This window comes from Nitrospirota bacterium (assembly GCA_040755395.1).
Taxonomy (GTDB): domain Bacteria; phylum Nitrospirota; class Nitrospiria; order Nitrospirales; family Nitrospiraceae; genus DATLZU01.
Window position 1 is genome coordinate 283,469 of the sequence record JBFMAX010000004.1, and the last position, 41,054, is coordinate 324,522.

Sequence of the window (41,054 nt, forward strand, 5' to 3'; positions counted from 1 at the left end):
AAACTCGGCGTGACATCCGACAAACTGATCGGCACGACCGTGGATTGGTTCGGCAAGCGGTTCAAGATCGTGGACAGGAACCAGAAGACCAACTGGAAAGCCGATCCCGCCGTGGTGAACATCAAGGACTGGGTCGAGATGTTCCTGCCGGCGCAGGGCAAGCCGGGCCATACGGACGACGAGCGCGGCCAGATCATGGCCTATGACGCGACCGTGTGGGACTGGAAGTGGAACGGCAATATCGCCCTCGGCGAGCGGGAAAGCACGGCGAAGAATCCCAAGTATCCGGCCGCGGTCAAGTGGGACGACAGCACCAGACCGCCGATTCTGTTTGATCCCACGACAGGGAAATTGGCCTGGCCGCTGTTCAAGCCTCACTTCGGCAAACGCGTGCCGTTCTCCGCAAATCACAACGGCGCGCCGTGGTTGGAGCCGATTCACCAAGATGAGAACGGCGAGCGGACCAGCGAACCGGCCAAGCCGGGCGAGCAGGGCCGGTGGAGCCTCTGTCCGGACAACGCCAATCAGAAGTTCTACAACCTGCACTTCATTCGGCTCCCGATCACCCTGGCCAAGAAACAGGGAAAAGAGCCGCCGATCGTGGACAAAGACGGCCTGATCTACGTCTTGCATGAGGAAGAACGGTTGATCAGGGCCAACGACGATCTGAAGTATCCCGCGGTCATCCGCGCCAACGTGTATGACTGCGTGGATCTGGTGCTGACGAGCGAGTGGGACGACGACGACTTCACCAACTTCCAGTCGTCCAAGATCAACATCCACCCCCATTTCTTCCAGTTCGATACGGGGAACTCGGATGGAGTGATCTCGGGTTTCGAATACGAAATGTCGGTCCGGCCCTTCACCATGTGGGGGAAGCCGACCAAGCACGGATTGCCCGCGCCGATGGTGGCGAAGCTGAAGAGCGCGGTCAAAGCCGGGGCGACGTCTGTCAAGATCGAGATGGCGCCCGGGGCCACGCCGTTCCACGTCAACACCGAGTTGATGGTCGGCATGGACTGTTTGGAGAAGGGCAACGATCCTACGGCCTCGCTGCCGCGGGATAGGAGCTGCTCGGAGGTCGCCCGGATCAAAGAGATCAAGGGCGATACGATCACGTTCTTCAAGCCGCTGAAGCACAACCACCCGGCGAAAGACCTGGTGTCGCCGGAGTTCGTCCGGTATCGGTGGTGGGTGGATGTGGATATGGGGACTGTCTTCTGGCACGACCACGCGTTCGGCGCCACGACCTGGCCGCACGGCGGGTTCGGGGTGACGATCGTGGAACCCTACGGATCCACCTACCACGATCCGAAGAACGGCAAGCTCGTGTGGAGCGGGCCGATCGCGGACATCCATAGCACGGAGCCGATCGGCGCCGGCGTGAGCGGGAGCTTCCGGGAACTGATGGTGTCGATCCATGACACCGTCCCCCATACCGTGAACGTTATCCAAGCGGGCAACCCGCCTGGACAGCCGGTCGAAGTGGCGCTGGAAGCCGGCAAGACCGTGTCCTTCCAGATGCCAGAAAAGATCCTGATGGCGCCCAACCCCTATATTAACGGGGGTACGCATACGACGGGGAGCGGCCTGAACTTCCGGGCCGAGCCCTTCGCGCAGCGGTTGGCCAACAATCCGGATACGTCGAAGCTGTTCAGCAGCGCGATCCACGGGGATCCGGACACGCCGCTGTTGCGTGCATACGTAGGCGATACGATGGTGTTCCGGCTGTTGCATCAGCTCATGAACGAGTCGCATGTCTGGACGCTCTCCGGGCATACCTTCCTTACGGAACGGTACGCCGCGGATGCCAATCGGAAGTACTCGATTCACGTCGGTATCGCCGAGCGGTATGACCTGGTGACGAAAGCAGGCGGCTTCCAAGGTATGCCGGGCGATTACATCCACTTCAACGGCCGGAGTTCGCACTTCGCCGAAGGCGGATGGGGCATCATCCGCGTTCTGGACAAACAGGTGCCGGATTTGATGCCGTTGCCGACCGGGACGAAACCGTTCGCGATTCCGCCGGTGCCCAAATCGGTCTGCCCGGCCGACGCCCCGGTGAAGACCTTCAACGTGGTGGCGCTGGATCGCCCGTTGAAACTGAACCCGAAGGCGCCGGACGCGATCGAAGTGGACTTCGAGCGGAAGATCGAAATGACCGTGCCGGAAGGCAAGATCTTCGCGCTCGAGGAGGAAGTCACCAAGGTGGCGTCGGACGTGATGCCGCATCCGCTCACGCTGCGGGTGAACCTGGGCGACTGCATCAAAGTGAATCTGAAGAACAAGATGAAGAGCAGCCGGGCGTCGTTCTTCGCGCCGGGGCTGGCCTTCGATCCGAAAGACTCGCTCGGCCTGAACGTCGGGAATAACCCCGGCGATCAGACCATCGCGCCGGGCGAGAGCCGGACCTACACCTACTATGCGCATCCCGCAAACAAGGAGACGACGTCGCTGGTATGGGACGGCGGCAACATCGTGACGAACCCGCGCAACGGCCTGTACGGAGCGATCATCGTCGGGCCCCGCGGATCGCAATATCGCGATCCGGTGACCGGGCAGGATATCTCGCTCAAGAATGCTTGGCGCGCGGACGTGATTGTTGACCGGAGCTTGCCGGAGAACGCGGGCAAGGTGAACTACCGGGATGTGGCCCTTTTCTTCCAGGATGAGGACAACATCATCGGCACTGCGTTCATGCCCTACGTCCAGAACGTCGCGGGGCTGACGGCGGTGAACTACCGAGCGGAACCGTACAAGTTCCGCGAGGAGCAGGGCTGCTCGCTCGGCCGGATCTTCCAGCCGTGCGTGGTGGACAAGCCCGAGGATCCGATCACCCCCTTGATCGAGGCGCATGCCGGAGATCCGGTGCGGATCCATGTGATCGGCGCCAACAGCGAACAGAATGGGATGTTCGGGATCGAAGGCCACGAATGGCCGATCGAGCCGTACATGCCGGGTGCCGACATGATCAGCGTGGTGGAGTACGCCGGGTCGGAGACTCTGGATGTCTTCGTCCGGGGCGGCGCGGGCGGTCCGTACCGGTTGCCGGGAGATTACGTCTGGTCCAACGCGCGGCTCCCCTACACGCAGTCCGGGCAGTGGGGCTACTTCCGGGTGCTGCCGGCCGGTGATCAGCGTATCCTGCCGCTGAACGGCGCCGGTGCCGGGATCAAGCGCACGGAAGCCGAGCCGGCGGCGATCCCGACCGCGATGCGGTAGCCAGGACTGAGGTGCGAGGACTGAGGACTGAGCTAACCGCACACTCGGTCCTCAGCGCTCGGCACTTGAGACGCCGAAGCCTGTTGCACCTCAGCAGGTTCCCGTGAGCGGAGGTGAGCGGAGAGTGTGAGAAAGAGATAAGGATGGCGGGGGAGCTGCGAACGAGTTGTGGCTCCCCCGTTTCTTTATACCTCTCGCGTGCTTTAGGATAGACGTACTCATCCACCGCACGCGAAAGGAGGAAAGGATGGAGAGCAGACGGAGACAAGCACGACGGTATTGGCTGGGACTTCCGCTGGCGGGGTTGCTGTCAGTGGCCGGACCGAGCTTCGCGTATGAGGAGGTGCAGGTCGTTGATGGGGGCATGCTCACCGGCACGGTGGTGCTGGAGGGAAAAGTCCCGAGGCCGAAAGGGTACAACCTCACGACGTTGCCCGATCCGGTGTATTGCGGCCGGATTTCCGACGGGCAGGGCTGGCGGCTGTTGCAACCCTTCAACGTCGGAGCCAACGGCGAATTCCGGCAGGTCGTGGTCTACCTGGAATCGATCGACCGGGGGAAACCGTTCGGGACGTTCACGCCACCGCGTATCGAGGCGATCGACTGCCGGTTCCTCCCCTTCGTGACGGTCGTCCGCGATCAACACGATGTCGTGGTGGTCAACATGGATCCCGCGATGCACGACATCCAGGCCTATGAGACCTCGCATCTCGGGCCGCGGGTGCTGTTCAACGTGCCGTTGCCGATCAGTTCGAAATATCCGAACGAGGCCGGGCTCAGCGCGCATTTCCACAAGCACTTCGCCGGGACACCGGTGACCCAGACCGTGAGAATGACGAAAGGGCGGAAGGTCTTCGTCATGCAATGCGGGTTTCATGCCTACATGGAAGCGTGGGCGCTGGTGGCGGACCATCCCTATTATGCGGTGACCGACAATGACGGGCGGTTCGAGCTGACCGACATTCCCCCGGGCACGTATACCGTGAAAATCTGGCATCCGTATCTCCGGGAAGAGGTGAAGCGAGTCGTCACGATCGAGCCGAAGGAACAGACCAGCGTGACCTTGCAGGTCGAATCGCCCAAAGGCCGCCTGTATGCGAATCAGATGGTGGACAGTCCGTACATCCGGTATCAGATCACGCAGGACGTGCAAAGCCAGATCGTCCCGACGCTGGAGAAGCAGAGTTATGAATGATGGCTTTTCAGGAAATCGCGTGGGTCTTTCTTTTTCCCTCTCCCCCGCAAAGCGGGGGCGAGGGAGGTCCTGGAGTTCTATACCCACACAAGATCCGGAAGAACCTGAGTGATGAAGAGGGCGAGCGGCACGAGGCGAGAAGCGAGGGGCTGGATGTTGGAATAGAGAGAGGGGCGAGGGGCGCGAGGCAAAAGGCAAGGGGTAAAGCAAAAGCCGTGAAGTGGAAAGCCGGAACGATCCGCGCGTTGTTCTGCATGCTCGCCTCGTTCCTCGTGCCCCTGGCCCCTAGCCTGGGCATGGCCGACCATGATCGTCCGAAACGGCCGCCCTTGTGGACGCCGCTGTTCGAAGCGGAACGGCTCGCCGCGATGGAGGTGCCGGAGGATATGGTCGAGGATATGGTCATGGTGCCGGCCGGCTGGTTTCTGATGGGAAGTGATCCAAAGACCGACCGCGCCGCCGGTCCCCAGGAGCAACCGCAGCGGCTGGTCTATCTGAGTGCGTTTCAGATCGACCGGTACGAGGTCACGAACGTCCAGTATCTTCGGTACGTCCTGGCGACCGGCGCGGAGTGGCCTCCCTATTGGAGAGAAGAGCCCTTCCCGGAGAAGATTGCCTGGCATCCGGTCATCGGTGTGAGCTGGCGCGAGGCGGATGCCTATTGCCGGTGGGCGGGCAAACGGCTGCCCACAGAAGCCGAATGGGAAAAGGCGGCGCGCGGGACCGACGGCCGCATCTTCCCGTGGGGCGATGAGCCGGCCGGATGGCTGAAAAGCAATATCGCGCACAGCGGCTCCGGACGCGTGAAGCGGTATCCGCCGCTCGCCAACGTAAACCGTTACGACCGCGGGGTGAGTCCCTACGGGGTCTATCAGATGGCGGGGAACGTGAGCGAATGGGTGGCCGATTGGTTTGATCCGGAGTATTACCGGAGGGGCGAGACGCACAACCCCACCGGCCCCTCGCAGGGCATCGACAAAGTCTTTCGAGGCGGGTCCTGGAACGAAGACCCGGAAGTGGCCCGCTCGGCCGGCCGCAACGCCGGCGCACCCGACCACCGGAGCTATTTGATCGGGTTTCGCTGCGCATGCGATGCACGTGGAGCCATAAACCTGACGCGTGAAGCGAGGGCCGAACAACGGTGATTCCGCCCGAGCGAACGACGCTGCACGAGAAACGAGATGCGAACGAAAGAGGCCGACATATGAACAGGGACAAAATCGGCGGATGGGCTACGGCGAACCGGGTCGTGAACGCGCTCCTCGCCATCGGCGCCGCCCTGGCTCTGGCGAGCTTCGCCTGGGGACTCGACACGCAGGACATCACGGTCGAATGGACGCCGGAAGGTAAACAGTTGGCTCTGAAGCGGGTCGCCACGTGGCCGGCAAAAGAGGAAATGGTGCTGGTCCCCGCCGGACCGTTCCTCATGGGCAGCGACAAGCGCGTCGACCGCAACGCGTATCGGATCGAACTCCCGCAGCGGCGGGTCTATCTCGATGCATTCGAGATCGACAAATATGAAGTGACGGCGCTGCAGTACCTGAAATTTGTTCTGGCGACGAATCGGCGGCCGTTGCTGGATTGGCGGTATGACGGTGGAAACTTTCAGGAGAGTATGGCGCACCATCCGGTGATGCACGTGACGTGGTATGACGCGGACGCCTATTGCCGGTGGGCGGGCAAACGGCTGCCGACCGAGGCCGAGTGGGAGAAGGCCGCGCGCGGGGAGGATGGCCGGATTTATCCCTGGGGCAATCAGACCGCGGGCTTGAGCCGCGCGAACTTCGGGCGATCTGGGCTCTCCGGCCCCGTGCGGGATCGACCCGAACGGCTCCTGCTGTATCCGCCCATCATCGCCGTGGATAAGTACGAGAACTCGGTGAGCCCGTACGGTGTGCATCAGATGATCGGCAACGTCGCGGAGTGGGTGGCGGATTGGTATGACAAGGACTATTACGCCGGGGCGCCGGAGCGGAACCCCAAAGGTCCCGAGACGGGGACTCAAAAGGGCTTCCGCGGCGGCGGGTGGATCGACAGCACCACGACCGTGCGGGCGGCGATGCGCAACGGAACCGACCCGAATACGAAGATGAACTGGCTGGGCTTCCGCTGCGCGCGGGATGCATCGCCGAAGGTCCGGCCCGTTGCGACGGAGGTGAGCGCTCCGGCGCGGTGAAGCGCCGATCTCCGGTAAGCATACCAGCAACTACTCCCCCACCTTTCCCTCTCCTTTTGAAGGGGGGAGGGTCTCGGGGAGGGGGTGATTGTCCTGCTGCTCGGGCCGGAAGGAGGGCCACGATGAAGACGCTCGCCGCGGACGTCGAGCCGAGTCTCAAACGGGCGCTCGAGGCGGTGTATCTGGGGCTAGTCCACAGCCGCTATTGGCTGCAGAACGAGTTTCTGCTTCTCGAGCGCTTTCTGCCTCCGGATCTGGTCGAGGCGCTGATCTCGGAAGCGGACGACCTCCGGTCCGGCATTCACCGTAATTATGTCCCCGGGCACAAGAAAGGCGGCAGCGTCAGCTTCTACGCGATCCGAGACCAGGCGCCGGTCACGCTGGCGCTGTACCAGTCGCCGGCGCTCCGCATGTTTCTCAATCGCCTGGCCGAATCGCACCTGTTGCTCTGCCCGGAAGACGACCCCCATTCCTGCGCCCTCTACTACTACACCGAGCCGGGCGACCATATCGGGTTCCACTATGACACCTCCTATTACAAGGGGAAGCGCTACACGGTTTTGATCGGGCTGGTCGAACGATCCGAACACTGTCGGCTGGTCGCGAGGCTCTATCAGGACCATCCGGAGCGGGAAATTCGCGAAATGCGAATCGCGATGGAGCCGGGAACCGTCGTCGTCTTCAACGGGGACAAGCTCTGGCACGCCGTGACGCCCCTGGGCAAGGGAGAGGAGCGCATCATCCTGACCCTGCAATACGTCACGAATCAGGAGATGGGCCCATTCAAGCGGATGTTCTCCAATTTGAAGGACGCGTTCGCCTATTTCGGACCGGCGGTGCTGATGAGGAGAAGACCGGCGAAACAGTGACTCGATCGTTGCCACAATGCCGAGAGCCGCCATCGGTCATGGAACGGCAAGCCATCTCGCTGACCGTCAGGATCCCGGAAACCGAGGAAGCCCTGTTGTCGGCGGCGCTGCCCTTGGCGCATCTGGCGCCTCGCTATCAGCTCATCGAAACGGAGGGAGCCCTTCGCGTGCACGTCGCGCACTTTCCAGACCTGCCCTCGGAGATCTATCAGGCCGCCAGGCTGATCGGAGAAGCGCTCAGCCTCCCTCGGGTCTCTGTGACGATCAATTCGCGGTCCGTTATCAATCTCTCTAAATTCCTGAGCACGCTGCTGTGTTACGGAGAAAGTCTCGGCGAACAGGACAAGGGAGCCTATTGCGCCCGCCAGGCTGATCGAATCGGTGAAGCGGCGGGCTGTCCCGTGTGGACCTGCCATGCGCGCTGTCCGTTCATCTGCGCGCGGTGCCTGCAATTGGTCCGGAACGCCGGCGCGACGCCGGTCGAGGAGCAACTCAAGACGATCGCAGTGCTCGCGGAGGTGGACTGGTGTCCGAATCTCAAATGGCATAACTAATCAACGTCTCGGGGCCGGCCGAGGAATCATGCAACACACGATAAGGAGGCAAGAGCATGATCGACGGCTGGCTCAGGAGAAAACTATGCAGATTCACTGGAGTACTGCTCATTGTCGGGATGGGGCTGGGGACGCTTTCACCGGCGTCGGCGGAGGAAACCGGCAACATGGTCGTCTTCAAGGGCGGATTCATGCGGCTGAACAGCGACCGGGCGAATGAAGTTTTTACGGATGCGCAGAATGTCAACAGTAAGGGTTTCAATGATGGCCAGAACGGTTGGTACGTTGGTGCGTGGTTGGACAATGTGCTGTCGAAAGATTCCTGGGGCCTGATGAGCGGTGTCTGGGCCATGGGGGAGATCGGGCTTCAATTCAATCGGATTAGTTCCCGGACGGTTCAAAGTCCTCCGGCTGCCGGACTCGCGAGTGGTGCCCTTGACGGCGGAACTAACAACCAACGGAAGCTGCAACTGACCATGGTGACGATCGACATCGCGCCGAAGCTCAAGTTCATGGAGGGCAGTGCATTTCGGCCGTGGCTCATCCCGGTCGGGTTGGATATTCATGTGATCAGCCCTCCGTCGAATCAGACGCAGTATCTGGATGTTGGGGTGCAGTTCGCCGGGGGATTCGAGTACCGTGTATGGAAGGCGTTTCATGTGGGAGCCGATGTGCGCTATCACCTGGCGGCCAACATGACCAATACGGAGAACAGCTATTTCCAGGTCGGACCCTATGTCGGGATCGCGTTCTGATGAATCGTACGCGCGGGTGGGACGGGCGCGAAAGGCGAGACGTGTTCCATCTTCGAGCAGAAGTCCCGCTCGCGCTTGTCGCGCTTGTCTCGCTCGGTGATGGCCATGCATCCGCCACCTCGTCTCGTCTACTGGGAGCTCACCAAGCGCTGCAATCTGCGCTGCGCCCACTGCCGGGCCGTGCCGGAGGCGGAGGCCGATCCCTCCGAGTTGACCACGGCGGAGGGCTTCAGGCTGATCGACGAACTCGCGCTGATCGGCCGGCCGCTGCTGGTGCTGACCGGCGGAGAGCCGCTTCTGCGGGATGATCTCTTAGTCCTCGCCAACTATGCCCGGCGTCGTGGGCTGCCCTCGGCGCTCGCCACGAACGGGACGCTGGTCACCCGCGCGATCGCCCGGCACATCGTCTCCGCGGGATTCACGCGGGTGTCGATCAGCCTCGACTGCCCCGACGCGGAGACGCACGATGCCTTCCGCCGTGTGGCCGGAGCTTTCGATGCGGCTGTGGACGGGTTCATTCACCTCAAGGAACTCGGGATGTCCCTGCAGGTCAACACCACCGTCACGAACCACAACCGGGACCGGTTGGAAGAGATCTATGAGCTGGTGCGGAAACTGGGCGCCGCAGCCTGGCACCTCTTCCTGCTCGTCCCGGTCGGCTGCGGGCTGGAGATCGGCCCATCCCTGCAACTGACCGCGCGTGACTATGAAGCGGTCCTGTGGTGGATCGACGAGTTAGCCGAACGGGAGACCATGGAGATCCGGACAATCTGTGCGCCGCACATCCAGCGGATTCGGTTGCAGCGGCAAGAGTTGCAACGGGGTAACGGGATAACGGGACAACGGGGTACGGGGGGAAGTCCCGCTATCCCGCTATCCCACTACCCCGCTACGTACCCCGTTACACCCTTACCTCTCTACCCCTCTACCCCGGCAGTTCGAAGAGGCTGTCTGGCCGGGAGTGAGATCTGCTTCGTCTCGCATCGTGGCGAGGTGTTCCCGTGCGGCTATTTGCCGTTCAAAGCGGGCGACCTTCGACGGCAATCCTTCGCCGACGTGTGGGCCGCATCGCCGGTGTTCGCCGACCTCCGCGATCCGGACCGCCTCATGGGCAAGTGCGGGGGGTGCGAATACCGAATCGTCTGCGGCGGCTGCCGCGCCCGCGCGTTCGGCCAGACCGGCCATTACCTCGGCGAAGAACCGGCCTGTCTCTATCTGCCCCAGCGGATCAGCGCGGCCGGCGCGACACGATGACACCGCGGTGCTTGGTGCCATGCAGTCGGCTTCCTATCTCTACGCGCGCCTGTTCGGGCTGGGCGCCGCTCATGCCTTCGGGATCCCCGGGGACCTCATCCTGCCGTTGTACGCCGAGTTGGAGCGGAGCCCGATCCGGCCGATCCTGACCACCCACGAACCCTCCGCCGGTTTCGCCGCCGATGCCTATGCCCGCCTCAGGGGAATAGGCCTGGCCGTCGGCACCTATGGAGCCGGCGCGCTCAATATGGTGAATGCCATCGCCCAGGCCTATGCCGAGAAATCGCCGGTGCTGGTCCTGAGCGGGGCGCCCGCTCTGGCCGGCCGCTCGCCTGAACTGTTGATCCATCATAAAGTCAAGACCTTCGAGACCCAGCGGCACATCTATGAACACGTCACCGTGGCCGCCGTGGCGTTGGAAGATCCGACGAGGGCGTCTGCGGACATCGACCGCGTCATCGACGCGGTACGCCGAGAGAAGCGGCCCGGGTACGTGGAGATTCCGTGCGACATGGTACGGGCGGACATCGGCAAGCGCGGCGCGGCCGCCGTTCCGGTCAGCGAGCGGGATGAGGCGGCGTTGGCCGAAGCGATGCAGGAGATCACGACCCGCTTCAACCGGAGCCGTCACCCGGTGATCCTTGGCGGGGGTCGAGATCATGCGGCTGGGGCTCAGGGATCGTCTTATTCAGCTCGCCGAACGGCACGGGCTTCCGGTCTCGACGTCCTTTATGGGAAAAGCCGTCTTCCCGGAGCACCATCCAAATTTCATCGGGACATACATGGGCGCGGCCGGCCATCCGTACTCGCGCCGCATGGTCGAAGAAGCGGATTGTCTCCTCATGTTAGGCGCCTGGCTCACCGATACCGAGACCGGCCTGTTCACGAGCGCGATCAAGCGGGAATCCATGATTCAGGTCCTGGCCAACGAAATCGTCATCAGCCATCACCGGTATGAGCGCGTGGGCTTGGTCGAGGTCATGACCTCGCTGCTTGCGGAAAGGAAGATCACGCCGCGGACGTTCAAGAACGAGTATGTGCCCGAGAGGCCGGACTCGCGCGGAGAGTCGCTGATCGCGGGCGTCTTTGCGGAATTGAGCCGTCTGGACGACCAGCTCTACGTGTTCACCACCGATGCCGGCGATTGTCTGTTCGGCTCGGTGGAACTCAACGCGGAGCTGATCCTGAATCCCGGCTACTATGCCAGCATGGGCTTCGGCGTGCCGGCCGCGCTGGGCGCCGGCTTGGCCCTGCCGGACCGCCGGCCGATCGCTCTCGTGGGCGACGGCGGATTCCAGATGACCGGGATGGAGATCGCCACGTTGGTGCGGTACGGGGTGCACGCCGTCGTGATCGTGCTCAACAACCGGGGGTATCGCAGCCTGGAAGCCTTGGGCGCTCCGCCGACCATTTGCGACATCCCGGCTTGGGACTATGTGATGATTACTGAAGCGCTGGGTGCGACCGGCGTGCGAGTCGGAACACGGGATGGATTCCGCAGCGCGCTCCATGCCGCCTGCCACCGGCCGGGTGTGACCGTCATCGAAGTGATGATCGATCCCTCCGATCATTCGCTCGCGCTCGACCGGCTTCGAGCCGCTGTCCTCTCGCAGCGAGAAACAACCGGACCCGCGGCGGACCCCTCGCGATCAGCCGGGCCGGACCGATAGGACTGGCTCTATGACGGTGTTGGTAGTCTGGCTCCATCTGCTCGCGGCGGTCAGTTGGATCGGCGGGATGGTGTTTCTCTCCGTCGTGCTGGTGCCGACTCTAAAGGTCGGATGGAGCGCGGCTCAGCGGGCGATCTTGTTCAGAACGGTCGCATTGAAGTTCCGGTTTGTTGTGTGGGTCTCGGTCGGCGTCCTGGTGGCGACCGGCCCCGCGCTCCTCGCATTGCGGGGTCTCTCCCTACTCGAGCCGAGCCGCTGGTCCTCCGTGTTGACCGCCAAATTGTTTCTTGTCCTGACGCTCCTCGCCCTGACAGGGGCCCATGATTTCGTGGTCGGACCCCGCGTCGGCCGAATCCAGCAACAACCGGAAGCCGATCGAACGGAGATGGATCGCCTCCTGGTTGCCTGGTCGCCGTGGATCGCGCGCCTCTCGCTCGTGTTGGCGCTGGGCATTCTTTTTCTGGCCGTCGCCCTTGTCCGCACGTGAAGCTGAGTGCCAAGCGGGCGGTTGTGAGCAGCTTGCGCCGCGATCCAGAGCAGGCTACCCTGGCGATCGATGCGCAGCGGAGAAGACTCGCGCAACAACCGGATCGCCGGTTTCCTTGCCAAGGACCGTCTGTCGGACCCGCGACGAACTGGCCGGGGCGGAGGCCGGCGCGATTCTCGGCCGCCCGCGCGAGGCGCCGGAGGTGGCGGTGATGCCGCATTCCGATAGCCCCGCGGTAATGACGACCGTCCGGAACGCCTGCGCGCAGGCCGACTACGAGTTCGGCGATCTCTAACGCGCGGGCGAGTAGCTAGCAGCGAATAGCTCAGAGCTATGTGCTGTTCGCTATCGGTTACTTGCTAGCTTCAATGGAGGAAGGCCGTCCATGATCCGAATCGAGCGGGTGTATGACCTCAAACGGCGCGGCAGCGGCGCCTATTTTCTCGTGGACCGGCTTTGGCCGCGCGGGGTGAAGAAAGAGACGCTCCGCCTCGACGGCTGGCTCAAAGACGTCGCGCCGAGCGACACGCTTCGCACGTGGTTCGCCCACGACCCGAAAAAGTGGCCTGAGTTTCAGCGCCGATATTTCGCGGAGCTCGACCGCAACCCCGAGGCCTGGCGTCCGCTGCTGGATGCGGCGCGATCCGGCATGGTGACGCTGTTATTCGGCGCCAAAGATCTCGAGCGCAACAACGCCGTGGCGCTGAAGTCTTATCTCGAAGCCAAGTTGCGCGCCGCGCCGTAGTCCACCAACCGGCGGCCGTCTTGGCGTCTCCCGTCAAGAACGCTCTCGGCTACGGACCCTGCTCGCCGGACCTGCGGGACGCGTGATGACCCCCCAACAAGCATCCCGCTCTGAGTGCCGATTTCATCGGCTTCCGTGGGGCGGTCGAGGCGGCTAGAGAAGCGGCGCGACCTGACCGCGTCTTTATGCGAGAATAAGAAAAGACGCGAAGGTGAGGCGCCCCCCGCTTCGAGGGGAAAGGCGGAGCGCGGCGGGTTTCACCCATGAAGGAGTATCCCCAAGCGAGTCGATTGTGGACCGATGGCGGCACGGTCCACATTGCCGGGGCCTGGACCTTGGCGGAACTGCCGGCGATCGAACGGGCGATGACCGCCGCTGCTTGGCCGTCGGGCCATGACCTGGTGTGGGACGCCGGCCGGGTCACCGCGATGGATTCGGGCGGGGCGGTCTTGCTCCACCGGACGCTGGCGCGGCTCGAACGCCAGGGAAGGCGGGTCGCGCTGCGCGGGCTGCGCCCCGAGTTCGCCGAACTGTTGAGGCTGGTCTCCGCGCATGGGACCCAGGTCGGACTGGAGCCGGCCGGGCCATCGGGGAACTGGCTGGAAGGTATCGGGGTCCTCGTATGGAACCGCCTGCAACAATGGATCGGCGGTCTGGGATTCTTGGGAGAGAGCGCCGTCGCGCTGGTCCGGTCGCTGGCCGCGCCGCGCTCGATCCGGTGGCGCGCGCTGTGGAACAGTCTGGAGCTGGATGGGTTCAACGCGTTGCCGATCATCGGGCTGCTCACGTTCCTGATGGGAATCGTGATCGCCTATCAGGGAGCCGAGCAGTTGCGGACCGTCGGCGCCAACATCTTCATCGTGGATCTCGTGGGCATCGCCCTGCTGCGGGAAATCGCGCCGCTCGTGACCGCCATTCTGGTGGCCGGCCGATCGGGGTCGGCGTACACGGCCCAGATCGGGACCATGAAGGTCACCGAGGAATTGGACGCGCTCCGCACGTTGGGGCTGTCGCCGATGAAGGTGCTGGTGTTGCCCAAGGTCTTGTCGTTGGCGATCGCCCTGCCGCTGCTGACGGTCTATGCGGACGTGGTGGGGGTTTTCGGCGGCATGCTGATCGCGGCGAGCCAGTTGAGCGTGACGTTTCTCGAATTCCTGACCCGTTTCGAGGAAGCGATCGCGTTGCGGCATTTCCTGATCGGCGTGGTGAAGGCGCCGGTGTTCGCGGCGATCATCGCGCTGGTCGGCTGCTATCAGGGTTTCCAGATCCGCGGGGGCGTGGACGACGTCGGCCGCCGCACGACGATCAGCGTGGTCCAGAGCATCTTTCTCGTCATCGTGTTCGATGCGTTCTTCTCGATCCTCTTGAGCTGGTGGAAGCTGTGAAGCGCGGGACTCGGGCGACTGGCGAGACGGGCGCGAAGCGCGCGAGGGGCGAGACTCGCGCGGTCTCGCCTGCGAGAAACGCGGGAATAGCGCGACTTGCGCGAAAGGGAAGAAGCCGGATCCACCCGTCCCGCTTGTCGCGCGTTTCGCGCCTTTTTCGCGCAGCGCGAGCAGGGGCATGGTAACCACAGGCCGAGGTGAGACGAAGACCGGGAGTGACTTCGAGGGCGTCGGCACGCCGCTCATCGACGTCCGTCACGTTTCTACGCGGTTCGGCGAAGCGGTGGTGCACGAGGACGTGAGCCTCACGGTGTACCGAGGAGAAGTCTTCGCCATCGCGGGGGGCAACGGCAGCGGCAAATCGACCCTGCTGCGCGAGATCATCGGGCTTCTGAAGCCGACTTCCGGGACGATCCGGGTGTTCGGCCGGGAATGCGCCGGTCTCAGCGAAGCCGGCGTCCGAGCCCTGCACCGCCGCTGCGGCGTGATGTTTCAACACGGGGCGTTGTTCAGTTCCCTGACCGTGGCGGAAAACGTCGCGGTCCCGCTGCGGGAGCACACCGGTGTGAGCCCCGGCCTGGTCCGTGACATTGCCATGTTCAAGATCGCGCTGACCGGCCTCCCGCCGTCGGCCGCCGACAAGTACCCCAACGAGCTGAGCGGCGGCATGCGGAAACGGGCGGCGCTGGCCCGCGCGATTGCGCTCGATCCGGAGCTGCTCTTCCTCGACGAACCGACCTCCGGTCTCGATCCGATCAGCGCGGGGGCGTTCGACGACCTGGTCAAGGAGCTCAAGAAACTGCTGGGGTTGACGATCGTGATGGTGACGCACGATCTCGACTCGCTCTGGCGGGTGGCCGATCGGGTGGCAGTCCTGGGGAACGGCAGGGTGCTGGGGATCGGCACGATGGAGGAATTGTCCCGGTCCGCCGATCCGCTGATCCGCGAGTATTTCCACGGCCCGCGAGGGCGGGCGGCGAGGGAACAGCGTGAAAGACGTGAAGCGTGACAACCGCGAGAAAAGCGGGACATGCAGGAAAAGCGCGACTTGCGCTCGTCGCGCGCCTCCCGCGTGAGAGGATACGGAGATGGAACCGAAAGTGAACTACGTCCTGGTCGGAGTCTTCGTCGTGGTGCTGGGTGTCGTTTTGCTCGGTATCGTGCTGTGGCTCGGCAAGGGCGAGTACGGGACCGCGCATGATCGGTACTACGCCTTCATGCGGGAATCGGTCGCCGGTCTGAGCGTGAACTCGCCGGTGAAGTATCGCGGCGTGGAAGTCGGGTACGTGGCCGATATCCGGCTCAATCCCGATAATCCGGAGGAAGTGCGGCTCACGTTGGACATCACCCGCGGTACGCCGATCAAAGAGGATACGGTCGCGGTCCTTCACGTCCAGGGGTTGACCGGCTTTGCCATCGTGGACCTCACCGGCGGGACCCGCGACTCGCCGCCCCTGTCGGCCAAGCCTGGCCAAGAGTATGCGGTGATCAAGACCGGGCCGTCGCTGCTCGCGCGGTTGGACAGCGCGGTGTCGCGGCTGCTGGAAGACCAGTCGCTGTCCCGGCTGTTGGCCAATCTCAACACGCTGGCGCAGGACGCCCGCGGCGTGATCGACGAGGAGAACCGTACGGCGCTGAAGCAGATCCTGTCGGATCTGGCCACGGTCAGCCATACCCTGGCGGCGCGGAGCGAGCGCGTGGATCAAGGGGTGGCACACGCGGCGCAGACGGCGGAGCATCTCGCCAAGCTGAGCCGCACCCTCAACGAACAAGTCCCGTCCCTGCTGGAACGGGTCAATAAAAGCGCCGCGGCCTTGCAGACGATGACGGAAGAGATGGCCCGCGCCGGCAAGGCCGTCGGCGCGGTCGTGAACGAGACCAGGCCGAACGTCGAACAGTTCTCCCGCCAGACCTTGGCCGAGACCGGCCTGTTGATCGCGGAGCTCCGGCAACTGACCGCCACGTTGCAGCGCGTCGCCCGGCAGATCGAGCGGGAACCGAACGCCCTGGTTTTCGGCGGGTCGCCGCAGCCGAGAGGGCCGGGGGAATGAGAGTAACAAGTTCGAAGTTCGAGGTTCGAAGTTCGATGTGGACGGAGCTTCGACCTCGAACCTCGACCTTCGAACCTCGAACGCTGCCTGGTCGAGTGAGGATGCCGAGCATGGTGAGCCGAGGGGTGCAGACAGTCATCGGCGCGCTGGTCGCGACGACGCTCGCGGCCTGTCTCTCGCCGAGATCGGAAAGCGGCCCGATCCACACCTACCTGCTGCGCGCCGAAGAGTTTACGTGGGCCGACAAGGAACCGGTCGGCCGAACCGCCGCCTCGCCGGTGTTGCTGGTCGGCCTGCCACAGGCGGAGGCGGGATTCGACACGCCGCGCATGGCCTATGTGACGCGACCCTATGAAGTGCGGTACTACGCCGTCAACCAGTGGGCCGACACGCCGGCCCGCATGCTGGCCCCGCTGCTGGTGCAGGCGCTCGAGAAGAGCGGAGTCTGGCAAGCCGTGATCCCGATGCCGAGTTCGTTCCGCGGGGACTATCGCCTCGACACGCTGGACGTGGCGCTGGAGCAGCAGTTTCTGGAGACCCCCAGCCGCGTCCGCGTGGCCCTACGCGCGCAGTTGATCGATCTGAAGGAACCGGGCGTGATCGGGACGCGCCGATTTGAAGTGTTCGAGCCCGCGCCCAGCGAGGATGCCTACGGCGGCGCGCTGGGGGCCAACCGGGCGGTGACGAAATTGCTCGACCAGATCGCGCGATGGGCGGTCGCGTGTCTCAGTAAACATCCGGACTGTACACAGTGACGGAGCGCGGACGTGGTGCGTGATGAAAATTCCCCCTCCCCCTCGCCCTCTCCCACAAAGGGGAGAGGGTACACACGTTCTCTCTTCCCCCTTGATGGGGGAGGGACGGGTGGGGGTGTCGCTATTCGCTGCCCGCTTTTGGCTCGTTCCACATCAGCCGCTGATACCGTGCCATGAAATCTTCATTGAGAACGGGCTTGAGTTTCGGGTTGACCTCGGGTGTTATCACGACGCTGGGACTGATGGTCGGCCTTCATTCCGGCACCCATTCGAAGGCTGTGGTCATCGGAGGGATTCTGACCATCGCCGTCGCGGACGCCCTGTCGGACGCCCTGGGCATCCATGTCGCCGAAGAATCGAAAAACAGCGGGACGACGCTGGAAATCTGGGAATCGACGATCGCCACGTTTCTCGCGAAGTTCGTGATCGCGATGACCTTCGCCGTCCCGGTATTCCTGCTTCCTCTCGAGACGGCGGTCGGCGTCAGCGTCGTCTGGGGGTTGACCTTGTTGGCCGCGCTGAGTTTTGTGCTGGCCCGGGCGCAGCAGATCGCGCCGTGGAAAGTCATCGGTGAACATCTGCTCATCGGTGTCTGTGTCGTAGCGATCACCCACTATCTGGGGGATTGGATTCGCGAGGCGCTGGGGTAAGGCGAGGGGCGCGAGGCGAGTGGCGTGAAGGCGTCAATGGTCATTGGTCGATGGCAAGAGGCTTTTCACTGGCCCTTTATCCGGAGCTTATTGACCAATGACCGATGACTGTTGACGATCTTCCTCCGGTTGACGAATGACGTGCTCATCCGGGGTTGATTGCACGGCAAACCATGACGACTCGACCGAACCTGCACGAAGAGGACCCGACGAGGCGCGCCATTCGCATCGCGCTGGCCGTGGGCATCCTCGTCCTCAGCGCCGCGGTTTTCAGCCCGTTTTTCTCCCCTCTCTTGTGGGCGACCGTGCTCTGTTACGCTCTGTATCCTTTGTACAGCCGCCTGGTGCGCGCCACGGGCGGTCGGCAGACGCTCAGCGCGCTGATCATGTGCGTCATCATGACCATCGGCCTCATCGTGCCGTTGGTCTATCTGTCCATTCTCATCGCAGAAGACCTGGCGGATACCTATCGCGCGGTGGTCGCACTGCTCAAAGAAGGGGACCAGCCCTTGATCGAAGGCTGGCGCCGCTATCCCGTCATCGCCGCGATCGTGCAGGAACTGCAGAGACTGGAGCGATTGACGGGAACGGAGCTGCGTTCGAGCCTTGCCGAGAACCTGACCGACTTGGGCCGATTGCTCTTCGGGCAACTGACCCGCATCATGACCAACGTGTTGTACGGGGTGATGCAGTTGAGCATGATTCTGCTCTGCGCGTTCTATTTTTTTCGGGACGGCGAAACCATTGTCGAGTGGATCCAGTGCACCCTGCCGGTACCGGCCGAACGGCAGCGGCTGGTGATCATGCGGTTCGACGAAGTGATCAAGGGCGCGGTGTACGGGAATACGCTCATTGCGTTGCTCGAAGGATCGATCGGAGGCCTGGCGTTTTGGCTTGTGGGACTGCCCTCCGCCGTGCTCTGGGGGGCGGCCATGGCCGTTCTTGCCTATCTGCCGCTGGTGGGAGCCGGGCTGATCTGGGTGCCCGCCGCCCTCTGGCTGCTCCTGCAAGGCGCCTATGTCAAAGTCGGTGTGCTGGTTGCGGCCGGAATTATGATCGCCGTGACGGATTACCTGGTCCGTACGATCGTGGTCGGAAGCCGATCCCGGCTTCACACATTGCTCGTCTTTTTTTCCGTGTTGGGCGGCATTCACATCTTGGGTCTGGTCGGAATCGTGGGCGGGCCCCTGGTCGTCGCGGTGGCCATTACGCTGCTGGAGAGTTATCGGATCGAGAAGTCTCCGGTGGTGACCGCGCCATCCTAGCACCCGCGAGCCTTCGGCCCGCGCTGAACGGCCGGCAGCTTCCCCCTTGCCTCCTCTCCCCCATCCTGGGTGAGAAAGGAGGGTGAGGGGGGCGATTTTCATGCTGCCGGGTGGGCCCGAAGGCCCATCCCGGCTGTTTGCCGAGCGGTGACTTATGAGCCTTCGCAGCGGCGTCGTCCTGGCGGGTGGGATTCTCCGCGTGGCGGTGCGCAAGTTTGCCCAGGTCAACGGGTTGTTTCTCGCGAGCGGGCTGGCCTTCAGCCTGATTCTCTACGCGATCCCGCTGGCGCTCATCATGATTTCTCTTCTCGGATACACGGTGCTGGGGTCCGCGCAGGCGATGAGCGAAGTCGAGTCCGTGATCCGGCGTTTCCTGCCTCGATCCCAGCAGGCATTTGCCGAGAACGTCGCCTCGATCGTGGCCAACCGCGGCCTGCTCGGCGCGGCCGGCTTCGTGTCGTTCCTGGTGTTCAGCACGACCGTATTCGGATCCATTCGATTTGTTCTGAACATCGTGTTCGAGGCCGGTCCGGGCCGGAGTTTTCTTGGGGGCATCGCGCGCGATCTGCTCATGCTGGCGTTCTGCGTCGCGTTGGTCCTAATCGCGATCGTCGCGGGTTGGCTGCTGGATCAGGTCCGCGCCGCCGGCGATCATCTCCCGTGGCTGGCGCCGCTCTGGGAGTTCGTTGTCCGCGCGGTCAGAACGCTGCTCGCACTCGCGTTGGCCGGGGGCTTGATCTACGGCTTGTACCGTTTTTCTCCCGCCAAGACGTTGAGCCCGGACGCGCTCGCCGTCGGATCCCTGGCGGCACTGGCGCTGTTCGAAGTGGCCAGGCGAAGCTTCGCCTGGTACATCGAGTTCGCCCAGTCGAGCATCGCGTTATACGGCGCGCTCAGCGGTCTCGTGTTTCTGTTCTTTTGGCTGTACTATGCCTCGGCGGTCTTTGTCTTGGGTGCGGCGGCGGGCTGGGCGTATGAGCATATGAAGCGCGCCGACTCCGGCTCAATCGCAACGCCGGCGCTCGGCCTCGCTATGATCGCCATCATGCCGCATCTGGGCGATTGGATTCGGAAGGCGTTGCGGTGACTTGCGCGTACGGCCGAAACACTTGGTCAGGGTAGCGAGGAATAACGAGCGGCATCGCGTTACCTGAGCGCCGAACCGACCGAGACACCGCTCGTGGCCTACTTCTCCATGGAAATCGGCTTGGACCCGTCGATTCCGACCTATGCGGGAGGACTCGGAGTGCTGGCGGGCGACACGATCCGCTCGGCCGCCGATCTGGAAGTGCCCATGGTTGCGGTGACCTTGCTGCACCGGCGCGGCTACTTCTACCAGCGGCTGGACCACGCTGGCCGACAGACGGAGGAGCCGGTGCTGTGGCCGATCGATGATTTTCTGGAGCCGGTGGATGGACGAGTTGCGGTGGACATCGAAGGCCGGACCGCGGGAGTCCGCCCTGGCGGTATTCGGTGAAAGGCGTGTCGGGTTTTACCGTCCCGGTGTACCTCTTGGACACGGACGTGGAGGAGAATCAGCCCGGAGACCGCCGCTTGACGGATGTGCTGTACGGCGGAGACGCGTCCTATCGACTCTGCCAGGAAGTGGTGCTGGGGTACGGCGGGCTGAAGATCCTACGCGCATTGGGCTATCGCGAGGTGCCGTGCTATCACCTCAACGAAGGGCATGCCGCGCTGCCGGTTCTGGCCCTGCTGGAGGAGAAACTGGCCGCGCGGGGCGGGACCGGGCCGGTCTCCGCCGAGATGGTCGAGGCCGTGCGCGAGCAATGCGTCTTCACCACCCACACGCCCGTGCCGGCCGGCCACGACCAGTTCCCGGCCGACCTCGCCCGCCGCATACTCGGCGAGCGCCGGTGCGGATGGTTGCAGGCCTGCGGGACCGGACGGGCGCTGAACATGACCGAGTTGGCGTTGCGCGGTTCCCGGTACATCAACGGCGTCGCCATGAAGCACGGCGAGGTGTCCCAATCCATGTTTCCGGGCTATCCGATTCACTCGATCACCAACGGGGTCCACGCCGTGACCTGGGCCGCCCCGGCATTCCACGCGCTGTACGATCGCCGCCTGCCGGACTGGCGGCGCGATCCGTTGTCGCTGCGGTACGCCTTGGGCATTCCCGGCGCGGAGATCTGGGCGGCGCATGCGGAGGCCAAGCGCGCGCTGGTGGAGTTTATCAATCGCGAGACGAACGCGGGATTCGATCGCGACGTGCTGACCCTGGGATTCGCCAGACGCGCCACGCTCTACAAGCGGGGCACGCTGGTTTTTCATGACATGGAGCGCTTGAAGCAGATCGCCCGGCAAGTGGGGCCGTTCCAGCTCGTCTTCGCCGGCAAGGCCCATCCGCGGGACCAGGACGGGAAGGACACGATCCGGCGGATCCACGAGGCGCGAGACGCGCTCAAAGGCGCCGTCGCGGTCGCCTACCTCAACAATTACGACATGGCGTTGGCGAAGCTCGTCTGTGCCGGCGTCGACGTGTGGCTCAATACCCCCCCTGCCGCCCCTGGAAGCCTCCGGGACCAGCGGGATGAAGGCGGCGATCAACGGAGTTCCGAGCCTCAGCGTACTGGACGGCTGGTGGCTCGAAGGCCATGTCGAGGGAGTCACCGGCTGGTCGATCGGGGAGCGCATCGACGCCTGTCTGGAACCGGCACCAGGGATGGATGCCTGCCATGCGGCGGCGCTGTATGACAAGCTCGCGAACCAGGTCCTGCCCTGCTTTTATAAGGACCGTGAGCGCTTCATTGGGATCTGCGGCACTGCATCGCCTTGAACGGCGCCTTCTTCAACACGCATCGCATGGTGGCCCAGTATCTGCACAACGCTTACTGGCTGGTGGGGCGCTTCGCCCGAGGGTTGTGATGCCTTTTTTCTCGTCACTCAGGCGCCACGGTTACGTGATCCTTGATCGTTTCATACGCGGCCTCGGAGAGAATCCCTTTCCCCACAAGGTCGTCTCTGGTCCGATAAGGACGACCTCCGATGATCGACCTGGCGGTTGTGTCGTCGACTCCGGGCAGCGTTGTGAGCTGATCGAGGGACGCGGTGTTGAGATCGAGTAAACGGCCTTCGTCCGGACGGTCCCGCGGAGGCCGGTCCAAGCGTTCGACCGCAATATCGGGCGGTCGTTGCACCTGGGGCGGAAACGTCGATCCGGTCCCGGCGGACGCCGTTTGGTCGAGACGAGGAAACAGGAAGGTCGGCCCCGGCGAGAGGAACATGAAGCCGAACGCTACGATGAGTGGGACGATTCTGGTGGTGCTGGTACGGTGAGTCACGGAGCTGTCTCCTTGTGAAAGTCCGCTTACGTCTCTATCTTAAATTGTTAGACGATAGCCGTGTCGAACTGTTTCCACGAAGATGGTCTGATGCTTCGGTGACGCGGTGTTTCGGGCTGTGTTAGGCTATGTCCGCGTCAACGGCCTGGAACGGAGCCTGTCTCGTTTCGCTCCGGCCAGACCACTATTTTTTGTCTTAGCCCGAACGGGGTTGAGCCCGGCTATGCCGTCACATCGGGCGCGGAACGGCCGGAACGTGTGTCCTCGTCGGCGGTGAAAGGAGTGCCCTCCATGAACGTATCGGTCGGGAAAGTCGTGTCGGTCGAATATACCCTGCGGATCGATGAGGAAGACATCGTCGACACGAATGTCGGCGCCGATCCCTTGATCTATCAGCACGGGGCGCAGGAAATTCTGCCCGGCTTGGAGAAGGGGCTGGAAGGCATGGCGGTCGGCGAGAGCAAGCGGATCGAGGTGAGTCCCGCCGAGGGCTACGGCGACGTGCATCCTGAAGGGTTCTTCGAGATCGCCAAAGATCGGATTGCGCCGGACGCCTTGCGCGTCGGGGCGAAGCTCCAGGGTGAAGCGCCGGATGGGACGCCGGTGTTCCCGCGCGTGGCCGAGATCCGGGAGGAGACGGTCGTGTTGGACTTAAATCATCCGCTGGCCGGCAAGACCCTCTACTTCGATGTGAAGGTGCTGGATATCAAGCAGTCCTCATGAGCCTGCGGCCCGACCCGTTGCAACGCAAAGGGGGAAGGGTGAGGCACGGATCGCCAACCGTCAAACGTTTCCCGTTCTCCGTTACTCGTTCCCCGATTGACGGTTGTCGATTGACGAATGACGTTTGACGAATGACGAGTCGCGCCGGGACCCATTGCATCCGGGAGCAATGGGTGCCCGCCAGTGGCGCTCGTTTCGCGACCATCCGAGTGGCGCTGATGGCTGTTGGCTGAAAGCGATTATGAAGGCGTCGGATCTGCTCGTGCGCTGTCTGGAACATGAAGGGGTGGATTTTGTCTTCGGGGTGCCCGGCGAAGAGAACCTCGACGTCATGGACTCGCTGTTGGGCTCGCCCATCCGCTTCATCGTCACGCGCCACGAGCAGGGCGCGGCGTTCATGGCCGACGTGCATGGGCGACTGACGGGCCGGGCCGGGGTGTGTCTCTCCACGCTGGGGCCGGGCGCGACCAATCTCCTGACCGGCGTGGCCGACGCCTATCTGGACGGCGCGCCGCTCGTGGCGATCACGGGGCAGGCGTCGCTGGACCGCATGCACAAAGAATCGCATCAATTCATCGATGTCCTGTCCATGTTCAGGCCGGTGACCAAATGGAACGCCGAGCTGTTCACCCCCCAGATCATTCCGGAAACGGTGCGCAAAGCCTTCAAGGTCGCACAAACCGAAAAGCCGGGGGCCACGCATCTGGAGTTGCCCGAGGACGTCGCCGCTCAACAGGTCGCCGACTTGTCCTATCACAGCCCGTTGCGCGTCCAATTCCCGTTCTTGCCGGAGCCGCTGACCGCGCAGGTGAACCGGGCGGCGGAGGTGATCGCCAAAGCCCGCCGGCCGATCATCCTCGCGGGCAACGGGGTGGTGCGCGGCCGCGCGCATGAGGCGCTGCGCCGGTTGGCCCGCCAGTGCCATATTCCCGTCGCCCACACCTTCATGGGCAAGGGGGTCATGCCGGACAGCGATCCGCTGTCCCTGTACACGATCGGCCTGCAAATGCAGGACTATTCGGCGGCGGTCTTCGCCGACAGCGACGTGGTGATCGCGGTCGGCTACGACCTGGTCGAATACGCCCCCTGCTTCTGGAATCCGAACCGGGACAAGCACATCGTCCATGTGGATGTGACGCCCGCCGAAGTGGATGCGCATTACATCGTCGATGTCGGCGTGCTGGGCGATCTCTCGCTGTCGCTCGACCAGATCGGGGACCAGCTCACGTCCTTCGAGCCGCAGTGGGCCAAAGCCACGCGGGAACGGATTCAGGCGGCCTTCGATGCGGAATGGGCGGCTCCGCCCTTGTGGCCCATGCGGCCGCAGCACATCGTGCGCGAACTGCGCGCGGCGCTCGGATCGGACGCCCTGGTGGTCTGCGATGTCGGCGCCCACAAGCTCTGGATGGCTAGAATGTTCCCCTGCGAGGTGCCGAATACCTGCCTCATCTCCAATGGGTTCGCTTCCATGGGCATTGCGTTGCCCGGCGCCATTGCGGCCAAGCTGCTGTTCCCGCAGCGACAGGTAGTGGCCGTCACCGGCGACGCCGGGTTCCTGATGAACTCGCAGGAAATGGAGACCGCCGTGCGGCTCCGTCTGCCGCTCGTCGTCCTGATCTGGCGGGACGACGGGTACGGCGTCATCCGCTGGAAGCAGCAACTCAAGTTCGGGCGGACGTCCGGGGTCGAGTTCGGCAATCCAAACTTCGTCGCCTATGCTGAGAGCTTCGGCGCGGTCGGTTATCGAGTCGAGGGACCGACGGAGTTGGGCGCCGTCCTCAAGGAAGCCCTCGCCTGCGGCAAACCGGCGGTGATCGATTGTCCGGTGGATTACTCGGAGAACCTCAGGTTGGCGGAGCGGCTCAAACAGGAATTCTGAGTTCTGAATTCTGAATGATGAGTTGGATGAAGGGCGAGACTCACCATTCATCATTCAGAATTCCTCATTCATCATTTCACCCGGAGGGCGATATGGAGGTCCGTAGCAAGGTCTACACGTACCGCACGACGGTCAAATGGACCGAGAAGAAGATGGGCGTGATGGCATCGCCCGGAAAACCGGAGATCCAGGTCGCGACGCCTCCGGAGTTCAAGGGACACGAAGGGATGTGGTCGCCGGAAGATCTCTTTGTCGCCTCGATCAATAGCTGTGTGATGAGCACCTTCCTCGCGTTCGCCGAGCGGGCCGGCCTGGCGTTCACGGCTTATGAGAGCGACGCCGAAGGGCGCGTCGAATTGACGGGCGGCAAGCTTCAAGTGACGGCGGTGGTCTTGAAGCCCAGAGTGACGCTGGCGCCGGGCGTTGATTCCGCCAAGGCCCAAGAGATCCTCGCCAAGGCCGAAGCCAACTGTCTGATCTCCAATTCGGTCAAGACAAACATCACGATGGAGGCGACGATCGTGTGAAGAGAGAGAACCACAAACTCCTCGCGCGATTTCCTGGAAACCCCGACAGCCGTTACGCGCGTTCTCTTTTCTTTCCTTCTCACCAGACTTCCGAGGGCGAACGATGGAGTTCCGCCACCCTCGGAAAGACCAGCGCGGCAAAGTCGGCATACCGCATCCGGACCGCTTCGCAGTGATTGCCGGCTTGAAAGAAGATGTGCTCGTCTTCGGCCAGCGATCGATCCACATACACGTCCAGTCCGTAGAGATTCCCGAACGGCGGCATGGCGCCCAGTTCGCAGTCGGGGAAGAGGTCCTTGAGTTCATCCTCGGTCGCCAACCGAACATGGTGGGTCGGAAACAGGTCTCGGAGCCGATGGAGATCCAGATTCCAACTCGCGGGCAACACGGTCATGACGAACCGCCCGTCCACTCTCACGATCACGACCTTGGCCATCTCCTTCTCGGGGGCATGGAGCGAGTGGGCGATGGCGAGGGCCCGGAAGGCCTCCGGGTGCCGCAAAACATCGTAGTGGACGTGTTCGCGATCAAGATACTCTTGGAGTTTGCGTGTGATGGCCATAGCGTACCTCCTGCGCGGAGAATGTTGGTCTGAGACCGGTCACGGCATCATTGTTCCACGCCTCAGCCTATTCCCTTTCCTTCTCTTGTTCAATGCCCAGAAAAGCTGCGGCTGTCGGGCTTTTTGTCCGTAAACCGGAAACCGCGACCCGTTGACTGTTAACCGTTGGTCGGAAAACGGGGAACGGAAAACGTATAACGGATAACGGATAACGGATAACGGCGGCGCTCGCTTGTCTCGGCCGGTGAAGCCTGCTATTCTCCCGCTGCTTTTTTGTGTTCCGTTCCCAGGGTTTGCTGTAGCCGAGAACCAGCATGCGGACCCCGCGCACGCTTCACCTGCGCATTCGTGTTGTGCCTCGTGCCGATCTTCGTCCAGATCCTATTCCCGCGACACATCCTCCGCGCTTAGCGTTCGCCTTCGCTTGCACGAGTTTCTCGCCGCGCAATATCCCCCGCAGGTATCCGTAAATGCCCCCCAGGAGATCCTTCCCTTAAAAAGGGGAAAGGGAGTGAGGGGTAAAGCTGACAGCTCTTCGCTGCTCGCCGTTGGCTGTTTTGACAGCAGAGGACCCGAGCGTTGAGTCGCGCAGCATCGATATCCGTGACGAGCAGTCGGTGGTCGGAACTGTCCCTTCCTTTCCTCCTGCTGTCATCCTTCGCGATCGGGGTGGGCATCGCGCTGTTTTCGCTGGCCTTCTTGCGGGCTTCCGTGGTTCGTGAACGAGGCGAGGATCTGGCCAGGACGGCGGTCGGGGCGGCGGATACCATCGACCGGATTCTGTTTCGGCGGGTCGTGGATATCCGGACGTTTGCTGAGAGTCATCATGATCGCGACCTGGGATGAGCGGGAAGTAAACCAGCCCGCATTCTTCAGTGGGCCGTGAAAAGGCGCTGTGTGGCTTGCAGGTGCGAATCCTGACCGGGGCGTTATCGGGACACCCCAGCAGCTACCAAGGTGGCCGGAAGGGGAACCGACTGGTCGAGGCTCTTGGAACACCGGCCCACTTGAGGTGGGTCTGCAAACGGTCGGGCCGGGACCCATTGCTCTGGGACTGCAATGGGTCCCGGTGTGAAGCCTGAACAGGCCTCGAAAGTGATGCTGCGATGGCCGACCGGCCTGAATAACCGGGAAGGCCGCTGGAGCCTGTGCGAGTACACGACCGACGACCACAGACTTCCTCGCCGGGGCCAGGGGCGCAGCGCACCGGCACAGCACAGAGCGCAACACGGGAGCTCCCGCGCGGCGAAGCGTTGCGAGTCACGCCCGTCGCGCCAGTCGAGTGACGAATGACGAGTCAGAATTCCTTGCGCATTCTTTTGATAGAAGATAACCGGTGCGACGCTCGGTTGTTGAAGGAACATCTGGCTGAGGCCGGCGCGTCCCGGGTTCAGGTGACGCAGGTTGACCGGCTCGCGACAGCCATCGAACTGGTGGCTGGCCAGAAGCCGGATGTCGTGCTGCTGGATCTCTCGCTCCCGGACAGCCATGGCCTCGAGACGCTGACCCGCATGCATGCGGCCGCGAACGGCGTGCCCATCGTCGTCCTGACCAGCGTCGAGGATGAAGCGCTGGGACTCCGGTTGATCCAGGCCGGAGCGCAGGACTACCTGGTCAAGGGCCAGGTGACCGGCGCTCTCCTGACCCGAGCTCTGCGCTACGCCGTCGAACGAAAACGCATGGAGGCGGCGTTGAAACAGTCCGAGCGAACCCTGCGCGCGCAAGCCCGGTTGCTCCGTTCCATTTTGTGCAGCATGGGGGAAGGCGTCGTGGTCGTTGACGAAGCGGGCATACCCGTGATGTTCAACCCGGCGGCCGAGCGGATATTGGTTATTCCGCCGGCGGGAGTCTCATCAGCAGAGTGGATACAGCGGATGGACGCGTTGTGCCCTGACATGGCTTCGCCGTCTCGGAGTGCGGACTTACCGCTCCTGCAAGTCTTCCGGGGAGACGAGGTCAATAACGTGGAGCTGTTTATCCGCCGAACGGGGAGCGCCCGAGGCTCCTGGCTGACCGTGAGCACGAGGAGGTTACAGGGTGACGATAGGACCGCGCGTGGAAGTGTCGTGGTGTTTCACGACATCACCCATCACAAGCTCGTGGAGGCGGAGTTGCGCGACTCCGAGCATCGGCTCCGAAGTTTGATCGAGAGCGCTCAGGACATCATTTTCACCATCTTCAAAGACGCCATCATCACCTCACTGAACCCTGCTTTTGAGCGGCTGACGGGCTGGTCCTGCGGCCAGTGGATGGGAAAACCCTTCGGCGACCTCCTTCATCCGGACGATCTGCTGTTCACGGCGGACCTCGTGGCACATACGGTGACGGAGCGCGAGGTACTCACAACGGCCTTGCATATGCGCAGGAAGGAAGGCGGCTATTTGACGGTGGAAACGACCCTTGTTCCCCATGTGAACGGCGGGCGGGTGGTCGGTGTGATGGGCATTGCACGCGATGTCTCGGAGCGGAAGCGGGCAGAAGAGGCGCTCCGCGACCATGCAGAACGATTGCGTTCGATCGTGGAGTCCACGAAAGATGCGATTGTGTCGCTGGACCACGAGGGCAAGGTGTCGTTCTGGAACAAGGGAGCCGAGGACATGTTCGGCTATTCCATGCAGGAAATCGTCGGGCGTCCCGTGACCCGCATCATCCCTGAGCGCTTCAGAGAGGCCCATGAACTGGGGATCAAGCGAGCCGTGGCAGCGGGGCGATTGACGGTGACGGGAAACATGTTCGAGCTCTTCGGATTAAGAAAGGATGGTACCGAGTTTCCTTTGGAGCTCACCCTTGCCGCCTGGCATGCTAAATCCGGTCTGTTCTTCACCGGGATTCTTCGGGACATCACGGAGCGGAAGCGGGCCGAGGCGGAGCGGGAGAAGCTGCTGAACGATCGGCTGCTGCTGTTGGAATCCACCGGCGAGGGCATCTATGGGCTGGACCTGCAAGGCCGATGCACCTTCATCAACAAGGCCGGGGCGAAAATGCTGGGGTATCAGCCCGAAGAATTGGTGGGAAAGAACATGCACGCGCTCATTCATCACCATCAGGTATGGTGATCCTGCAGCCGGCCGACCGAGGCACGGCGGCCGGGATCTTTCTCCCGCTGACCTATATCGTGGCCCGCGACGCCGAGGCCACCGTGATCGTCTACCCATCGGACCATTTCGTGTATCCGGAACAGCGGTTCCTCGACTCGGTCCGGCGGGCCGTCTTGACCGCCGACTGGCTTCCTGATCGACTCGTGTTGCTCGGGGTGACTCCGGATCGCCTTGAATTGAACTATGGGTGGATCCTGCCCGGCGAACAGCTCGATTGCTCGTCGAATTATCGGGTCCAGGCGGTACGGGCTTTTTCCGAGCGACCGACGCCGGCTGAAGCTGATGCGGCGCTCGCTGCGGGCGCGCTGTGGAATGCGTCGGTGTTCGCCGCCAACGCGCAGACTCTCTGGGACTTGGGTTGCCGGTGTTTCCCCGACTTGATGCCGTTGTTCGAGCGCTTGCACCTGGCAATCGGCACGCCGCACGAAGCCAGAGTGCTTGATCTCATTTATCACCAGATGCCGAGTGACAATTTTTCATCCGGTTTGCTCCAACGGATTCCAGAACAGACCGCGGTCATCGAGATGAAAGAAGTGCTCTGGAGCGATTGGGGGAGGCCCGAACGGATTGCCGATTCGCTGCGACGGATCGGCCGCCAGCCCGCGTTTCCGTTGGCCTGTCTCGACAGGCCGTTCGCGCCGACCGGATTGACGGCCAGCGAAGGGCGCGCGATGGCGGGCCTGTAACAGGGACGGACATCGTGCCATGCGAAGGGACCCGACAATCGAACTCAGGAAAAACCGACCTACGGCTTCTGACCAGCGGCTCCCGTCTGGAAGCGGAAGCCTTCTGGACACGGTTTGCACCCTCACCGCAGCGGTCGAGTCGTATTCCGGAGGCCGGGGAGGATATTGCCCATGGACGGCGAGTTCAGCGAGTCCACTCTGACCAGGAAAGCGGGCGTCGGCACGACGCTTGGGTCGGCGTGATCGTCCTCTCGCCTTCACTGCGCGTGCTCTATGCCAGCCGGGCGGCCATGGCATGGCTAAGGCCAACCGCTCTCAAAACGGACGTGGGAGAGCAGGACCCCCTGTCGGGCAGTCTGCCCCACGGCGTGACCAATGTCGCGAGGAAAATTGTGGAGGAATTGGGCCGGCGTGTGGCGTCCCAGAACTGGACGCCGTTCGAAGTCCGGTGCCAAATCGACGAGCAGCAAGAACCGGTGTGGCTGCGTGGACTGGGGTTGCCGAACCCACAAGGGCTTCAACGGTCGCGGATCGTGCTGACGATGCAGGAGCTTGGGCCGGGTCAGGGGGCAGTGCCCAAAATTAGGAATTCTGAATTACGAATTGATGAATGATCGAAGCCATCCAGAATGCTCTATTCACAGAATTCATCGTTGCACCACCTCTCGCCCCGACTCTCGCGCCCCAAGATTCCGACCTCCTGCCTCTAGCAGGATGTTGAAAAAGTCCGCCAGCTTTGTTCTCGCATCGCTCAGAGGCTCAACGTACCGCGAAGAGTACGCCTCGCCTCTTCGCTCGCTGCGGCCGCGCTGGACGGCCTTTTTGAACATCCTGCCGGCTATTCTGATCCTGTTTGTCATCTGCCGAGGTCCTGCGGTTCGATGGCGCCGAAATAGTTTTTCAACAACCTGCTAGCCTCGGGCCGCTAGCCTCGCGCCTACTTTCGCAGGATCTCGCGCGCGGCATTATAGCCGGCGGCTCCCATCACGCCGCCGCCCGGATGGGCGGCTGCTCCGCACAGATACAATCCGGCTATCGGCGTTCGATAATCCGCATAGCCGGGCACGGGCCGAAAACAAAACAACTGATTCAGCGTCATCGCTCCTTGAAAGATATTACCTCCGGTCAGGCCGAACGTTCGCTCGAGGTCCAGGGGCGTCAAGACCTGCCGGGCGACGATCGATGCGGTGAAGTTCGGCGCATATTCCGTCAACAGATCCACACAGCGATCCGCAAAGCTCTCCCGCATGTGATCCCACGTCGCCGCACGCAGGCTGTACGGCGCATACTGGACGAACATCGACATCAGGTGGAAGTTCGGCGGGGCGACGGAGGGATCGACCACCGAGGGGATGGTGCACTCGAGAATCGGGCGGTCCGAGGGGCGGCCGTACTTGGCATCATCGTAGGCCCGCTCGATGTAATCGAGATCGGGGCAAATATGAATCGTTCCTCGATGCTGGGGGCCAGGCTTCGTGCCGGGACAGGCAAGGAAGCTCGGGAGTTCGGACAAGGCCAGATTGATTTTGAGCGACGCGCTGCGGTAGTCGATCCGCCGCACCGCCTGCAGGAAATCCTCCGGCAGACACTTGGGATCAAGCAAACGGGTGAACGTCACATGCGCATCGGCGTTACTGACGACCACCGGCGCCTTGAACTCGTCCCCGTTGGTCAGCGCGACACCGGCGACTTTCCCGTTCTTGACCAGGATGTGGCTGACCTCAGCCTCGCAGCGAATGGTGACCGACAGGTCACGAGCCGCCCGTGCCAACGCTTGGGTCAATCCTCCCATCCCGCCTTGAACGTAGCCCCAGATTCCTCGTTTCCCGTTGGTTGCTCCCATCACGTGGTGAAACAGGACATAGGCGGTCCCAGGCGTCGAGGGCGAGGCCATGGCGCCGATGACGGCATCGGTCGCCAGCGTCGCCTTGAGCTCCTCCGACTCGAACCAACGATCGAGGATCGGCCGGGCCGCTCCGGTCAGGAGTTCAACCAAGTCGCCGAGCCGAGCGCCGGCCCGCGTCAGCGCGCGAGCAAGTTTGAGCATGGTCCAGAGGTCTCGATGCCCGGGGCGACGGAGATTCGGCGGAGTCATGGTCAGCAGCGGCTCAAGGCTTTCCGCGAGCCCTTCGAGCCAGTCCTGGTATCGGGCGTAGTTGTCCGCGTCGCGGACGCTGAACTTGGCAATCTCCCGGCAGTTCAAATCGTGGTCGACTCCCAGCAGGAGAAAGCGCCCGTTGGGAAACGGAGTGAAGGAAGAGGGAATGCGCTCCAGAATCCTCAAGCCATAGGCGTCCAGACGGAAGTCGCGGACGATCTCCGGGCGAAACAGGCTGACGACATAGGCGGCGGTCGAAACCTTGAAGCCGGGAAACACTTCTTCGGTCACGCAGGCTCCGCCCACAATGTGCCGCCGTTCGAGCACCAGCACCTTCCAGCCGGCGCGGGCCAGATAGCAGGCGGCCACCAATCCGTTGTGCCCGGCCCCGATAATGATGGCGTCGTAGTCACTCCCCATTCACCCCTCGGCGAGCATCTTGAACAGTTGATTGAAGTCGGCCTTCGCGATTTCGACGAACACCCCTTTCGTTCCGCCCACGCACACCGCCATATCGCCCCCTCCGTAGGCCCAGAACTTGGGAGGCAGCCAACTCATGTTCGTATACATGTGTGAATAGGCTTTGGCCAAGGTATTGAACATGATGCTGACCGTGCCGCAGAACTGAGCCGTCATGCCTGCTTGATCCTGCGGCATGTGCACTGATGACTTGTAGTCCACCAGCTCACCGGTGGGCGTGAATTCACCTGCCGCCACCACTCCTTTGACCTGCATGAGTTGATCGAGTGTTGCCATGGCACACCTCTCTTGCTGCACATCGCATTTGTCCGATCCGTTGAGACCAGTGCATACTTCGGCCCTAAAGATTCAGCATCTGTCAAAATCATACTCTCGGCCCTTGACCGCTTCTACCGGCCTCTTCTCTCCCGATCGCCGGGGAGGGTAACCTGGCGATGAGACCCACGAGGAAGCCGGAGCCGGAGCATGACCAAGAGGAACAGCAATCAAGTCGAGATTCGTCTGCCGTCTGAGCACGACATGCCTGATTTGCTCGCCTTGGAGCAGGAATGTTTTGACACGGAATACTACCGCCCGCATCGATTCAACCGGTCGCAGTTCGCGTCTTTCCTTCGAAACCCGCGGGCGATCGTCTTCGTGGCCGTCCGGCATGGTCTCCTGCTCGGCTACGTCGCCGGCTCCTGCGGTGGAGGTGCTCGGCGGGGGGCCGCGCGGATCGAAAGCCTGGCCGTTACTCCGGCGATGCGGAACCAAGGGATCGGAGGGCTCTTGGTACGGCGATTTACCGAAGAGGCTAAACGCCGCGGTGCCAAGCGCCTGACGATCGAGGTCGCCACGGCGAACACCGGCGCCGTTCGCTTCTTCACGAACCGAGGCTTCGATCCGGTGAGACGCCTTCCTGCGTATTACGGCAACCGGTACGACGGCCTCCGCATGCGACGGGAACTGGGATGAAAATGGGCTAGAGGCATGAGGCTAGAGGCTAGGAGTTGAACTCCTTGCCCCTTGCCTCGTGCCGCTCGCTCAGCCGTGCTTTTCATCAGGGGTCGCCGAAGGGAAGATCGTCTTCACGTTCCTGCGGTGTGGCATCCCGCACCAGTGAACACGCCTCTCAGTGGGGTCTTTCTCCCCCGTTCGCTTCGTTCTTCTTGAGCCCAGGTTCCTCGTAAGCCTCGAATCTCAAGCGTTTCTCCGGGCCTTCTGCCCGGAGCTATGCGTGGCACGCTCATCGCAAACCTTTCCAATCCTGGGAGAGCGACAAGGGAAAGGATGGAGAAGAAAAAACAGGACAAATATGGATGTCGATCCACAAGGATATGGACGCCCTCGCGGACGCCGTCGCACAGAACGAAACGCCACGGCAACTTCTTCAGCGCCTGTCGAGCATGACGGCCCGCTGCACGACGTGTCACGATCTGTATCGGTTCGCGGTGGTGAAATAGTCATCAGCCGTCAGCCTGAAGGTTCGATCGTAGCGTCAAGAGAGGACAAGTCTGGATCAGGATGAATCCATTTCCAGTAAGGTGACTCATACTGACCGAGAGGGGAAACTTTTCGCCGGTCGTTCTTGCTGAGATTTTCATTCAGGGCTGAAAGCTGACCGCTGATACCTGACGGCTTGAATCAAGGGGGTGCGGCCATGACGTGCAACGTCGGTGGAGTCGAACGGCCGATTCGCATCGTGTTGGGAGTGCTGCTGCTCGCTGTCGGCGCTCTGTCGGACCTGCCGCCGGTCGATGCCGGGATCATGGCGGCCGTCGGGATCGTAGCGCTCGTCACGGGCGCGATCGGCTTCTGCCCGGCCTGGAGACTGTTCGGCATCAACACCTGTGCGGCAAAGCCGCTTGCCCGTTCATGATGTTCATCATGCGTGGGTGAGCCATCGCTCATGGGGACTGTGATGTCTTTGGTCGAATGACGGTTAACGTTTGGCGCTTGACGCTTGTGGTTGACGATTGACTTGAACTGACGCAGGAGGAACCAATGGCACGAGTGGCGATCATCGGCGCATCGATCGGCGGATTGCCGGCGGCTTATGAGGCGCGGGCGATGCTGGACAAGAAGCACAAGGTCACAGTCGTCTCGAATGTGGACTACTTTCATTTTGTGCCGTCCAATCCCTGGGTGGCGGTCGGGTGGAGAAAACGGAAGGACATCAGCTTCCCGCTCGGCCCGGTGCTGGAGAAAAAAGGGATCGAGTTCATCCATGCCGCGGCGGAGCGGATCGAGCCCGAACAGAACCGGGTCGTCACGGCCAAAGGCGAGGTGCCGTACGACTACCTGATCATTGCTACCGGGCCGAAACTGAACTTTCCTGCGGTGCCGGGGCTGGGGCCGAGCGGCTACACTCAGTCGGTCTGCACCGTGGACCACGCGGAGCAGGCCTGGGGCGCGTACCAGGCGTTTCTCAAAGATCCGGGGCCGATCGTGGTGGGCGCGGCGCAGGGCGCGTCCTGCTTCGGACCGGCCTACGAAATGGCGTTCATCCTGGATGCGGACCTGCGCAAGAAGAAACTCCGCCGGAAGGTGCCGATCTATTTCGTCACGGCCGAGCCCTACATCGGGCACATGGGGCTGGCCGGCGTGGGTAAGTCCCGGCGTTTGATGGAAGACGAGTTCGCGGAGCACTCGATCAAGGCCATCCCGAACGTCGCGATCAAGGAAGTCCAGCCGGGAAAGTTGCTGCTGGAGGACGGCCAGGAAATTCCCTTCCGCTATTCGATGTTCATCCCGCCGTTCGCTGGCGTGGACGCGGTGGCGGGCACACCCGGGTTGTGCAACCCGAAAGGCTTCGTCAACATCGACGCCTACCAGGCCAATCCCAAATACAAGAATATCTACGCGGTCGGCGTGTGTGTGGCGATCCCGCCGGTCGAGCAGACCCCGGTCCCGACCGGCGCGCCCAAGACCGGCTACATGATCGAGTCGATGGTTTCGGCGGCCGTGCACAACATCAAGGCGGACATCGAGAACAACCCCAAGCGCGAGACGGCGACCTGGAACGCGATCTGTCTGGCCGACATGGGCGACACGGGCGTGGCGTTCGTGGCCTTGCCGCAGATGGCGCCGCGCGACGTCACCTGGGCGAAGAAGGGCAAATGGGTGCATCTCGCCAAGGTCGCCCTGGAAAAATATTTCCTCCACAAGATGAAAAAGGGCGTGAGCGAGCCCTACTACGAGAAAGCGATCCTGAAGGCCGTCGGCATTGCCAAGTTGCACCAACAGGCGTGAGCGGACAGGCCGATTCCCAGCGAGAAAATCTCCAACGGAGGCATTCCTATGAGAAGAAATTGGACAGCCAACTCTTTTATCGTTGCCGCCACATTGCTCGCTGTCGTCGGCTGCACCGGATTTCACACGGGCAAACTGGACGCCCCGCTGAAAGCGAAAGCGATGCTGGCTGGGCCTGGAATTACCGGCGAGGCGCACCTCTCTGAAGAGTACGAAGGCCGGGTGCGGATCAGGCTCAAAATCGAGGGGACGGCGGACAGCAAGCTCACTCCGGGACGGCATGCAATCCATGTTCACGAGACGGGGAACTGCGAGCCGTTTGCGGCGGCCAAGGGACACTATGACGGCAACGTGGATCCACAGGTCAATCCCGAGGCGAACGTGAGTCCGGGCCTGGGGGATCATCCCTATCACTTGGGCGACCTGCCCAACCTTGTGGTCAATGAAGACCGGAAAGGCTCGCTCTACACGATCACGAGCCGTGTCACGCTTTCGCCGGGCCTGACCACGCTGTTCGACCAAGACGGGAGCGCATTCATCATCCATGAGCAGGAGGACAAGTATCTCCCGGATCCTCCGAACAAAGATGCACCCGGGGGAGCCCGGATCGCGTGCGGCGTGATCATCAGGGAGTAAGGCAAGGCGCGGCGGAGGAGCGTCGCGTGAAGATGCGCCGGACTGGCCGCAGTGGCTGAACGGCGGGAACGTCAACCATCATTCAAATCCATCAAGGAGGGAGCCATGGCGAATGTCGCTGTAGGAGTACCGGTCGGGGGACTGAAAACCGTCGGGCAGATCGTGCCCACGAATGAGCTGAAGTTTTACGCCAAGCAGGACGGATTGGCGGTCGCGGTCGAGCTGCTCTCCACGCACACACCGGGGGCGCCGGTCGTAGACGAGAAAAACCGTTTCATCGGATTCATCAGCGAGTTCGACGTCCTTCGCGCGCTCGAGGCTGGAAAGGATCTGAACCAATGCACCGCCGACCAGATCATGGCCAAGGATCGGATTGCGATCAAAGATACGACGACCATCCAAGAGGCGGTGAAAATCATGGAAGAAAAGCGTCTCCTGAACCTGCCGGTGGAGAAGAACGGCGAAGTGGCCTATACGGTCACCAGGCATGATCTCCTGCGCGCCTGGATCGGGCTTGGTCTCGGGATGGGCTTGGAAGCGTAGCATCCTTTCCCGACATGCGATCCCTCTATCGAGGGATGCTTCAGGTAGAGGATCCGGCTCCACGGCGGATCGCTCTCTATGATCTGGCAAGCGGCTCTCACGGTGGCGGCAGGCGTCCCCATCGGCCTGCAGCTCGGAGCCACGGGGACAGGCGGAGCACTCCTGGCGGTGCCGATGATGGTCTACATCGCCGGCATCCCGGTGCAGCAGGCGGCCGGCATGTCGTTGGTAATCGTCGCCGCCTCGGCGCTGCTGGGTGTGTGGGAATACGGCAGGATCGGGCAGATCAAGGCCAAAGCGGCTCTGGCTTTCAGTTGGACCGGCATGATCGGCTCGTGGGCCGGCGCGTACGCCCATAAGCTGGTTCGGGGCGAAGTCCTGCTGATCGGGTTCGGCGTCATGCTCCTGGTCGCGCGGGCTCTCATGGTGCAGTACGGCGGTCTCGGTTCGTTGCCGGAAGGGGAGAAACCGTGCGCCGCGGCCTTTCCCCGGACGTGCTGGGTGAAAGTCGCGGCCATCGGGTTCGCGGTGGGCGCGGTGAACGGATTTTTCGGCGTCGGGGGCGGCTTCATGATCGTGCCGACCTTGGTGCTCGTGCTGGGATTTGCCCCAAGGATGGCGGTGGGGACTTCCCTGACGATCATTGCGCTGATCTCGATCGGCGGCATCCTGGGCCATCTGCAGTTCGGCGCGCTCGATCCGAGGTCGACCGCCTTGGTGATCACGGGCAGCGCGGCTGGCATCCTGCTCGGCGCGCGGCTCGGCCAACCGGTGTCGCCCAAAGCGATGAGCGCGACCGCCGCGACGATCACGGTCGGTCTCGCGCTCTGGTTGATCACGGTCAACACGATCAAACTTTTGAGCGCCTCGCTTTGAGGGAGTCAGTATGAAGCTCACCGTGACCTATCAGGGCGGCACGCGATTCAACTTGACCAGCGGCCGTCATAGTGTGGTCACCGACCAGCCTGTTGAAGACGGCGGAGAGGACGCCGGGATGAGCCCGGTCGAACTGTTCGTCGGCTCGCTCGCCGGTTGCGTCGGCTACTTCGTCGCCCGGTTCTGCGCGAGACATCGCATTCCCGCCGACGGGCTCACGATCGACGCCGAATGGTCCATGGCCGAACAACCTCACCGCGTCGGCGCCGTGGCGCTCCATCTCCGGCTCCCTGCGGAAGTGACGGCCGAGCAGCGAGAGCGGCTGCTCAAGGTCGCGCACGGCTGCACGGTCCATCAATCGCTGGCCGTTCCGCCGACGGTGGAAATCGCGCTCGAGACGGAGCAGCGCCAATCGGTCACATGACGCGAGTTCGGTCGATAGACAGCACCGCCCGGGATCCTTCTTGGCCAAGGCAGCGAGCCGTTGTTTATGTACTGGCCCTTGCGGCCTTTGCGGGCTGCTCCGGAGCCTTCGAGGCAAGGTCGCCGTGGCGGCGTTCATCAATAATAGCCAACCTCGCCCGGATCTGCCCGGGAAAGAACAGGATTGGCCGAAGGGCGACAAGCCCGAGGATGCGCCGTATTGGGCGCGTGATGCGTATCTCGTGAAGCGTCGCTCGCGAGATACGAGATACGAACGACAAGGGACGGAGGGTTCAGGAATGGCGACCTTTATTATTGCCGGCAGTCGAGGCACGGACGATCCGACGATGGCCACGCTCCCCTTCATGGCGGCCAAGACGGCCAAAGAACAAGGCCATGATGTCATCCTATGGCTGTGGAATGAAGCGGTCACACTAGCGCGGAAAGGAACCGCGGACCACGTGACGGGCGTGAACCTGACGCCTTTGAAAGAACTCTTGGCCGCGGCTCAAGCGGCGAGTATCCCGATTTGGGTCTGCGGCGCCTGTGCCGTCGCGCGACAAATCGGCTCAGGCGATCTCGTTGCGGGTGCCACGATTAAGGCCATGCCGGACTACATCAAGGCCGTGGCCGAATGTGACCGCACCGTGGCGTTCTGATCCCCGTAGAAAATAGCCCATAGCGAACAGCGAATGGCGAACGAGCAGCAGCGAGCGGCGAATGGCTCAGAGCTATTTGCTGCTCGCTGTCCTGCGAATGCCCCCTCACCCTCCCCTCCCCCAGGATGGTGGAGGATAAAGGTGAGGGGGCTCGGATAGGGCATTGTCGGGGCCCCGTTGCCCCAGGTACCCGTTGCTCTTCTCGTTGCAACGGGTGCAAGCAACGGGTCAAACAGGGGGAGTCGAAGGCTCATGACAACTATTTTCCAAGCAAAGGAAGGGACAATGGACATGCGAAGGAGCCGAGTTCACACGATCGTGTCGTTGCTCGGGTTCATCGCCGCGGCGCCGCTGTCGGCGGCCGAGCGGAACATGCTGCAACCGAGAGTGCCGTCCGACAAGTTGGCGGAAGCGCGGGCGCTGACGAATCCGCTGCCGGATGCGCCGGATGTGGTCGAGAAGGGCAAGGCGCTCTACCACGGGAAAGGGACCTGCTTCAATTGTCACGGCGCGAGCGGTCGGGGCGACGGCATCGTGGCAATGGGCCTGGAGCCTTCGCCGCGGAACTTTCACCATCACGGATTCTGGCGACATCGGACGGAAGGCGAGGTGTTCTGGGTGATCAAACACGGCTCACCCGGCACGGCGATGATCGGGTTCGGCAACGTGCTGACGGACGAGGAGATCTGGGCGATCATCCGGTACGAGCGGAGCTTCGCCGGCGACCACGTACCAGGGGAGCACATGGGCCCGCGTCGCGGCATGGGGCCGCGCAGTGGGATGGGCGACAGGGGGTCCCGCGAACGCGAGTGCTGCGCAGAATCCCCGGAAGGCCGATAACGACATTCGCACGATAACCGACCTTGTCGGCTTTCGCTGGCTTGTCTTGCCTGCCGATGTCGCCTTTTGCAACAGAGCAGGAAGCGGGCCGGGGCTGGAATGCCTCAACCCGCGTCCTTCGCCATCCCAGCCCGCTGGCTCATCTGAACGAAGAGCTTGAGAAATCAGCGCAAGTCGCCGCCAGGTTGCGCCGCAGGCTGTGGCATGCCCTCTGCTTTGACTCTCCGTGGACCGTCCGGCGCTCTTCAAACGTTCATTGCAACAAGGAGGTGCGGTTATGGAAACTCGCGATAGCGGAATGTCCGGGATGACTGTCTTGTTCGCGTTCGTGAGCGGGGCTCTGCTCGGGACGATGGCAGGCCTGCTCCTGGCACCGAAATCCGGGGAAGAGACGCGCAGGGAATTGCGGGGCTATGCCAGAAAAGCCGAAGAAGAGATTTTGGAGGAGGCCAGAGAAGCCAGGGCCGCGCTGGATGAGGCGATCGAACGGGGCAAGCAATTCCTGCAGGAGGAAAAGGAAGTCCTGACTGGAGCGTTCGAAGCCGGGAAGGAAGCGTTCAGGAAAGAAATCGGCAGGTAGGGCTCTGAGCGACGACGGCGGGAAGTTGATAGGGAGGCATGAAAAGGAGAGAACAATGGGAGGAAGACGATTCGAGAGTCTTTCGAACAGGATCACGAGCGGCTCGATGCGCTGTTCACATCGTTTCAGAAGCTGAAGCGGAGCGACTATTCGAAGGCCAAGGAGGCCTTCAAGCAATTCAAGTTCGGTCTGCAACGCCACATCGTCTGGGAGGAAGACCTACTGTTCCCGATCTGGGAGCAGAAGACCGGCCTCGCCGAAGGCGGACCCACGCAGGTGATGCGCATGGAGCACCGGCAGGTCGGGGAGCTGTTGGAGGCCATTCACGAGAAAGTGAAGGAGCGGAATCCGGAAAGCGACCAGGAGGAAGAGCGGCTGCTGGCGGTCCTCGCTTCACACAACGTGAAAGAGGAGCGGATTCTCTATCCGGCGATCGACAAGGTTCTGGAGGACAGCGAGCGGGCCTCCCTCTTCAAGGCCATGAAGGAGATGCCGAGTGAACGATACGAGGTCTGCTGCGGGCACGGCTGATCTGCCGTCTGTCGTTTGCGTGACACGCAGGAAACGCTCGAAAGGCGCGACGCTCACGGTCCTGGATCACCGGTCACCCGGGGCGCCTCCTGATAGCGGGGCTCCTCCGGAGCCGGCGCCGATGAATCCGCGCGGTGGTCCGGCCGAGATGTGACATCTGCCGGGATTCCGTCTCGCATCGGGGGGGATATCTCTGGGGGAATGGGGCGAACCGGGTGACGGGCCCGTTGCCCGAACCACACGAGGGCGACCAGCACCAGGCTCCCTCCGACCAAGAGGAGGCTGCTCCGCCGGGTCGTGCGCGCCCCGTCCTCGTACATCGCACCGGCCACCTGGGCCACGACTTC

The 41,054-nt window shown here is 62.7% G+C and carries 45 protein-coding genes and 1 pseudogene (1 of these 46 cut by a window edge); 41 read left to right on the forward strand and 5 right to left on the reverse strand.

The window, feature by feature from the left end; translation table 11 throughout:
• The 22 genes and pseudogenes from AB1555_09370 to glgP all read left to right on the forward strand — a co-directional run.
• On the forward strand, window positions 1-3,222 hold the 3' portion of the coding sequence (locus AB1555_09370; protein ID MEW6246906.1) for a hypothetical protein. The gene continues 1,713 nt to the left of window position 1, outside the view; the window shows 3,222 of its 4,935 coding nt (coding positions 1,714-4,935); its start codon lies off the left edge, out of view; the stop codon is at window positions 3,220-3,222.
• A gap of 247 nt (window positions 3,223-3,469) precedes the next feature.
• A complete protein-coding gene (locus tag AB1555_09375; GenBank protein MEW6246907.1) occupies window positions 3,470-4,417 on the forward strand; it encodes a carboxypeptidase-like regulatory domain-containing protein in 948 nt (315 codons plus the stop codon).
• A gap of 215 nt (window positions 4,418-4,632) precedes the next feature.
• Window positions 4,633-5,562, forward strand: a complete 930-nt coding sequence (locus AB1555_09380) for an SUMF1/EgtB/PvdO family nonheme iron enzyme (protein MEW6246908.1) — start codon at window positions 4,633-4,635, stop codon at window positions 5,560-5,562.
• Window positions 5,563-5,621: 59 nt separating this feature from the next.
• Window positions 5,622-6,593, forward strand: a complete 972-nt coding sequence (locus AB1555_09385) for a formylglycine-generating enzyme family protein (GenBank protein MEW6246909.1) — start codon at window positions 5,622-5,624, stop codon at window positions 6,591-6,593.
• A gap of 122 nt (window positions 6,594-6,715) precedes the next feature.
• A complete protein-coding gene (locus AB1555_09390; protein MEW6246910.1) occupies window positions 6,716-7,462 on the forward strand; it encodes a 2OG-Fe(II) oxygenase in 747 nt (248 codons plus the stop codon).
• A gap of 38 nt (window positions 7,463-7,500) precedes the next feature.
• Window positions 7,501-8,016, forward strand: coding sequence for a hypothetical protein (locus AB1555_09395; protein MEW6246911.1), 516 nt, complete (start codon window positions 7,501-7,503; stop codon window positions 8,014-8,016).
• Window positions 8,017-8,072: 56 nt separating this feature from the next.
• A complete protein-coding gene (locus AB1555_09400; GenBank protein ID MEW6246912.1) occupies window positions 8,073-8,771 on the forward strand; it encodes a hypothetical protein in 699 nt (232 codons plus the stop codon).
• Between the two features lie 105 nt (window positions 8,772-8,876).
• The gene (locus AB1555_09405) at window positions 8,877-10,025 is read left to right on the forward strand and encodes a radical SAM protein (GenBank protein ID MEW6246913.1); all 1,149 of its coding nucleotides are present in this window, start codon (window positions 8,877-8,879) and stop codon (window positions 10,023-10,025) included.
• A 19-nt stretch (window positions 10,026-10,044) separates the two neighbouring features.
• Window positions 10,045-10,314: pseudogene (locus tag AB1555_09410) on the forward strand (thiamine pyrophosphate-binding protein).
• Window positions 10,315-10,684: 370 nt separating this feature from the next.
• Window positions 10,685-11,695 (forward strand): thiamine pyrophosphate-dependent enzyme, encoded by a 1,011-nt coding sequence (locus AB1555_09415; GenBank protein ID MEW6246914.1) that lies wholly within the window; start codon window positions 10,685-10,687, stop codon window positions 11,693-11,695.
• 10 nt (window positions 11,696-11,705) lie between these two features.
• Window positions 11,706-12,182 carry a CopD family protein gene (locus AB1555_09420; protein ID MEW6246915.1) on the forward strand — a complete coding sequence of 159 codons (477 nt, stop codon included), beginning with the start codon at window positions 11,706-11,708 and terminating at the stop codon, window positions 12,180-12,182.
• A 115-nt stretch (window positions 12,183-12,297) separates the two neighbouring features.
• A complete protein-coding gene (locus tag AB1555_09425; GenBank protein MEW6246916.1) occupies window positions 12,298-12,477 on the forward strand; it encodes a hypothetical protein in 180 nt (59 codons plus the stop codon).
• Window positions 12,478-12,567: 90 nt separating this feature from the next.
• Entirely contained in the window at window positions 12,568-12,927 is a 360-nt protein-coding gene (locus AB1555_09430) for a DUF488 family protein (protein MEW6246917.1), read from the forward strand.
• Between the two features lie 263 nt (window positions 12,928-13,190).
• Window positions 13,191-14,312 (forward strand): MlaE family lipid ABC transporter permease subunit, encoded by a 1,122-nt coding sequence (locus AB1555_09435; protein ID MEW6246918.1) that lies wholly within the window; start codon window positions 13,191-13,193, stop codon window positions 14,310-14,312.
• Window positions 14,313-14,490: 178 nt separating this feature from the next.
• The gene (locus AB1555_09440) at window positions 14,491-15,321 is read left to right on the forward strand and encodes an ATP-binding cassette domain-containing protein (GenBank protein ID MEW6246919.1); all 831 of its coding nucleotides are present in this window, start codon (window positions 14,491-14,493) and stop codon (window positions 15,319-15,321) included.
• A 79-nt stretch (window positions 15,322-15,400) separates the two neighbouring features.
• Complete coding sequence (locus AB1555_09445; protein ID MEW6246920.1) at window positions 15,401-16,363, forward strand: MlaD family protein; 963 nt, start codon at window positions 15,401-15,403, stop codon at window positions 16,361-16,363.
• 110 nt (window positions 16,364-16,473) lie between these two features.
• A complete protein-coding gene (locus AB1555_09450; protein ID MEW6246921.1) occupies window positions 16,474-17,118 on the forward strand; it encodes an ABC-type transport auxiliary lipoprotein family protein in 645 nt (214 codons plus the stop codon).
• 173 nt (window positions 17,119-17,291) lie between these two features.
• A complete protein-coding gene (locus tag AB1555_09455; protein MEW6246922.1) occupies window positions 17,292-17,768 on the forward strand; it encodes a hypothetical protein in 477 nt (158 codons plus the stop codon).
• Between the two features lie 173 nt (window positions 17,769-17,941).
• A complete protein-coding gene (locus AB1555_09460; protein MEW6246923.1) occupies window positions 17,942-19,033 on the forward strand; it encodes an AI-2E family transporter in 1,092 nt (363 codons plus the stop codon).
• Window positions 19,034-19,187: 154 nt separating this feature from the next.
• The gene (locus AB1555_09465) at window positions 19,188-20,120 is read left to right on the forward strand and encodes a YihY/virulence factor BrkB family protein (protein ID MEW6246924.1); all 933 of its coding nucleotides are present in this window, start codon (window positions 19,188-19,190) and stop codon (window positions 20,118-20,120) included.
• A 93-nt stretch (window positions 20,121-20,213) separates the two neighbouring features.
• Window positions 20,214-20,510, forward strand: a complete 297-nt coding sequence (locus AB1555_09470; protein MEW6246925.1) for a hypothetical protein — start codon at window positions 20,214-20,216, stop codon at window positions 20,508-20,510.
• On the forward strand, window positions 20,507-21,748 hold the full coding sequence (gene glgP, locus AB1555_09475; protein ID MEW6246926.1) for an alpha-glucan family phosphorylase: 1,242 nt from the start codon (window positions 20,507-20,509) through the stop codon (window positions 21,746-21,748). The genes AB1555_09470 and glgP overlap by 4 nt, the downstream gene beginning before the upstream one ends.
• 185 nt (window positions 21,749-21,933) lie before the next feature.
• Here the strand turns inward: glgP and AB1555_09480 are convergent, their stop codons facing one another.
• A complete protein-coding gene (locus tag AB1555_09480; GenBank protein MEW6246927.1) occupies window positions 21,934-22,335 on the reverse strand; it encodes a helix-hairpin-helix domain-containing protein in 402 nt (133 codons plus the stop codon).
• 291 nt (window positions 22,336-22,626) lie between these two features.
• Between AB1555_09480 and AB1555_09485 the strand changes: the two genes are divergently transcribed.
• The 3 genes from AB1555_09485 (at window position 22,627) to AB1555_09495 (ending at window position 25,464) form a co-directional block, all read left to right on the forward strand.
• Window positions 22,627-23,058 carry an FKBP-type peptidyl-prolyl cis-trans isomerase gene (locus tag AB1555_09485; GenBank protein ID MEW6246928.1) on the forward strand — a complete coding sequence of 144 codons (432 nt, stop codon included), beginning with the start codon at window positions 22,627-22,629 and terminating at the stop codon, window positions 23,056-23,058.
• 241 nt (window positions 23,059-23,299) lie between these two features.
• Window positions 23,300-24,937, forward strand: a complete 1,638-nt coding sequence (locus AB1555_09490) for an acetolactate synthase large subunit (GenBank protein ID MEW6246929.1) — start codon at window positions 23,300-23,302, stop codon at window positions 24,935-24,937.
• 92 nt (window positions 24,938-25,029) lie between these two features.
• The gene (locus AB1555_09495; GenBank protein ID MEW6246930.1) at window positions 25,030-25,464 is read left to right on the forward strand and encodes an OsmC family protein; all 435 of its coding nucleotides are present in this window, start codon (window positions 25,030-25,032) and stop codon (window positions 25,462-25,464) included.
• A gap of 79 nt (window positions 25,465-25,543) precedes the next feature.
• On the opposite strand, the gene AB1555_09500 is transcribed toward AB1555_09495, so the two are convergent.
• Window positions 25,544-26,026: a YbaK/EbsC family protein gene (locus tag AB1555_09500; protein MEW6246931.1), complete on the reverse strand. Its 483-nt coding sequence runs from the start codon at window positions 26,024-26,026 to the stop codon at window positions 25,544-25,546.
• A gap of 603 nt (window positions 26,027-26,629) precedes the next feature.
• Here AB1555_09500 and AB1555_09505 point away from each other — a divergent pair.
• The 4 genes from AB1555_09505 (at window position 26,630) to AB1555_09520 (ending at window position 30,424) form a co-directional block, all read left to right on the forward strand.
• Window positions 26,630-26,872 (forward strand): hypothetical protein, encoded by a 243-nt coding sequence (locus AB1555_09505; GenBank protein MEW6246932.1) that lies wholly within the window; start codon window positions 26,630-26,632, stop codon window positions 26,870-26,872.
• 443 nt (window positions 26,873-27,315) lie between these two features.
• Window positions 27,316-29,082, forward strand: a complete 1,767-nt coding sequence (locus tag AB1555_09510) for a PAS domain S-box protein (GenBank protein MEW6246933.1) — start codon at window positions 27,316-27,318, stop codon at window positions 29,080-29,082.
• Window positions 29,076-29,810, forward strand: coding sequence for a sugar phosphate nucleotidyltransferase (locus AB1555_09515; GenBank protein MEW6246934.1), 735 nt, complete (start codon window positions 29,076-29,078; stop codon window positions 29,808-29,810). The genes AB1555_09510 and AB1555_09515 overlap by 7 nt, the downstream gene beginning before the upstream one ends.
• A gap of 239 nt (window positions 29,811-30,049) precedes the next feature.
• Complete coding sequence (locus tag AB1555_09520; protein MEW6246935.1) at window positions 30,050-30,424, forward strand: hypothetical protein; 375 nt, start codon at window positions 30,050-30,052, stop codon at window positions 30,422-30,424.
• A 323-nt stretch (window positions 30,425-30,747) separates the two neighbouring features.
• Here AB1555_09520 and AB1555_09525 read toward each other — a convergent pair whose 3' ends face one another.
• Window positions 30,748-32,328, reverse strand: coding sequence for an NAD(P)/FAD-dependent oxidoreductase (locus AB1555_09525; GenBank protein MEW6246936.1), 1,581 nt, complete (start codon window positions 32,326-32,328; stop codon window positions 30,748-30,750).
• Window positions 32,329-32,664: a DUF2173 family protein gene (locus AB1555_09530; GenBank protein ID MEW6246937.1), complete on the reverse strand. Its 336-nt coding sequence runs from the start codon at window positions 32,662-32,664 to the stop codon at window positions 32,329-32,331. It abuts the gene before it with no gap.
• Window positions 32,665-32,853: 189 nt separating this feature from the next.
• Between AB1555_09530 and AB1555_09535 the strand changes: the two genes are divergently transcribed.
• From AB1555_09535 to AB1555_09590, 12 genes are all read left to right on the forward strand, one after another.
• The gene (locus tag AB1555_09535; protein ID MEW6246938.1) at window positions 32,854-33,342 is read left to right on the forward strand and encodes a GNAT family N-acetyltransferase; all 489 of its coding nucleotides are present in this window, start codon (window positions 32,854-32,856) and stop codon (window positions 33,340-33,342) included.
• A gap of 344 nt (window positions 33,343-33,686) precedes the next feature.
• On the forward strand, window positions 33,687-33,830 hold the full coding sequence (locus tag AB1555_09540; protein ID MEW6246939.1) for a hypothetical protein: 144 nt from the start codon (window positions 33,687-33,689) through the stop codon (window positions 33,828-33,830).
• 197 nt (window positions 33,831-34,027) lie between these two features.
• The gene (locus AB1555_09545; GenBank protein MEW6246940.1) at window positions 34,028-34,246 is read left to right on the forward strand and encodes a DUF2892 domain-containing protein; all 219 of its coding nucleotides are present in this window, start codon (window positions 34,028-34,030) and stop codon (window positions 34,244-34,246) included.
• Window positions 34,247-34,371: 125 nt separating this feature from the next.
• Window positions 34,372-35,619 (forward strand): FAD-dependent oxidoreductase, encoded by a 1,248-nt coding sequence (locus AB1555_09550; protein MEW6246941.1) that lies wholly within the window; start codon window positions 34,372-34,374, stop codon window positions 35,617-35,619.
• Between the two features lie 48 nt (window positions 35,620-35,667).
• Window positions 35,668-36,255: a superoxide dismutase family protein gene (locus AB1555_09555; GenBank protein ID MEW6246942.1), complete on the forward strand. Its 588-nt coding sequence runs from the start codon at window positions 35,668-35,670 to the stop codon at window positions 36,253-36,255.
• A gap of 105 nt (window positions 36,256-36,360) precedes the next feature.
• Window positions 36,361-36,798: a CBS domain-containing protein gene (locus AB1555_09560; GenBank protein MEW6246943.1), complete on the forward strand. Its 438-nt coding sequence runs from the start codon at window positions 36,361-36,363 to the stop codon at window positions 36,796-36,798.
• A 78-nt stretch (window positions 36,799-36,876) separates the two neighbouring features.
• Complete coding sequence (locus AB1555_09565; GenBank protein ID MEW6246944.1) at window positions 36,877-37,674, forward strand: sulfite exporter TauE/SafE family protein; 798 nt, start codon at window positions 36,877-36,879, stop codon at window positions 37,672-37,674.
• Window positions 37,675-37,684: 10 nt separating this feature from the next.
• The gene (locus AB1555_09570) at window positions 37,685-38,098 is read left to right on the forward strand and encodes an OsmC family protein (GenBank protein ID MEW6246945.1); all 414 of its coding nucleotides are present in this window, start codon (window positions 37,685-37,687) and stop codon (window positions 38,096-38,098) included.
• 298 nt (window positions 38,099-38,396) lie between these two features.
• Window positions 38,397-38,756, forward strand: coding sequence for a DsrE family protein (locus AB1555_09575; protein ID MEW6246946.1), 360 nt, complete (start codon window positions 38,397-38,399; stop codon window positions 38,754-38,756).
• Window positions 38,757-39,041: 285 nt separating this feature from the next.
• Window positions 39,042-39,596 carry a c-type cytochrome gene (locus AB1555_09580; protein ID MEW6246947.1) on the forward strand — a complete coding sequence of 185 codons (555 nt, stop codon included), beginning with the start codon at window positions 39,042-39,044 and terminating at the stop codon, window positions 39,594-39,596.
• 277 nt (window positions 39,597-39,873) lie between these two features.
• Window positions 39,874-40,176 carry a YtxH domain-containing protein gene (locus AB1555_09585; GenBank protein MEW6246948.1) on the forward strand — a complete coding sequence of 101 codons (303 nt, stop codon included), beginning with the start codon at window positions 39,874-39,876 and terminating at the stop codon, window positions 40,174-40,176.
• 69 nt (window positions 40,177-40,245) lie between these two features.
• Entirely contained in the window at window positions 40,246-40,707 is a 462-nt protein-coding gene (locus AB1555_09590; protein ID MEW6246949.1) for a hemerythrin domain-containing protein, read from the forward strand.
• Between the two features lie 53 nt (window positions 40,708-40,760).
• Here the strand turns inward: AB1555_09590 and AB1555_09595 are convergent.
• The coding region (locus AB1555_09595) for a hypothetical protein (protein MEW6246950.1) at window positions 40,761-41,054 on the reverse strand (294 nt) is incomplete at its 5' end.

Coding starts and splice junctions, on each gene's coding strand:
- AB1555_09565 (MEW6246944.1), top strand. CDS start 36,877: ATGATCTGGCAAGCGGCTCTCACGGTGGCGGCAGGCGTCCCCATCGGC.
- AB1555_09490 (MEW6246929.1), top strand. CDS start 23,300: ATGAAGGCGTCGGATCTGCTCGTGCGCTGTCTGGAACATGAAGGGGTG.
- AB1555_09450 (MEW6246921.1), top strand. CDS start 16,474: ATGGTGAGCCGAGGGGTGCAGACAGTCATCGGCGCGCTGGTCGCGACG.
- AB1555_09575 (MEW6246946.1), top strand. CDS start 38,397: ATGGCGACCTTTATTATTGCCGGCAGTCGAGGCACGGACGATCCGACG.
- AB1555_09415 (MEW6246914.1), top strand. CDS start 10,685: ATGCGGCTGGGGCTCAGGGATCGTCTTATTCAGCTCGCCGAACGGCAC.
- AB1555_09465 (MEW6246924.1), top strand. CDS start 19,188: ATGAGCCTTCGCAGCGGCGTCGTCCTGGCGGGTGGGATTCTCCGCGTG.
- AB1555_09525 (MEW6246936.1), bottom strand. CDS start 32,328: ATGGGGAGTGACTACGACGCCATCATTATCGGGGCCGGGCACAACGGA.
- AB1555_09510 (MEW6246933.1), top strand. CDS start 27,316: ATGACGAGTCAGAATTCCTTGCGCATTCTTTTGATAGAAGATAACCGG.
- AB1555_09550 (MEW6246941.1), top strand. CDS start 34,372: ATGGCACGAGTGGCGATCATCGGCGCATCGATCGGCGGATTGCCGGCG.
- AB1555_09545 (MEW6246940.1), top strand. CDS start 34,028: ATGACGTGCAACGTCGGTGGAGTCGAACGGCCGATTCGCATCGTGTTG.
- AB1555_09400 (MEW6246912.1), top strand. CDS start 8,073: ATGATCGACGGCTGGCTCAGGAGAAAACTATGCAGATTCACTGGAGTA.
- AB1555_09385 (MEW6246909.1), top strand. CDS start 5,622: ATGAACAGGGACAAAATCGGCGGATGGGCTACGGCGAACCGGGTCGTG.
- AB1555_09555 (MEW6246942.1), top strand. CDS start 35,668: ATGAGAAGAAATTGGACAGCCAACTCTTTTATCGTTGCCGCCACATTG.
- AB1555_09585 (MEW6246948.1), top strand. CDS start 39,874: ATGGAAACTCGCGATAGCGGAATGTCCGGGATGACTGTCTTGTTCGCG.
- AB1555_09405 (MEW6246913.1), top strand. CDS start 8,877: ATGCATCCGCCACCTCGTCTCGTCTACTGGGAGCTCACCAAGCGCTGC.
- AB1555_09580 (MEW6246947.1), top strand. CDS start 39,042: ATGGACATGCGAAGGAGCCGAGTTCACACGATCGTGTCGTTGCTCGGG.
- AB1555_09435 (MEW6246918.1), top strand. CDS start 13,191: ATGAAGGAGTATCCCCAAGCGAGTCGATTGTGGACCGATGGCGGCACG.
- AB1555_09515 (MEW6246934.1), top strand. CDS start 29,076: ATGGTGATCCTGCAGCCGGCCGACCGAGGCACGGCGGCCGGGATCTTT.
- AB1555_09430 (MEW6246917.1), top strand. CDS start 12,568: ATGATCCGAATCGAGCGGGTGTATGACCTCAAACGGCGCGGCAGCGGC.
- AB1555_09375 (MEW6246907.1), top strand. CDS start 3,470: ATGGAGAGCAGACGGAGACAAGCACGACGGTATTGGCTGGGACTTCCG.
- AB1555_09540 (MEW6246939.1), top strand. CDS start 33,687: ATGTCGATCCACAAGGATATGGACGCCCTCGCGGACGCCGTCGCACAG.
- AB1555_09570 (MEW6246945.1), top strand. CDS start 37,685: ATGAAGCTCACCGTGACCTATCAGGGCGGCACGCGATTCAACTTGACC.
- AB1555_09560 (MEW6246943.1), top strand. CDS start 36,361: ATGGCGAATGTCGCTGTAGGAGTACCGGTCGGGGGACTGAAAACCGTC.
- AB1555_09535 (MEW6246938.1), top strand. CDS start 32,854: ATGACCAAGAGGAACAGCAATCAAGTCGAGATTCGTCTGCCGTCTGAG.
- AB1555_09445 (MEW6246920.1), top strand. CDS start 15,401: ATGGAACCGAAAGTGAACTACGTCCTGGTCGGAGTCTTCGTCGTGGTG.
- AB1555_09455 (MEW6246922.1), top strand. CDS start 17,292: ATGAAATCTTCATTGAGAACGGGCTTGAGTTTCGGGTTGACCTCGGGT.
- AB1555_09420 (MEW6246915.1), top strand. CDS start 11,706: ATGACGGTGTTGGTAGTCTGGCTCCATCTGCTCGCGGCGGTCAGTTGG.
- AB1555_09485 (MEW6246928.1), top strand. CDS start 22,627: ATGAACGTATCGGTCGGGAAAGTCGTGTCGGTCGAATATACCCTGCGG.
- AB1555_09495 (MEW6246930.1), top strand. CDS start 25,030: ATGGAGGTCCGTAGCAAGGTCTACACGTACCGCACGACGGTCAAATGG.
- AB1555_09390 (MEW6246910.1), top strand. CDS start 6,716: ATGAAGACGCTCGCCGCGGACGTCGAGCCGAGTCTCAAACGGGCGCTC.
- AB1555_09440 (MEW6246919.1), top strand. CDS start 14,491: ATGGTAACCACAGGCCGAGGTGAGACGAAGACCGGGAGTGACTTCGAG.
- AB1555_09460 (MEW6246923.1), top strand. CDS start 17,942: ATGACGACTCGACCGAACCTGCACGAAGAGGACCCGACGAGGCGCGCC.
- AB1555_09395 (MEW6246911.1), top strand. CDS start 7,501: ATGGAACGGCAAGCCATCTCGCTGACCGTCAGGATCCCGGAAACCGAG.
- AB1555_09530 (MEW6246937.1), bottom strand. CDS start 32,664: ATGGCAACACTCGATCAACTCATGCAGGTCAAAGGAGTGGTGGCGGCA.
- AB1555_09500 (MEW6246931.1), bottom strand. CDS start 26,026: ATGGCCATCACACGCAAACTCCAAGAGTATCTTGATCGCGAACACGTC.